The sequence below is a fragment of the Methylocella tundrae genome (assembly GCF_901905185.1).
GTDB classification, from domain to species: domain Bacteria; phylum Pseudomonadota; class Alphaproteobacteria; order Rhizobiales; family Beijerinckiaceae; genus Methylocapsa; species Methylocapsa tundrae.
On sequence record NZ_CABFMQ020000001.1, the window covers coordinates 435,001 to 490,229 of the forward strand.

Annotated in this window: 59 protein-coding genes and 2 pseudogenes (2 of these 61 only partly in view); 18 read left to right on the forward strand and 43 right to left on the reverse strand. The window is 60.9% G+C overall.

Going from position 1 to position 55,229, the window contains the following annotated elements; all coding sequences use genetic code 11:
* From MPC4_RS01820 to MPC4_RS01825, 3 genes and pseudogenes are all read right to left on the reverse strand, one after another.
* Window positions 1-603: the 5' portion of an alpha/beta hydrolase gene (locus MPC4_RS01820; RefSeq protein WP_244628780.1), read on the reverse strand. 225 nt of this gene lie to the left of the window's left edge; 603 of the gene's 828 nt are visible here — the first part of the coding sequence; it begins with the start codon at window positions 601-603; its stop codon lies beyond the left edge, outside the window.
* Between the two features lie 798 nt (window positions 604-1,401).
* Window positions 1,402-1,603 (reverse strand): annotated as a pseudogene (locus tag MPC4_RS21060) (transposase); the annotation flags it as partial.
* A pseudogene (locus MPC4_RS01825) lies at window positions 1,603-2,170 on the reverse strand (transposase); the annotation flags it as partial. The pseudogenes MPC4_RS01825 and MPC4_RS21060, both read right to left, overlap by 1 nt.
* Window positions 2,171-2,500: 330 nt before the next feature.
* Between MPC4_RS01825 and MPC4_RS01830 the strand changes: the two are divergent.
* Together MPC4_RS01830 and MPC4_RS01835 are read left to right on the forward strand one after the other, a co-directional pair.
* Window positions 2,501-4,147, forward strand: a complete 1,647-nt coding sequence (locus MPC4_RS01830; protein ID WP_244628781.1) for a carboxylesterase/lipase family protein — start codon at window positions 2,501-2,503, stop codon at window positions 4,145-4,147.
* Window positions 4,148-4,863: 716 nt separating this feature from the next.
* Window positions 4,864-5,661 (forward strand): FkbM family methyltransferase, encoded by a 798-nt coding sequence (locus MPC4_RS01835; protein ID WP_174511002.1) that lies wholly within the window; start codon window positions 4,864-4,866, stop codon window positions 5,659-5,661.
* A gap of 320 nt (window positions 5,662-5,981) precedes the next feature.
* On the opposite strand, the gene MPC4_RS01840 is transcribed toward MPC4_RS01835, so the two are convergent.
* On the reverse strand, window positions 5,982-6,203 hold the full coding sequence (locus MPC4_RS01840; RefSeq protein ID WP_174511003.1) for a hypothetical protein: 222 nt from the start codon (window positions 6,201-6,203) through the stop codon (window positions 5,982-5,984).
* Between the two features lie 729 nt (window positions 6,204-6,932).
* Here MPC4_RS01840 and MPC4_RS01845 point away from each other — a divergent pair.
* The gene (locus MPC4_RS01845; protein ID WP_174511004.1) at window positions 6,933-7,643 is read left to right on the forward strand and encodes a VIT1/CCC1 transporter family protein; all 711 of its coding nucleotides are present in this window, start codon (window positions 6,933-6,935) and stop codon (window positions 7,641-7,643) included.
* 342 nt (window positions 7,644-7,985) lie between these two features.
* On the opposite strand, the gene MPC4_RS01850 is transcribed toward MPC4_RS01845, so the two are convergent.
* Window positions 7,986-8,846, reverse strand: a complete 861-nt coding sequence (locus MPC4_RS01850; protein ID WP_174511005.1) for a hypothetical protein — start codon at window positions 8,844-8,846, stop codon at window positions 7,986-7,988.
* A 299-nt stretch (window positions 8,847-9,145) separates the two neighbouring features.
* Here MPC4_RS01850 and dnaK point away from each other — a divergent pair, with 299 nt between their 5' ends.
* The 5 genes from dnaK to dapB all read left to right on the forward strand — a co-directional run bounded on the left by dnaK (window position 9,146) and on the right by dapB (window position 15,202).
* A complete protein-coding gene (gene dnaK / locus MPC4_RS01855; protein ID WP_174511006.1) occupies window positions 9,146-11,047 on the forward strand; it encodes a molecular chaperone DnaK in 1,902 nt (633 codons plus the stop codon).
* A 336-nt stretch (window positions 11,048-11,383) separates the two neighbouring features.
* Complete coding sequence (dnaJ, locus tag MPC4_RS01860) at window positions 11,384-12,508, forward strand: molecular chaperone DnaJ (RefSeq protein WP_174511007.1); 1,125 nt, start codon at window positions 11,384-11,386, stop codon at window positions 12,506-12,508.
* 146 nt (window positions 12,509-12,654) lie between these two features.
* Window positions 12,655-13,506 (forward strand): class I SAM-dependent methyltransferase, encoded by an 852-nt coding sequence (locus MPC4_RS01865; protein WP_244628782.1) that lies wholly within the window; start codon window positions 12,655-12,657, stop codon window positions 13,504-13,506.
* Window positions 13,503-14,216, forward strand: a complete 714-nt coding sequence (gene pyrF, locus MPC4_RS01870; RefSeq protein ID WP_174511008.1) for an orotidine-5'-phosphate decarboxylase — start codon at window positions 13,503-13,505, stop codon at window positions 14,214-14,216. Before MPC4_RS01865 ends, pyrF begins: the two co-directional genes overlap by 4 nt.
* 173 nt (window positions 14,217-14,389) lie before the next feature.
* A complete protein-coding gene (dapB, locus tag MPC4_RS01875; protein ID WP_174511009.1) occupies window positions 14,390-15,202 on the forward strand; it encodes a 4-hydroxy-tetrahydrodipicolinate reductase in 813 nt (270 codons plus the stop codon).
* A gap of 153 nt (window positions 15,203-15,355) precedes the next feature.
* Here the strand turns inward: dapB and MPC4_RS01880 are convergent, their stop codons facing one another.
* Window positions 15,356-15,616 (reverse strand): hypothetical protein, encoded by a 261-nt coding sequence (locus MPC4_RS01880; protein WP_174511010.1) that lies wholly within the window; start codon window positions 15,614-15,616, stop codon window positions 15,356-15,358.
* Between the two features lie 318 nt (window positions 15,617-15,934).
* Here MPC4_RS01880 and MPC4_RS01885 point away from each other — a divergent pair, with 318 nt between their 5' ends.
* Both MPC4_RS01885 and MPC4_RS01890 read left to right on the forward strand, forming a co-directional pair.
* Complete coding sequence (locus MPC4_RS01885; protein WP_174511011.1) at window positions 15,935-17,137, forward strand: pyridoxal phosphate-dependent aminotransferase; 1,203 nt, start codon at window positions 15,935-15,937, stop codon at window positions 17,135-17,137.
* A 90-nt stretch (window positions 17,138-17,227) separates the two neighbouring features.
* Window positions 17,228-17,629, forward strand: a complete 402-nt coding sequence (locus MPC4_RS01890) for a DUF2237 family protein (RefSeq protein ID WP_174511012.1) — start codon at window positions 17,228-17,230, stop codon at window positions 17,627-17,629.
* Here MPC4_RS01890 and MPC4_RS01895 read toward each other — a convergent pair.
* Window positions 17,621-18,235 (reverse strand): hypothetical protein, encoded by a 615-nt coding sequence (locus MPC4_RS01895; protein ID WP_174511013.1) that lies wholly within the window; start codon window positions 18,233-18,235, stop codon window positions 17,621-17,623. The two genes, MPC4_RS01890 and MPC4_RS01895, sit on opposite strands and share 9 nt — an antisense overlap.
* A 345-nt stretch (window positions 18,236-18,580) precedes the next feature.
* Here MPC4_RS01895 and MPC4_RS01900 point away from each other — a divergent pair, with 345 nt between their 5' ends.
* Both MPC4_RS01900 and MPC4_RS01905 read left to right on the forward strand, forming a co-directional pair.
* Window positions 18,581-19,162: a YqaA family protein gene (locus MPC4_RS01900; RefSeq protein ID WP_174511014.1), complete on the forward strand. Its 582-nt coding sequence runs from the start codon at window positions 18,581-18,583 to the stop codon at window positions 19,160-19,162.
* A 33-nt stretch (window positions 19,163-19,195) separates the two neighbouring features.
* Window positions 19,196-19,696: a disulfide bond formation protein B gene (locus tag MPC4_RS01905; RefSeq protein WP_174511015.1), complete on the forward strand. Its 501-nt coding sequence runs from the start codon at window positions 19,196-19,198 to the stop codon at window positions 19,694-19,696.
* 55 nt (window positions 19,697-19,751) lie between these two features.
* Here MPC4_RS01905 and rlmN read toward each other — a convergent pair whose 3' ends face one another.
* Window positions 19,752-20,945 carry a dual-specificity RNA methyltransferase RlmN gene (gene rlmN / locus MPC4_RS01910; RefSeq protein ID WP_174511016.1) on the reverse strand — a complete coding sequence of 398 codons (1,194 nt, stop codon included), beginning with the start codon at window positions 20,943-20,945 and terminating at the stop codon, window positions 19,752-19,754.
* 119 nt (window positions 20,946-21,064) lie between these two features.
* On the opposite strand from rlmN, the gene MPC4_RS01915 reads away from it, so the two are divergent.
* On the forward strand, window positions 21,065-21,841 hold the full coding sequence (locus tag MPC4_RS01915) for an SIMPL domain-containing protein (RefSeq protein WP_244628783.1): 777 nt from the start codon (window positions 21,065-21,067) through the stop codon (window positions 21,839-21,841).
* Between the two features lie 78 nt (window positions 21,842-21,919).
* On the opposite strand, the gene MPC4_RS01920 is transcribed toward MPC4_RS01915, so the two are convergent.
* Window positions 21,920-22,795: a methyltransferase domain-containing protein gene (locus MPC4_RS01920; RefSeq protein ID WP_174511017.1), complete on the reverse strand. Its 876-nt coding sequence runs from the start codon at window positions 22,793-22,795 to the stop codon at window positions 21,920-21,922.
* 193 nt (window positions 22,796-22,988) lie between these two features.
* Here MPC4_RS01920 and MPC4_RS01925 point away from each other — a divergent pair, with 193 nt between their 5' ends.
* Window positions 22,989-23,693 carry a CoA transferase subunit A gene (locus MPC4_RS01925; protein WP_134489539.1) on the forward strand — a complete coding sequence of 235 codons (705 nt, stop codon included), beginning with the start codon at window positions 22,989-22,991 and terminating at the stop codon, window positions 23,691-23,693.
* Between the two features lie 87 nt (window positions 23,694-23,780).
* Window positions 23,781-24,443 carry a 3-oxoacid CoA-transferase subunit B gene (locus MPC4_RS01930; protein WP_134489537.1) on the forward strand — a complete coding sequence of 221 codons (663 nt, stop codon included), beginning with the start codon at window positions 23,781-23,783 and terminating at the stop codon, window positions 24,441-24,443.
* Between the two features lie 20 nt (window positions 24,444-24,463).
* Here MPC4_RS01930 and MPC4_RS01935 read toward each other — a convergent pair whose 3' ends face one another.
* The 5 genes from MPC4_RS01935 to MPC4_RS01955 all read right to left on the reverse strand — a co-directional run bounded on the left by MPC4_RS01935 (window position 24,464) and on the right by MPC4_RS01955 (window position 28,624).
* On the reverse strand, window positions 24,464-25,273 hold the full coding sequence (locus tag MPC4_RS01935; protein WP_244628784.1) for a ComF family protein: 810 nt from the start codon (window positions 25,271-25,273) through the stop codon (window positions 24,464-24,466).
* Window positions 25,270-26,112, reverse strand: a complete 843-nt coding sequence (locus tag MPC4_RS01940) for an aminotransferase class IV (RefSeq protein WP_174511019.1) — start codon at window positions 26,110-26,112, stop codon at window positions 25,270-25,272. The genes MPC4_RS01935 and MPC4_RS01940 overlap by 4 nt, the downstream gene beginning before the upstream one ends.
* Before the next feature lie 269 nt (window positions 26,113-26,381).
* A complete protein-coding gene (locus MPC4_RS01945) occupies window positions 26,382-27,125 on the reverse strand; it encodes an SDR family oxidoreductase (protein WP_174511020.1) in 744 nt (247 codons plus the stop codon).
* A 371-nt stretch (window positions 27,126-27,496) separates the two neighbouring features.
* Window positions 27,497-28,132, reverse strand: coding sequence for a TetR/AcrR family transcriptional regulator (locus MPC4_RS01950; protein ID WP_174511021.1), 636 nt, complete (start codon window positions 28,130-28,132; stop codon window positions 27,497-27,499).
* 201 nt (window positions 28,133-28,333) lie between these two features.
* Window positions 28,334-28,624 carry a RodZ family helix-turn-helix domain-containing protein gene (locus MPC4_RS01955; RefSeq protein ID WP_174511022.1) on the reverse strand — a complete coding sequence of 97 codons (291 nt, stop codon included), beginning with the start codon at window positions 28,622-28,624 and terminating at the stop codon, window positions 28,334-28,336.
* A 629-nt stretch (window positions 28,625-29,253) separates the two neighbouring features.
* On the opposite strand from MPC4_RS01955, the gene fabI reads away from it, so the two are divergent.
* Both fabI and MPC4_RS01965 read left to right on the forward strand, forming a co-directional pair.
* Window positions 29,254-30,081, forward strand: a complete 828-nt coding sequence (gene fabI, locus MPC4_RS01960) for an enoyl-ACP reductase FabI (protein WP_174511023.1) — start codon at window positions 29,254-29,256, stop codon at window positions 30,079-30,081.
* Window positions 30,082-30,196: 115 nt separating this feature from the next.
* Entirely contained in the window at window positions 30,197-31,405 is a 1,209-nt protein-coding gene (locus MPC4_RS01965) for an acetate/propionate family kinase (protein ID WP_174511024.1), read from the forward strand.
* Window positions 31,406-31,670: 265 nt separating this feature from the next.
* On the opposite strand, the gene MPC4_RS01970 is transcribed toward MPC4_RS01965, so the two are convergent.
* The 20 genes from MPC4_RS01970 to nifH all read right to left on the reverse strand — a co-directional run bounded on the left by MPC4_RS01970 (window position 31,671) and on the right by nifH (window position 49,710).
* Entirely contained in the window at window positions 31,671-31,964 is a 294-nt protein-coding gene (locus MPC4_RS01970) for a ferredoxin family protein (protein WP_174511025.1), read from the reverse strand.
* A gap of 68 nt (window positions 31,965-32,032) precedes the next feature.
* Window positions 32,033-33,340, reverse strand: a complete 1,308-nt coding sequence (locus tag MPC4_RS01975; RefSeq protein WP_134489521.1) for an FAD-dependent oxidoreductase — start codon at window positions 33,338-33,340, stop codon at window positions 32,033-32,035.
* A 19-nt stretch (window positions 33,341-33,359) separates the two neighbouring features.
* The gene (locus tag MPC4_RS01980) at window positions 33,360-34,463 is read right to left on the reverse strand and encodes an electron transfer flavoprotein subunit alpha/FixB family protein (RefSeq protein WP_174511026.1); all 1,104 of its coding nucleotides are present in this window, start codon (window positions 34,461-34,463) and stop codon (window positions 33,360-33,362) included.
* A gap of 10 nt (window positions 34,464-34,473) precedes the next feature.
* Complete coding sequence (locus MPC4_RS01985) at window positions 34,474-35,325, reverse strand: electron transfer flavoprotein subunit beta/FixA family protein (RefSeq protein WP_174511027.1); 852 nt, start codon at window positions 35,323-35,325, stop codon at window positions 34,474-34,476.
* Between the two features lie 21 nt (window positions 35,326-35,346).
* Window positions 35,347-35,706, reverse strand: a complete 360-nt coding sequence (gene nifW / locus MPC4_RS01990) for a nitrogenase stabilizing/protective protein NifW (RefSeq protein WP_174511028.1) — start codon at window positions 35,704-35,706, stop codon at window positions 35,347-35,349.
* Window positions 35,703-36,458 (reverse strand): serine O-acetyltransferase, encoded by a 756-nt coding sequence (gene cysE, locus MPC4_RS01995; protein WP_174511029.1) that lies wholly within the window; start codon window positions 36,456-36,458, stop codon window positions 35,703-35,705. Before cysE ends, nifW begins: the two co-directional genes overlap by 4 nt.
* Complete coding sequence (locus MPC4_RS02000) at window positions 36,455-37,639, reverse strand: homocitrate synthase/isopropylmalate synthase family protein (RefSeq protein ID WP_244628785.1); 1,185 nt, start codon at window positions 37,637-37,639, stop codon at window positions 36,455-36,457. Before MPC4_RS02000 ends, cysE begins: the two co-directional genes overlap by 4 nt.
* A gap of 3 nt (window positions 37,640-37,642) precedes the next feature.
* Window positions 37,643-38,845 (reverse strand): cysteine desulfurase NifS, encoded by a 1,203-nt coding sequence (gene nifS / locus MPC4_RS02005; protein WP_174511030.1) that lies wholly within the window; start codon window positions 38,843-38,845, stop codon window positions 37,643-37,645.
* A 10-nt stretch (window positions 38,846-38,855) separates the two neighbouring features.
* Window positions 38,856-39,878 carry a Fe-S cluster assembly protein NifU gene (nifU, locus tag MPC4_RS02010; protein WP_174511031.1) on the reverse strand — a complete coding sequence of 341 codons (1,023 nt, stop codon included), beginning with the start codon at window positions 39,876-39,878 and terminating at the stop codon, window positions 38,856-38,858.
* Between the two features lie 23 nt (window positions 39,879-39,901).
* On the reverse strand, window positions 39,902-40,222 hold the full coding sequence (locus tag MPC4_RS02015; protein ID WP_134489507.1) for a HesB/IscA family protein: 321 nt from the start codon (window positions 40,220-40,222) through the stop codon (window positions 39,902-39,904).
* A gap of 193 nt (window positions 40,223-40,415) precedes the next feature.
* Window positions 40,416-41,069, reverse strand: a complete 654-nt coding sequence (locus MPC4_RS02020) for a nitrogen fixation protein NifQ (RefSeq protein ID WP_244628786.1) — start codon at window positions 41,067-41,069, stop codon at window positions 40,416-40,418.
* A gap of 29 nt (window positions 41,070-41,098) precedes the next feature.
* The gene (fdxB, locus tag MPC4_RS02025) at window positions 41,099-41,416 is read right to left on the reverse strand and encodes a ferredoxin III, nif-specific (protein WP_174511032.1); all 318 of its coding nucleotides are present in this window, start codon (window positions 41,414-41,416) and stop codon (window positions 41,099-41,101) included.
* A complete protein-coding gene (locus MPC4_RS02030; protein WP_174511033.1) occupies window positions 41,416-41,616 on the reverse strand; it encodes a CCE_0567 family metalloprotein in 201 nt (66 codons plus the stop codon). Before MPC4_RS02030 ends, fdxB begins: the two co-directional genes overlap by 1 nt.
* Before the next feature lie 72 nt (window positions 41,617-41,688).
* Window positions 41,689-42,156 (reverse strand): NifX-associated nitrogen fixation protein, encoded by a 468-nt coding sequence (locus MPC4_RS02035; protein ID WP_174511034.1) that lies wholly within the window; start codon window positions 42,154-42,156, stop codon window positions 41,689-41,691.
* Window position 42,157: 1 nt separating this feature from the next.
* The gene (gene nifX, locus MPC4_RS02040; RefSeq protein ID WP_174511035.1) at window positions 42,158-42,559 is read right to left on the reverse strand and encodes a nitrogen fixation protein NifX; all 402 of its coding nucleotides are present in this window, start codon (window positions 42,557-42,559) and stop codon (window positions 42,158-42,160) included.
* Between the two features lie 44 nt (window positions 42,560-42,603).
* Window positions 42,604-43,974 (reverse strand): nitrogenase iron-molybdenum cofactor biosynthesis protein NifN, encoded by a 1,371-nt coding sequence (gene nifN / locus MPC4_RS02045; protein WP_174511036.1) that lies wholly within the window; start codon window positions 43,972-43,974, stop codon window positions 42,604-42,606.
* A gap of 11 nt (window positions 43,975-43,985) precedes the next feature.
* On the reverse strand, window positions 43,986-45,425 hold the full coding sequence (nifE, locus tag MPC4_RS02050; RefSeq protein WP_244628787.1) for a nitrogenase iron-molybdenum cofactor biosynthesis protein NifE: 1,440 nt from the start codon (window positions 45,423-45,425) through the stop codon (window positions 43,986-43,988).
* 228 nt (window positions 45,426-45,653) lie between these two features.
* A complete protein-coding gene (nifK, locus tag MPC4_RS02055) occupies window positions 45,654-47,213 on the reverse strand; it encodes a nitrogenase molybdenum-iron protein subunit beta (protein ID WP_134489494.1) in 1,560 nt (519 codons plus the stop codon).
* A gap of 69 nt (window positions 47,214-47,282) precedes the next feature.
* A complete protein-coding gene (nifD, locus tag MPC4_RS02060; protein ID WP_174511037.1) occupies window positions 47,283-48,749 on the reverse strand; it encodes a nitrogenase molybdenum-iron protein alpha chain in 1,467 nt (488 codons plus the stop codon).
* Window positions 48,750-48,825: 76 nt separating this feature from the next.
* Complete coding sequence (nifH, locus tag MPC4_RS02065) at window positions 48,826-49,710, reverse strand: nitrogenase iron protein (protein ID WP_134489490.1); 885 nt, start codon at window positions 49,708-49,710, stop codon at window positions 48,826-48,828.
* Between the two features lie 412 nt (window positions 49,711-50,122).
* Here nifH and MPC4_RS02070 point away from each other — a divergent pair, with 412 nt between their 5' ends.
* Window positions 50,123-50,557, forward strand: a complete 435-nt coding sequence (locus MPC4_RS02070) for a response regulator (protein ID WP_174511038.1) — start codon at window positions 50,123-50,125, stop codon at window positions 50,555-50,557.
* Window positions 50,558-50,815: 258 nt separating this feature from the next.
* Here MPC4_RS02070 and MPC4_RS02075 read toward each other — a convergent pair whose 3' ends face one another.
* The 9 genes from MPC4_RS02075 to MPC4_RS02115 form a co-directional block, all read right to left on the reverse strand.
* Window positions 50,816-51,712 (reverse strand): SIR2 family NAD-dependent protein deacylase, encoded by an 897-nt coding sequence (locus tag MPC4_RS02075; RefSeq protein WP_174511039.1) that lies wholly within the window; start codon window positions 51,710-51,712, stop codon window positions 50,816-50,818.
* Between the two features lie 40 nt (window positions 51,713-51,752).
* Window positions 51,753-51,971 carry a hypothetical protein gene (locus MPC4_RS02080; RefSeq protein ID WP_174511040.1) on the reverse strand — a complete coding sequence of 73 codons (219 nt, stop codon included), beginning with the start codon at window positions 51,969-51,971 and terminating at the stop codon, window positions 51,753-51,755.
* A 97-nt stretch (window positions 51,972-52,068) separates the two neighbouring features.
* Entirely contained in the window at window positions 52,069-52,365 is a 297-nt protein-coding gene (locus MPC4_RS02085; RefSeq protein WP_134489482.1) for a 2Fe-2S iron-sulfur cluster-binding protein, read from the reverse strand.
* 35 nt (window positions 52,366-52,400) lie between these two features.
* Window positions 52,401-53,549, reverse strand: coding sequence for a DegT/DnrJ/EryC1/StrS family aminotransferase (locus MPC4_RS02090; protein WP_174511041.1), 1,149 nt, complete (start codon window positions 53,547-53,549; stop codon window positions 52,401-52,403).
* A complete protein-coding gene (locus MPC4_RS02095; protein ID WP_134489478.1) occupies window positions 53,546-53,818 on the reverse strand; it encodes a DUF6129 family protein in 273 nt (90 codons plus the stop codon). The genes MPC4_RS02090 and MPC4_RS02095 overlap by 4 nt, the downstream gene beginning before the upstream one ends.
* 1 nt (window position 53,819) lies before the next feature.
* Window positions 53,820-54,029 carry a putative nitrogen fixation protein NifT gene (gene nifT, locus MPC4_RS02100; protein ID WP_134489476.1) on the reverse strand — a complete coding sequence of 70 codons (210 nt, stop codon included), beginning with the start codon at window positions 54,027-54,029 and terminating at the stop codon, window positions 53,820-53,822.
* A 113-nt stretch (window positions 54,030-54,142) separates the two neighbouring features.
* A complete protein-coding gene (locus MPC4_RS02105) occupies window positions 54,143-54,382 on the reverse strand; it encodes a nitrogen fixation protein NifZ (protein ID WP_134489474.1) in 240 nt (79 codons plus the stop codon).
* Between the two features lie 14 nt (window positions 54,383-54,396).
* Entirely contained in the window at window positions 54,397-54,684 is a 288-nt protein-coding gene (locus tag MPC4_RS02110) for a nitrogen fixation protein NifZ (RefSeq protein ID WP_174511042.1), read from the reverse strand.
* Window positions 54,681-55,229 carry the 3' portion of a 4Fe4S-binding leucine-rich repeat protein gene (locus tag MPC4_RS02115; protein WP_174511043.1) on the reverse strand. It continues 318 nt past the right edge of the window, so 549 of the gene's 867 nt are visible here — the last part of the coding sequence; the start codon falls outside the window, past its right edge; the stop codon is at window positions 54,681-54,683. Before MPC4_RS02115 ends, MPC4_RS02110 begins: the two co-directional genes overlap by 4 nt.

The following is a 55,229-nucleotide window of genomic DNA, read 5'->3' on the forward strand; positions in this document are numbered from 1 at the left end:
CGACGGGATATGGTCCGAATACTGGATTCGGATCGGAATCTTTGTGAGCTTCTGGAAGTCTGAGGGCGACAGGGGTTTGGGCGTTATCTGCGCGGCGCCGGTTCCTATCGGAGCGGGCAGAGCGTTGCTCGGGAATGCGTAATCGGTCGGCTCATAGGCGTAGATCGCCCTCACGTTAGGGGTTAGCGTCGCCGTTACCCAGCCGAGAATGCCGCTCGCCGAATGTGTAAGGAGAACGGCGGGACCAATCTCCGCGAACAGCGCCGCAACGCCGGCCGTTATAACGGTCCGATCCGAGGGACCTGTATTGACGGTCATCTGGCGAAAAAATTGGTTCAACGCCGGGGGCACATCGGTAGGCGACAGGCTTGGATTACCTGCGCCCTGCGGGAATTTGGTGTCTGGATAGAAATTGGGCCAGACGCCGAGCCGCCAAGCGACGAAAAGATCTTGATCGCCGGGAGTTGGAGTTAGGGTGATGCCCTGCGTGCTGGTGCCAGCGCGTCCCGTTCGGGGCTGGTCGATGATGTGCACAGTGAAGCCTCGACGCAGGAATATTGATTGGTATCCTTCCCGGCCGTCGGTGGTTGAACGCCGTGCCATAAGACGAGTGGAAGCCTCCTCGAGCGAAAGGGGACCTCAAACTGGGTGTATACATGATCGCCATATAGCGATTGCCCCGGGCCGCCATTGATGGTGGGGTCAAAAACGCCTGGAGAAGTGAGCACCGTTCCACCGGCAAAGAAGGTCCCCCGTCTCGCAATCGTCAGCGGGCTCCGGCCATCGGCGCTGTCATCACCACCTCCATAACGGTTGTCGTCGGCCATACCCGGCCGAATCCCGAGCATCGGAAGAGAAGCTAGGACCGCTCCAGCCCTGGCAAAGAAGCTTCGGCGACCGGCACTTGTGGTATCGGTCGTCTGCTTCGGCGACTCGTCAGTATCCATCTCGCCCTCCCGTTGTTGTGTTGCTTGACCGTCCGATCGCCTGCACGGTGTATTTTCTGTTTAAGCGATCGCGACACGCGGGAGCTTAGCGCCCTCTTCTTGCGCTATCTTCCATAGAATTCCGATGCATATAATGAATTAGAGATTTATAGCCGCTGCTTTCACGTGCTGCATCGCGGCAACTCGCCAGTCTTCACTTAAGCCCAAGCCTTTTGTTCACCATTCGCAATCGTATCCGTCCCGCACTAAAATCATAGGCGTGCGCCACGCTGGCCGGTCCGGGTCAGTTTTCCAGAAGATTTGTCCCTCCGATATCGACCGGCCGGAGCTGAAAAGCTGCCGAAGCCGCGTTGCCATCGACGACCTTAATGAAATCGATCTCGTCATGGTCGGCCTTCAAACTCCGAATCCAGCGCCGCACTTATCTGCACTAGCTAGTACCAAGTCTCGTTGATCATGACCGATATGCCCATTCTCTTGTTCCGATGGACATGATTTTGATGGGCATGTCTATGAGCTTGTTCGAGGCGAAGCAGCAGTGATCGAGGATGTCGTCGTAGGATTTGAAGATCCGGTTTGAGAGGCTGTTGTCGCGCATGAACTGCCAGATATTTTTCGACCGGGTTCAACTCGGGTGACTTTGACGGCAACAGGAGAGCCCGAAGAGCTTCTTGTGGTTGACCACATAGTTTTCTCGCCTCAGCAGCACATGAACGCGTCGATAGCCGAACCGCCGGCGCTCATGCGCGATGGCTGTCATGCGTTCGCGCAAGGCGGCGTCATCCGCCCGCGTCGTTTTGTATCTCATCGTCTGTGCAAGAGCCGATGGCTTTACATCCCTTCGCGGATCATTCCATCGCGCTTCGCGCGCGGACCCTTTGATCCGCTTCGCCCGCCGTTCGCTCATCCCGTGAACGCTCATGAGATGCGCGACAGCATTCCGCTCGGCAGCGGGCGTCATCACTTCTTTCCCAGCAAATCCTTCAGCGCCACATTGTCGAGCATAGCGTTGGCCAGCATGCGCTTGAGCTTGGCGTTCTCGTCCTCCAGCGCCGCAGACGCTTGGCCTCGGACACGTCCATCCCGCCGAATTTCGCTTTCCATCTGTAAGTGCGGGCGTCGCTGACTCCGTGCTTGCGGCGCAAATCCGCGACCGAGACCCCAGCCTCGTGCTCCTTCAATATCCCGATGATCTGTTCTTCCGAAAAGCGACTGCGCTTCATGCTCTGGTCCTCAGATTGGGCCAGAGCGAACTTCAAGCTGGATTAAGCCCAAGGGGCAAGGTCAGCCTTAGATTGTAGACGGTGACGCTCGCTGGAATCGGACTTCTACCAAAAGCATATCGTGACGGAAAATATCCAGATCCTGATATGGATCGGAACTTCATGGAAGATTGAGCGCTGCCCCGGCGCTATGCGTTTTCAAATGTCGTCAAATGAGTAGGCGGCAGTTAAGCAAAGTCATCGGGGGAAGCAATGTTGAAACGATCAAAACTGCGCTGTGCGCGCTCGCCCGCGCACACAGTAAAGCGGCGCGTCAGGGAAAGCGTCGGCATGGCGCTCGGCGTGTGCGCCTTTGCAGGAGTGCTGACGGCGCCGATGCAGGCCCGTGCGGCGAACCCGCTGCGCGTCGAGACCAAGGAAGGCCCGGTCCGGGGATTCCTGAAAAACGGCGTCGCGGAATTCCTCGGCGTTCCCTACGCCGAACCGCCGCTTGGCAATTTGCGCTGGAAGCCGCCGCATAAACATGCGCCCTGGACCAATGTTTTACAGGCGACAGCCTATGGGCCGACCTGCGCCCAGATTACGACTCTCGGCGTGTTCGCTGGCCCCGCCAACAACAACGAGGACTGTCTTTATCTCAACGTCTTCACGCCGAACGTCGATCCCGCGGCAAAGGAGAAGCTTCCGGTCATCTTCTGGATCCACGGCGGCGGCAATGTCGACGGCGAGAGTAATGATTACGACGGAGCCAAGCTGGCGGCGCAAGGCCACACGGTCGTCGTCACCATCAATTACCGGCTCAATCTCTTCGGCTTCATGGCGCATCCCGCGATCGACGCTGAAGGACATCTCTTCGGCAATTACGGCATCCTTGACCAGCAGGCCGCCCTCAGATGGGTAAAGCACAACATCGCACAATTCGGCGGCGACAAGAACAACGTCACCGTAGGCGGGCAGTCTGCGGGCGCCTCCGACACCGCGTCCAACATGGTTTCGCCCCTCGCGGCCGGGCTGTTCCATCGCGCGATTCTGGAAAGCGGCGTCAGCTATTTTAGCGGACTGACGCCTCTGCCCCTCGCCGAGTCAAAAGGCACCGCCTTCGCCGTCGCCGCCGGCTGCGGCTCCGGCTCGGATGCCGCCACCGCCAAATGTCTGAGAAGCCTGACCGCTCAGCAGATCACGACGCTGTCGGGAACCGAAAGCGGCAACGGGCCCTACATAACCTATTTGGTCCAAGACGGCCAAATCTTGCCGACTTCATTTACGTCCGCGTTCCAGACGGGGCAGTTCAACCATATGCCCGTCATGAACGGTACGGTCCAAGATGAAGGCAACTTCGGCCTCGGGATTACGGAATACTTCAAGAACCCGCGCGTGCCATTCACGGCGACGGACTTCACAAACCTCGTCACAAACACGTACAGCGGAAATGCCGGGCCGGCGGGCTCGCCGCCGGCGTATTCGGCCGGAACCGTTCAAGCGGTTCTGGCTCACTATCCCCTTTACGCCTATCCCACGCCGCAGTTGGCCATGGACGCAGTGACGACGGACGTATCAGCTTGCCGGAGCCTTCGCGCGAGCGATCTGCTCGCCAATCAGGTTCCGGTTTACGGCTACGAATTCCAGGAGCGAACGGCGCCGTACTACTTCCCGAAAATGCCGGGATTCCAACCGCTCGCCTATCATACGGCCGATATCCAGTTTCTGTTCCCTCTCTACCATGGCGGTCCCGACGGCATCACTCATCAATTGAACAACAAGCAGCAGGATCTCTCCGATCAGCTGGTGATCGCTTGGACGAACTTCGCCTGGACCGGCAATCCCAATGGGCTGGGAAATAGCCCCTGGCCGCGCTACAAGGGCAAGACGGGCTATTATCTGTCGCAAGATATCCCAACTCTGTCGACGTTCACTAAGGCGCAGTTCGTGGCGGCGCATAAGTGTGACTTCTGGCAGACTATCTTGATCTACAATTGAGATAGCGGACCAGTTCGCCAGTGTCTAAACGAAGCGGGGGCCGTGGTTGGTCCTCACTCTGTTGAGCTGGATGTCTTCGAACTGCGTTCCGCCGCATTGTGCGGATCGCATTCAATCAAAGGCTATCGGCGCAGATTTAGGGGATGGGAAGGGCGATATCGCGGGCGGAGCGCCTCGAAACGCCGACAAATATGCAACTATCAGAAGAAATGAGCTTTTTTTGACGGCTTCAACGGGGTTCGTGATTTGACGTTCCGCTCACGCCGTTCCTAAAATTGCCACATTTCAGAACGCAGCAATTTTGGGTTTCGTTAGGAGCCTACCGGCGCGACTGCAGCGTGCCGCGTCGGCTTCCGCGATTCGTTGAGTTCAAATCGGCCTGGGCAGCCTCGGCGGCGCCTCTTCCGGTTTTGCTTCAGCAGCTGCGAAGGTTCGAAGGCGTCGACCATTTCGCTAACTCCCTCCCGCGTATCGTTGAGCGGCGCCTTGCATCCAATCCAGCGAGCGAAGGCGGGAAAGGCCTTTTGGGGACCCCATCGCGTCCATGCCGGTCGAGGATCCCGACAGCCAGAACGACGAGTAGCCATTTAGGCCCTTTTTACTGCTTTCAAATGCGTTATCGTGCTCGCAGAGCCGTGGTCGCTTAAACAAGAGGTCATGACAACAACATTAACTGTTCGCACGATGCATGAAAATCATTGGCGCGGGAGTCCAACATGGCCGTCGCGAAAGCCTTAAATCCAGTAAACTGGCTGAAATTCTTCCAGGAGACTGTTGTTTTTGGGCCCTCGATGTGGCTCCGCGGAATTCTCCCACGGAACGCGGACGGCGTAGTTTCGATCAATAGCCGGGTTGGCCGGATCAGCCTGCGGCCGTCCGACAGCGACATCAATGTATTGCGCCAAGTATTCGTATACAAGGACTACGACTTCGATAAATTTACCCAGTGCAGCCGCATTTATGAAGCTTATCAGGCAATGATAGACGCGGGCAGAACCCCGGTTATCATCGACGCCGGCGCTAATATTGGAGCGGTGTCGCTCTGGTTCGCGAGGCGTTTCCCGAAAGCCAAAATCGTCGCCATTGAGCCTGATCCAGCAACGGTTGCAGTCTGCCGATTGAATTGCGCGCAATACGAAAACATACGAGTTGTTGAGGGGGCTATAGGCGGGGGTAATGGAATGGTTACGCTTGAACGGCCGAGTCATGAGTCATGGGCCGTTCAGACAAAACGGGAAAGCAGAGGCAATATTCAGTTGTTTACCGTTGATGCATTATTGGAGATGGCCGGAATAGCCGCCGATCTTCTCATCGTCAAAATCGACATAGAGGGGTTCGAATCTGATCTGTTTGCGTCAAACACATCGTGGATGCCTAGAGCCGCCGTTATTGTCATCGAGTTGCACGATTGGTTGCTGCCAGGCCGCTACACGAGCGTGACATTTCAGAAAGCAATTGGATTGCTGCATTCTGAAGTTCTCATTTCAGGGGAAAATTTGGTTTTTATTAAATGAATGCGGGCTACTGACCGAGCCGAAAGAGCCGAGGTCGGCGGTGGCGTTCGTCGGCATTGGACGAAGCTCGACATGTCGAAGCGCGATCTGTATGCCCGCGCCGGACGGCGGCCAGCAGAAAGGAGCCAGGTCTTTACCGCTTCTTGCTCGTTCGCGGGCGGGCCGGGAGGCTAGCCGTTGACGGCGCGATGGAATGGGTCATCACAAGCTGCATGACTGGGGCAGCGCTTTAGCGATGTCGATAATCGTCTACGCGTCGGATCATTTCATAGTGCAGAGGAGCCGTAAACGGCCTTCTCCGCCAAGGCGAAGAGGGTTTCCTAGGCAAAAAGACCAGCCGCGCGAGGCGCCGGCCTGATATGCGAATAGGCGGCGATTTTAAGAGCATGAATGCGCCGCCGCGCGCGCATGGCGTCAAGCCAGCCATCGGTCCAGGCGTCGTATGCTGCTGGACACGTCGTGGCGTTATAAGGATTGCCGCTGAGAGGGCTGCCCTCGATATAGGCCTTCATTCCATGCTGGTAGATCTGAGCTTGTGTCATAGCGTGCCCCCGGAAGCAAGAGTCTACCGAATCGCTAACATGCTCGACTATAGATGATGTTTTTGGCGCGAATATGTGATGGCGCACTTTTTCATGACGCGGCCCAAAGCTAAATCCGGCTCCAGAGCTGAAGCTGAACTTTGGATCGGTGTTTAAGGAAGCGTGGCTTTACCCGGAATACTTGTGCGCGGTCCTCTGCGCATCCGAACGCGGGGGAGTATCGAAAGATCTCGAGCGCCGGCGGCCCGCTGAATGGCAAAGTTATCGGGCGCAAGTCCGCTCGAGCGCTGCTTGCCTTGCGGGCGAGGACAAAGCAGACGTGAGCTGCGCTTTTCCGTGAACCTCGAAGGGTCGCGAAAGAAATGTTAAAAACTGTGTCTAAATATTAATAAGTATGATAATAGATAATTTGTCATTTGGCGAAGATGATTCGCCAGGGCTTCTCTCGCTTAGGTTCGCCGGTGTTCCTCCCGGTCGTAGACTGAAGGCCAGGCAATGCGCCTGGTCTTTTTTTGTCGCGCGATAAGGCTTGACCGGAGCCGAGGGGAAGGCATGATCGGAAACGACAAGCTCTCCCGGCGCAACAGGGGCGGTTGACTACGCCGCGCCAAGTTATGGTTGGCTTTGAGGCGGGCGCTCCGGCGTCTTGATGGCGTTCATGGGTGACGGCGTTGTCCAACGGTCCGCAGCGACGCGCCAAATAATCAGATCTCCCCCTGGAGAATAGACTTGGTCCACCCCACGATATTCGAACGAGTCAAGACATCGCTGGCGGCGAGCGCAGGCGACATCGTGTTCGGCATGGAAGACGGCACAGTCTCGATCTTCGGCCTCGTGCTCGGGGTGGCGGCGACCACCAATGATAATATGACGGTGTTGGTCGCCGGCGCGTCGGGCGCGTGCGCGGCGGCCGTGTCCATGATGGCCGGAACCTACCTCGAGATCGAAACCGAGGTCGACGAGGCGCGAACGTTCAGCGCGCGGCTCGCCTCGGAGATCGCGCAGCGTCCAGATGCGGTCGTCGCCCGGATCGGCGACCGCCTGCGCGCGGCCGGCCTGGCGGAGACGCAAACCGCGCTCGTCACGGACCTCATTCGCTCGAAGCCGGGCGTGTTGCAGGGCGTCGCATACGCGATGACGGCGCCCGCGACCCCGGAGACGATGCAAAGCCCTCTCGCACATGCGCTATGGATGCTGATCGCCGATTTCGTCTCGGCGGCGATTCCGATCGTGCCCTTTGCTCTGATGCCGGTGTCGGAGGCTCGCTGGGTATCGACCGCCATCACCATGCTGCTGCTGATCTGTCTCGGCGTCGGCCGCGCCCGCGTCGGACGCCGGCCCCTTGCGCGGACGGTGATGGAGACTGTTTCGATCGGCGTCGCGGCCGCGCTCGCCGGCGTCGGCATCGGCCTCGTCATTGCGCACGCGCTTGGCGGCTGAGCGCCCCGGATCCGCTGGCCCGTGTGAGGCGCGGCGGCGTCGCCCTGCCGCACCGGATTACAAAAAGCGATTTTTGAGCTTGCCGTCTTCATAGAAGCATTGGCCGCGCGCCGCCAGGCCGAAGGGCGTGTTGCTCGACATCCGGAAGGCCCATCAACTCCTCGAACGCGCCCCGCGCAACAGGACCGGCGATGGATCGCCGACCACGACGTCGATCTGCTCGACGATAGGTTCGAAGGCCTTGATCGAGGCCGCGGGAAGTTCGAACGAGCCGTCCGATCTGGGGTCAGGTCTCAGAGCCCTGGGTCTTGACCCGAGCGCGGCACTAGCTTTCGCGACGGTTCACGGCCTTGCCTCAGCCTTCGCATTTCTCGCGCCCTTGGCTTTCTTGGTCTGGCCGCGCTCTTTGCCGCCCGCCTCCAGCGCCGCCTGCAGCGCGAACCCGCGGCCCTGCGTCAGCCGCAAGGCGCAGAAGCCATGAACGTCTTCGCGGGCGTAGTTGCGGCAGGCGACTTCGCGTTCTGAGGAGAACCCCGCCTGCTCGCTGGCGATTTTTTTGACGGCGTCCTTGTCTTTGCCGAGGCTCGCCACAAGGGCGTGAAACTGGGCGCGCATCGACGCCTCCGCGCGGCCCCGTGCTGATTCGAACTGCTTGACCTGCTTGTCGTCGAAGGAGGAACCGGCCGGTCCCCAAAATCCGCTTGGGTCGACGCGGCAATCGGCGGCGACGAAATCGCAGGCTTTCCCTTCATGCGCAATCAGAACAGCGCCCTCGTAAACATCGAAGGAAAACGGACAGGCTTCGATGTCGACGCCATAACGCAGAAGCCCTTTCGGCTTGCCGAGCGGCCTCGCTTCGATCGGGTCGCCAGCGATGACGTCGATGCGGCAGGCTTCGCCCGGATGGGTGATTTGCTCGCCAGCCATCGACAGGGCCTTGATTTCCAGTCCTTTGCCAGCGGCGCGCTGGAAGGCGATCAGCCCCTGTGACCCGTCGCGCAGCAAATCACGGTCGATGATCGTTTCTTCGCCCGGCGGCTTCGCCACGACCGGCTTCGGCCTCGCCTGACCCGCGCCGCCGGGGTTCGGCGTCGCCGGTCCCTCAGGGGCGGCTTGCAGCGCGCCCGGCAGCATCATCTGGGCCGAGGCGCTTGACGCGGTTAATAAAGTGGCGAGCAACGCCGGCAAAAAAGAGAGTTTCAAGTGAAGCCTCGCCGGAATGATCGAAACGCCACCCTAACCGTTCGGCCGCGCGAAGGAAATCACTGAGAATAAAATGATTCTCCCCTCCGCGTGGCGCATTCGGCGGCCGGCGCGGATTCTGCTGGAACGTCGGCGGCTCGTCTTGCGTCGGTCGATCGTCCTCTTATATACCGGCCATCTTGCGCTCCTGCGTTGCAATGCCAATCTGAACACTATCGGGGACCGGGCGGAAATCCGTCCGCCCATTTGCTGGATCGCTTCGGGGTCCGGTGGTCTTGCGTATCGAAAGGAAGAAAATCATGGGTAAAGTAATAGGAATCGATCTTGGCACCACCAATTCTTGCGTGGCCGTCATGGAGGGGACGACTCCTAAGGTGATTGAGAACGCCGAGGGGGCCCGCACCACTCCCTCCATCGTCGCCTTCACGGATGACGGCGAGCGTCTCGTCGGCCAGCCGGCCAAGAGGCAGGGCGTCACCAATCCGGAACGCACGTTTTTCGCCATCAAGCGGCTGATCGGCCGCACCTTCGACGATCCGATGACCAAGAAGGACATCGGGCTCGTTCCTTACAAGATTATTCGCGCCTCGAACGGCGACGCCTGGGTCGAGGCTGACGGCAAACAATATTCTCCCTCGCAGATTTCCGCCTTCATCCTGCAAAAGATGAAGGAGACGGCCGAAGCCTATCTCGGCCAGCCGGTGTCGCAGGCCGTGATCACCGTCCCCGCCTATTTCAACGACGCGCAGCGTCAGGCGACGAAGGACGCCGGCAAGATCGCCGGCCTTGAGGTTTTGCGCATCATCAATGAGCCGACCGCGGCGGCGCTGGCTTATGGCCTCGACAAGAAGGGCTCGGGCGTCATCGCCGTTTACGATCTCGGCGGCGGCACCTTCGACGTTTCGATCCTCGAGATCGGCGATGGCGTCTTCGAGGTGAAATCGACCAATGGCGACACCTTCCTCGGCGGTGAGGATTTTGACGTGCGCCTCGTCGAATATCTCGCTGACGAGTTCAAGAAAGAGAACGGCATCGACCTCAAGAAGGACAAGCTCGCGCTGCAGCGGCTGAAGGAAGCCGCCGAGAAGGCGAAGATCGAACTATCCTCCGCGACTCAGACCGAAATCAATCTGCCCTATATCACCGCCGACGCGACCGGGCCGAAGCATCTCACCTTGAAGCTGACCCGCGCGAAATTTGAGGCGCTGGTCGATGATCTGATCCAGAAGACGGTCGAACCTTGCCGCAAGGCGCTGAAGGACGCGGGCTTGACGGCGGGCGAAATCAACGAAGTCGTTCTCGTCGGCGGCATGACCCGCATGCCGAAGGTGCAGGAAGTCGTGAAGAGCTTCTTCGGCAAAGAGCCTCACAAGGGCGTCAACCCCGATGAAGTCGTCGCCATCGGCGCCGCGGTTCAGGCCGGCGTGCTGCAGGGCGACGTCAAGGACGTGCTGCTGCTTGACGTGACGCCTCTGTCGCTTGGCATCGAGACTCTCGGCGGCGTGTTCACCCGATTGATCGACCGCAATACGACGATCCCGACGAAGAAGAGCCAGGTCTTCTCGACAGCCGAGGATAATCAGACGGCCGTGACCATTCGCGTGTTCCAGGGCGAGCGCGAGATGGCGGCCGACAACAAGATCCTCGGGCAGTTCGACCTCGTCGGCATCCCCGGCGCGCCGCGCGGCGTGCCGCAGATCGAAGTGACTTTCGATATCGACGCCAATGGCATCGTCAATGTGACGGCGAAGGACAAGGCGACGAACAAGGAGCAGCAGATCCGCATCCAGGCGTCGGGCGGCCTCAGCGAGGGCGACATCGACAAAATGGTGAAGGACGCCGAACTCCACGCCGCCGAGGACAAGAAGCGGCGTGAACTCGTCGACGTGCGCAACCAGGCAGAGGCGATGGTCCATTCGGCCGAGAAGTCGCTGACGGAGTACGCCGGCAAGGTGTCCGACGCCGACAAGAGCGCGGTTGAGGGCGCTGTCGCGGCGCTGAAGGGCGTGCTCGAAGGCGAAGACGTCGAGGCGATCAAGGCGCGCACCAACGATCTCGCGCAGGCTTCGATGAAGCTTGGCGAAGCTTTGTACAAGGCAGGCGCCGAGTCGGGGGCTCCCGAAGGCCATAGCGAGCCGAAGGACGATGTGATCGACGCGGACTTCAAGGAAGTCGGCCCCGACGAGAAGAAGTCAGCCTGACGCGATTGAAGCGCGGCGGAGATTTTGAATAAAATCTCCGCCGCTCCCTATGGCCGCGACCTTGGCTGCGTCATTGGCTATTGACATAAGCTGTGGCGTCCGTCCGGCAGGAACGCGCGGACCGGATGTTTCTTCCGGAAAAGCGCAATCGGGCGCTGTAAGATCGGACGCCAGCATGTATCTTGCTTAAGCCTGTCATCGATTTTGCGCGGATTTATGCCTGCGCCGATGAGTTGTTGGATGGCTTGGGGCGCTCTCATTGCCGGGGGGGCGGGCGCCTTTGAGCGAGACGCATGACGCGAGGCTCCCGCGCTATGGATTGGAATGCAAGGAACTATGGCGAAGCGCGACTTTTATGAAATTTTGGGCGTTTCCAGAACCTGCTCGGAAATCGAGCTGAAAAGCGCTTTCCGCAAGGCCGCGATGGAGCACCATCCCGATCGCAACCCGGGAAACACGGACGCCGAAGTCAAGTTCAAGGAATTGAACGAGGCCTATCAGACCCTTTCCGACGCGCAAAAGCGCGCAAGCTACGACCGCTACGGGCATGCCGCGTTCGAGCACGGCGGCTTTGGCGGCGGCGATGGTTTTGCGTCGTCAATGTCCGATATTTTCGACGATCTTTTTGGCGACGTCATGAATCGCCGTGGCGGCGGCCGCAACGGCCCGGTGCGCGGATCTGATCTTCGCTACAATATGGAAATTACGCTCGAGGAGGCGTTTCACGGAAAGGTCGCCTCGCTCACACTGCCGATGTCCGTCAACTGTGACGTCTGTTCCGGCACGGGCGCCAAGGCGGGCGCGAAGCCCCGCGTCTGCCCGACATGCGGCGGACAGGGACGCGTCAGGGCGCAGCAGGGATTTTTCGCGATTGAGCGCACATGCCCGCACTGCCACGGCCGCGGCGACATTATCGATGATCCGTGCGGGCCGTGCGGCGGCAGCGGGCGCGTCACGCGCGAACGCAGCCTTTCGGTCAATATTCCTTCTGGCGTCGAGGACGGCACCCGCATCCGCTTGAGCGGCGAGGGCGAGGCAGGTTCGAGAGGCGGCTCGGCAGGCGATCTTTATATTTTCGTTTCAACCAAACCCCATCCCTTTTTCCAGCGCGATGGAGCCGATCTCTTTTGCCGCGTTCCGATCTCCATGGTGCAGGCGACGATTGGCGGCGAAGTCGACGTGCGCACGCTGGATGGCGGCTCGGCCAAGGTCAAAATTCCAGAGGGAACGCAGACGGGCAAGCAGTTCAAGCTGAAGCACAAGGGCATGCCCGTTCTGCGCTCGCGTGACGTTGGCGACCTTTATATTCAGGTCAATGTCGAGACGCCGCAGAACTTAACCAAGCGTCAGCGCGAACTTCTGGCCGAGTTCGAAGCCGAATCATCGACAAAGACCCATCCGGAAGCCTCTGGATTCTTCGCCAAGATGAAGGATTTTTTCGAAAATCTAAGCAGCCAGTAGGCTGAAGCGCGCAGTTTGAGCCTTGCGCGAGAAAATGAGCGGCAACGCCTCTGTTTCCTTGACGGCGCCCTCTTTGTCGGTATCTTCGCGCGAGCTGGCGTGCGGCTTTCGGTGGCCGCGCTCTTATCAGAAGCGAGGAGAATCCATTGCTGAGCGACCCCTCGCGCGCGGACCGCCGCGGTCCAGCCAAACGTCCCATGCCGATCGAAAAGCGCCTCGCCGATGAAGCGCGCTTCATCCGGTCGTGGTTCGAAAATCCGCTGCGGGCTGGCGCGGTCTCTCCGTCGGGGCGCTCCCTGGCGCGCATGATGGCGCGCTATGTCGATCCGCACGGGACTGGCCCCATCATAGAACTCGGACCGGGAACGGGGGCGATCACGGAGGCGCTTTTGGCGCGCGGCGTCGCCCCGAGCCGCCTTTACCTCATCGAATTCGACCCGAACTTTTGCAAGCATCTACAGCGGCGCTTCCCCGGCGTCCACGTCGTCGAGGGCGACGCTTATCGGTTCAAGGAGCTTCTCGCGGGTCTCTTGAGCCAGCCGGCAAGCTCCGTCGTTTCGAGCCTGCCGCTCCTTGTGAAGCCGGAGCGGCAAAGGCTCAGTCTTTTGGCCGACGCCTTCGATTGCATGGCGCCGGGCGCCGCTTTCATCCAGTTCACTTATGGTCTCCTGTCGCCGATCCCGCGCGAGAAGTCGTTTGGGCCGACGTTCCACGCGGACCGTTCGCCGCCGGTATGGCTCAATCTCCCCCCCGCTCGCGTGTGGATCTATCGGGCAAGGGCGAGCCATGAGCAGGGCTTCAGGCTGACGCGCCCCAATCCGGCGCAAGAGTTCTTCGATCGGCTGAGGCAAGGCACGGAAAAGATCCAGATCGATCTGAAACGCGAGATAGACGGCGCGAGAGCGCGACTCGCGCCCAAGCAAAGAGCGGCGCAGAAAAACAAGCGCGCGGACTCGTCGGCGCGCAGGGCGGACCGCAGCAAATCACCGCGGCCATGACATCGGCGGAGCCAGCCGGCGCCGCCTTGAGCGAAAAGCTCATCGTCGCGCTGGATTTTCCGACGCCGGCGGAAGCGAGGGCGATGGTTGCCGCCCTCGGCCCGAGCGTCTGCTTTTATAAGGTCGGCATGGAGCTCGCCTACGGCGGCGGCCTCTCATTCGCAAAAGAGCTGATCGACAATGGGGCGCAGGTTTTTCTCGACCTCAAGCTGCATGATATTCCAACCACGGTGGCGAAGGCCTGTGCGAATGTAGCGCGTCTTGGCGCGCGATTCCTGACGATCCACGCCTATCCACAGACGATGGCGGCGGCAAAGCAGGGCGCCGCCGGATCGGCGCTGCGCCTTCTCGGCGTCACCGTGATGACCTCCTATAGCGACGCCGATCTGCATGAGGCTGGCTACGCCTTCGGTGTTGAGGATCTCGTCATGCGCCGCGCCCGCCAGGCGCGAGAGATCGGCATTGACGGATTGATTCTCTCGGCCGAGGAACTTCCGGCGGTTCGCCGCGAGGTTGGACCCGCCATGATTCTTGTGACGCCTGGCATCCGGCCCGCCGGCTCATCGGCGGGCGACCAGAAAAGGATCATGACTCCCTCCGCTGCGATCAAGGCCGGAGCCGATTACCTTGTGGTTGGCCGTCCGATCACGAGCGCGAAGGATCCGCGCGCGGCCGCGGAAGCAATTCTTGCCGAGATCGCCGCCGCCTGACCGCCGCGCTGCTTTTCCTGCGGGCGGAAGCTCCGTGCGGCGCCTTCACGCCACCGCGATCCGCCCAAGCGGAAAACGATAAAAGAGTGAGCCGGGAAGGTTTTTCCGATTTTCGCGGGACCGGAAAAATGCTCTAGAACCGAAATTATCAGGATCTTCGAGGGAGAGTTTTTATGGGCGACATGCGGCTCGTCGTTGCGGGCGCGGCTGGACGCATGGGCCGCGTCCTGATCCAGATCATCCATGAAACGCCGGGGGCAACGCTGGTCGGCGCTCTCGCCAGGCCGGACTCGATCGCAATCGGTCAGGACGCCGGACTTCTGGCGGGGTGTGGACAGATGGGCGTTGAAATCACCGCAGACGCTTTGCGCGCAATCGCCGGCGCGGACGGCATCCTCGATTTCACCTCGCCCGAATCGACGGTCGCGCTCGCGACATTGGCGGCGCAGGCGCGCATCGTCCATGTTGTCGGCACGACAGGACTTCGACCGGATCATCTTGCGCGGCTGGAGGCGGCGGCGCGCCATGCCGTTATTGTGCAATCCGGGAATATGAGCCTTGGAGTCAATCTCATGGCGGCGCTCGTGGAGAGGGCGGCGCAGACGCTGGGGCCGGAGTTCGACATTGAAATCCTCGAGATGCATCATCGCCTGAAAGTCGATGCGCCATCTGGCACGGCCCTGCTGCTGGGCGAAGCCGCAGCCAAGGGCAGGGACGTCGATCTCGCGAACAACTCGGTGCGTTCGCGCGATGGTTACACCGGAACTCGTCCCGAAGGCGCGATTGGCTTCGCTTCTCTGCGCGGTGGCGGGGTCGTCGGCGAGCATCGGGTCATTTTCGCGGGGCCGGGGGAAAGGCTGGAACTCTTCCACATTGCGGAAGATCGCAGCATCTTCGCGCGAGGCGCCGTCAAGGCGGCGCTCTGGGCGCAAGGCCGCAAGTCTGGCCTTTATTCGATGAGAGACGTGCTCAGCCTGCGCAATTAGCAATCCGCGCGAAGATATATCTGTCTAAATAAATATTCAGGACAAGGAGCGGACCCGCGAAGCGCCGATGTTTGACAGGGCGATATAAAATAGGCCGCGCTCTGAACTAAAGAGCGCGGCCCTGAGCGAGCTTCCCGGGGGGCATTGGGAAGTTCAAGTCGTCATCTGATGAGAACAGCCTTGTAAGTCCAGTAACGTTTCGGCGAGGCGCAATCCGCCGTCCCGAAGGGCCACGGGGCGGCCCTGCGGATCGGGCGCCTCGAGGCGAGCGACGAGGCCAAGCGCGATCGCCGCGCCCGCCATGACCAGAATGAGGATAATGGACACCCGCAGTTGCCGGCGCGCCGCCTGCAGATCATAACGGCGCACGAAGCCGGCGTCGGGCCGGGGGTCGAAATGATCAGCGATGGACATGCCACAAACTCCAGTGCCGCGCGCACGCTTTGACCGAGGATCTGAGTGTGCTGTTCAACCAGCTATCGTCCCCGTCCGGGCTTTCGCCTGTGCGCTGCGGCACGCCTCGAAAGAAGTGGGCTTTTTTAAGCGCGGACGGGTAAACAAAGCATTCGACGCCCAAACGCCAGGGGCGAAGAAAAAGTTTCAAGGTTAATGGCTTGCTGCCTCATGCTGCGGGCTTGTCTCAACCGGCTGCGCGTTGCCTCGATGCCGCTTTGATCCAAGGCGTCGCCCGGCTGGTCAAACTGATTTCGCTCAATTTCGGAGTCTTTCATAATGCCCTTCATCTCGGATGCGCTGCTGCGCGTAAAACCCTCCGCCACCATCGCGGTGACGCAGAAGGCCCGCGATCTGAAAAGCGCCGGGCGGGACATTATTTCACTGTCCGTCGGAGAGCCTGATTTCGATACGCCCGACAATATCAAGGCGGCCGCGATCGCGGCGATCCAGCGCGGCGACACCAAATACACGCCGGTTGCGGGCATTATTCCTTTGCGTGAGGCGATCGCGGCGAAATTCAAACGCGAGAACGGGCTCGATTACAAACCCTCCCAGACGATCGTCGGCACTGGCGGTAAACACATTCTGTTCAACGCCTTTCTTTCGACCGTCAATCCCGGCGACGAGGTGATCATTCCGGCGCCTTACTGGGTCAGCTACCCCGATATGGTGCTGATCGCCGGCGGCCGGCCGGTCGCCGTCGAGACGAAGATCGAGCATGGCTTCAAGCTTCAGCCTGAGGCGCTCGAAAAAGCGATCACGCCAAAGACGAAGTGGCTTTTGCTGAACTCTCCGTCCAATCCGTCCGGCGCCGCCTATACGCATGACGAACTGAAGGCCTTGACTGATATTCTGTTGCGTCATCCGCAGGTCTGGGTTCTGACCGACGACATTTACGAACATCTCGTCTACGGCGAGTTTGATTTCGTGACGCCGGCGCAAGTGGAGCCGCGGCTGATCGACCGCACGCTGACCATGAACGGCGTGTCTAAGTCCTACGCGATGACCGGCTGGCGCATCGGCTACGCCGCGGGGCCGCTTGAACTGATCAAGGCGATGGAGATGCTGCAGGGGCAGCAAACGTCGGGCGCCTGCTCGATCGCGCAATGGGCTTCAGTCGAGGCGCTGAACGGCCCTCAGGACTTCATCAAGGAGCGCCGCAAGATTTTCGAGGGCCGACGCGACCTCGTCGTCTCGATGCTGAACCAGGCGAAATATCTGCGCTGTCCTCAGCCTGAGGGGGCCTTTTATGTCTATCCCTCCTGCGCCGAGGCGATCGGCAAGCGCACGGCGGAGGGCAAGACGATCCTCTCGGACGAGGATTTCGTTTCGGCTTTGCTCGACAGCGAGGGGGTTGCTGTCGTGCAGGGCTCGGCCTTTGGCCTTGGTCCCAACTTCCGTATTTCCTACGCGACATCGGCCCCGGTGCTGGAAGACGCCTGCGCAAAAATCCAGCGATTTTGCTCGAGCCTTGTCTGACGCGTGACTGTGGCCGGCGATGGCCATTGTGTGGCGCGGCCAACTCTGCTTTCATAAAGTCCGGCCTGTTCCCCAACGCCTGGAGATCGCATGTTGAGGGACGATACGGGCGACGGCGGACGCCGCCCTTCGCGCAATGTTCTGGGGCAGCCCCTTGCGAGCTGCTCGCATGACCCGTTGACGGGATTTTATCGCAACGGCTGCTGCGATACGGCGGCCTCGGATGTCGGCAGCCATACCGTCTGCATTGTCGTCAGCGATGAATTCCTTAAATTCTCCAAGTCGCGCGGCAATGATTTATCGACGCCGCTGCCGGGCTACGGCTTTCCCGGCCTCAAGGCCGGCGATCGCTGGTGTCTTTGCGCGCCGCGCTGGCAGGAAGCCCTGGAGGCGGGCGCGACGCCCCGCGTCGTGCTGCAAGCCACTCATGAGGGCGCGCTCGCCCATTGCGCGCTCGAGGATCTGAAGCGCTATGCGATGGACCTATCGTGAAGAGGGGGCCAAAGGCCCGAAGGCTAGAATCTCTCTGGTGTAAGTCTCGTTGACCTCCGAAAACGGCAGCCCGTCCTCTCCATAGACCAAAGCCCGATGCTGAAAAAGCCGTTCAGGAATGCCAGGCCGCGCCCCCGGCCGGTCGGACGCCGTGGCGGGCTTTCCACAGTCGGGCCGCCAAAAGATCTCGACCGCGAAGGTTTTGCGAATGGGGTTCAGACCCGTGACGGCGCGTCCGAAAGGCGTGTCGCTGTCCTCCAGCACTCTGTTGATGTCCGCATTCAGCCGGCTCGGCACATACCAGTTCTCCGCTTCCGAGAGCACGCGCTCGCCGCAGGCGAGTTCTACGCGGCGATAGACGACGATCTCGTCGGCCCCAAGCTGGAGCCTCTGGCGCTGTTCGCGTGAGGCCGGCTTGTCCGCGCCGCAGATGCGTTTGGCGCGGATCGCGGAAAAATTGTCCGATGTCTCTGCGCACCATTGCTCCAGCGTCGCGGTCGCGCTGTGTGAGGCGAGAAGCCTCGCGTTCAGGGCTTCCAGCAAGGCGAAGGCCCTTTGGCGCGCAGCGAGATCATGTTCAAGAAAAGAGAGATTCAAACGGGTCACGCCTTCATGCTCGGCCGCGCCGAGCCGCGTCGCGCCAGCGCTTCAGCGCCATGAAGACGCGCAGACGGCGAGGGCTTGGAGAAGAGGCGAAATCATAGAGCTTCATCGCAGCCTTCGAAGTTGGCGAAATGGCGGAGGGCCCATTTTAGTCTGCAAAGGGCTTTAGCGGCGCCCGGCCACCATAAAGCGCGATCGGCCATCTGCCCATACGGCGCCTGCGGCGACGGCGCTTCTGGACATCTCGCGGCAAAAAGGGCTAAACCGTCGGCTCGGCGGGACGCTGCCGCTTTTCTCCGCCAGCCGATTTCGCGATTTTTCCGCGCGCGGCGCTTCCGCTAGCGAGCCATGTTCCAAAAACTCTATCGCTGGACGCTGACCCTTGCGGAGAGCCGTCACGCGCCTTTGGCGCTTGGCATTATCGCCTTTGCCGAGAGCTCCTTCTTTCCCGTGCCGCCTGACGTCATTTTGGTCCCGATGTCGATTGCGCGGCCGGCGAAGGCCTGGACCTACGCGCTGATCTGCACGTTAGGCTCGGTGCTGGGGGCGCTCCTCGGCTACGCGATTGGCGCGCTTTTGTTTGAGACGGTCGGCAAATGGCTGATCCATGTTTACGGTTATGGCGCGCGCGTCGACGAGATGCGTGAGCTTTACGCCAAATGGGGCTGGGCGGTCATTCTCATCAAAGGCTTCACGCCGATCCCGTTCAAGCTCGTGACCATCACGAGCGGGCTTTTGGCTTATAGCCTGCCGCTGTTCGTCCTCTTGTCGCTTATGACGCGCGGCGCGCGTTTCTTCGCCCTCGCCTTGCTGCTCAAATATTATGGCGAGCCGATCAAGGATCTGCTTGACAAGTATTTCGCATGGTTCCTGTTGATTCTTGTCATCGTCGTGATTCTGGGCTTCTGGATTGCGACGCATTTAGTTTGATCGCTTGTCGTTTGATCATCTGACGGATCGCTTATGAGGTTTCCTAGTCCTTTGCGCCTCGCCCTCGCCATCCTGCTTATTGCGGCGGGATCGATCGCCGGGGCGTGGATATTCCAGTTGCTTGGCTATCCGCCCTGTGAGCTCTGTCTCAAGGAGCGCATTCCCTATTATGCCGGCATTGCGCTCGCGGCTCTGGCGATTTTCCTCAGCGTCAGCGGCCGGGAGAGTTTGCTGCCCGCGGCTTTTTGGGGGCTGGCCTTGATTTTCGCGGCGGGAGCCGCTTTGGGCGCCTATCATTCCGGAGTCGAATGGGGCTTTTGGCCAGGACCCACGGACTGCACGGGGCGGCTCGACCACGCAGGTTCGGTCAACGCCTTTCTGAAACAGTTGGAAACTGTCAAGGTCGTGCGCTGCGACGCCGTTTCGCTTCGCGTCTTCGGACTGTCGCTCGCCGTCTGGAACGCCGTGATTTCGACCGGACTGACGGTGGTGGCGCTGATTGGCGCTTGGCGCTCTTCCGCCCCACGGAAATGAGGCCGCAGGCGCGACGGTTCGAGAGTAAAGCCAGGTCTCCGGCGCGGCGCTTTGCTCAAGGGTCGATGGACAGCAGCGCCCGCGCCCGCAATTTTTCCGTCTCGCTCTTCAGTTGCCCGCAGGCGGCGAGGATATCCCGGCCGCGCGGCGTGCGTACAGGGCTGGCATAACCGGCATTGAACACGATGTCTGAAAAAGCCTCGATCGTCGCTTCATCCGAACATTCGTAGGCCGTTCCTGGCCATGGATTGAACGGAATGAGGTTGATCTTGGCGGGAATGCCTTTCAGCAGCCTGACAAGCTCGCGCGCCTCAGCGGGGGAATCATTGATCCCCTTCAGCATCACATATTCGAAGGTAATGCGGCGCGCGTTCGACGCTCCGGGATAAGTCCGACAGGCCTGCAAAAGCTCGGCGATCGGATATTTCTTGTTGAGCGGCACAAGCGTGTCGCGCAGGTCGTCGCGAACGGCGTGGAGCGAGATCGCCAGCATGGCTCCGGTCTTGGCGCCAAGATCCGGCAGTCGCGGAACGACGCCGGCGGTCGAAACCGTGATGCGCCGCTTCGACAAGGACAGTCCGTCGCCGTCCGAAAAGACCGCCACGGCGTCGCTGACATTGTCGAAATTATAGAGCGGCTCGCCCATCCCCATGAAGACGATGTTCGAGACAAAGCGCGAGCCGCCGCTCGGCACGATCCCATCTTGCGGCGGCGCTCGGCCCGGGAAATCGCCCAGTCTCTCGCGCGCGATGATAAGTTGAGCGATAATTTCTTGCGCCGTTAAATTGCGCACGAATTGCTGCGTGCCGGTGTGACAGAAAGAGCACGTCAATGTGCAGCCGACCTGGCTCGAGACGCAGAGCGTTCCGCGGTCTGTATCAGGAATATAGACGCATTCGACTTCCGCCGCGCGATCCCTGGCGCTCGAAGGCGCCAGCCGGATCAGCCATTTGCGCGTGCCGTCGCTGGACAGTTGCTCAGAGACGATCTGCGGCCGCGTCAAAGTAAAACGCTCGGCGAGCTTTGCGCGAAAAACCTTGCTGATATTCAGCATGTCGTCGAAGGAAGACACGCCCTGGTGATAGATCCAATGCCAGAGCTGAGCTGAGCGCATGCGGATTTCGCGCTCGGGCGCGCCGATTTCAAGAAGCGCGGCGGCGAGTTCCTTTCGCGTCGCGCCGGCGAGCGAACGCGACGGCGCAGGCGCGACTGCTTCAGCCGTGGAGTCGATGAGGGTGGACGCTGTCATTGCGGCCTCATAGCATGGCGCGCGAAAATTCTCCACAATCGTCGCGTGGGCGCAAGCGCCGTCGCAAAAGCGACATCGCGACCGCGCATGAGAACCTTATTGCACGTCGAGGAAAACCGATGCTTTGCCGCTTTCGCCTGCCTCTCTCCCGCGTCCTGGCGCGCTTTCGCTTGCTCGCCGCGCTCGCGGCCGTTGTGACGGCGTCGGCGACGCCGGGTGCGGCGCAGGATTTTCCGAGATTGAAGGACACGCTCCCCTCGATCACAATGACCGGCGAAGCGAGCGTTGAGGTCGTGCCCAACATCGCGATCATTTCGCTGGGCGTCGAGACCGAGCGGCCGAACGCGGCGGACGCTGCGAGCGAAAACGCGAAGGCGACGCAGGCGGTCGTCAGCGACGTCAAGGCGCAAGGCGTCGAACCGCGCGACATCCGCACTCTCGGCGTCACGCTGCTTCCGGTCTATGACGAGACGACGGATTCCAACGGCCGTGTCGTGAAACGCACGCTGCGCGGCTATCAGGCGCGCAATGATCTCAGCATCACGATCAGGCAGATCGAAAAGGCTGGCGCGCTGGCCCAACAATGGATTCAGAAGGGCGCCAATAAATTCGGCGGCGTCGACTTCGACTATGATCAAAAGGACGCAAAATATGACGCCCTCCGGGGCGACGCCGTCCGCGACGCCTTGCGCAAGGCGACATCCTTTACGAATGGGCTGGGGATCAGGCTTGGGCGGGTGCTCGAAATCGCCACGCCCGGCGGACCGCCCCGGCCTTTCGCCGCTACGGCGATGCTGGCGCGGGCCGCCAAAAGCGAGGCTGTCGCCATCCCGCTCGAGCCGGGCGTGCAGACCCTTCGGGTCGAAGCAGAGGTCAGCTGGGAGCTGGCGCAGTAGATCACGGTTTGAAACAAAGCGATAACGGGCATAAATCCAACCCATTCAGAACCATAGTGCTCCGGAGCACTCCGGTGATCAACGCGGCGGCGGCTTTCCCCTGAGCGCATCTTCGAGCCGCATTTTCGCCGAGCCAGGGCGCAGCGGCTTCTGCTGGCTCTCATGCGGAGCCCAGCCGGAAACGAAAATCAGTTCAAAGGTCGCGCGTATCCGCCCGTCCGGGTCGCTGAACCGCTCAGCGTAGATTTTCGCCGCCCGCAGGAAAAGCTCGCGACGGGAAGGCGCTTTGATGCGGGCGACCAGCGCGTTGGAGGCGCCCATGGCGCGCAGATCAGCCATCAGAGCGAACATGTCGCGGTATCGGACGACCAAAGGCTCGCTATCAGCAACGGGTAAGGCCAATCCAGCGCGCTGAAGCAGGCCCCCCATGTCGCGAACGTCCGCGAAAGGGGAGACGCGCGGGCTGATCCCACCGCAAAGCTCGGTTTCGGCGAGCGCCAGGGCGCTGCGCAATTCGCGCAAGCTCTGACCGCCGAGAAGGCAACCAAGGAACAGTCCGTCCGGCTTCAGGACGCGGCGGATCTGGACGAGGGCGCCCGGCAGGTCATTGACCGTTTGGAGACTGAGCGCGGACACGGCAAGGTCGAAACGCTCGGCCGCGAAAGGCAGCGCCTCTTCGTCGCCGACGACGGAAAGCGACGCGCTCCTTTCCGTCTGCGCGAGCGGCGCCATGCGCAGGACGAACCGGCCTTCGCGGGCAAGACGCCCGGCAAGCTCCGGCGAAGCTGTGCCGACATCGAGAACCGTTGAAAAATTGCGGCGGATCAGGTTGAGCCGCTCAAAAAGATCCTCGATCGCCGCGCGCAGCAGGAAATCCTCGGCGCCGGCGTCTTTGGCGCGCAAAAGCCTGCGGCGGAGCAGGGGGCGATCGAAAATGAGGCTCGGCGACGTCACGTGAATCTTTCCAGGAGCGGATGGTCTGCGATCCTATCCGAAAACGCCCGCCACTCACCTAGCGTCGCGGAAGTTTCAATATTCTGCGATGCAAAAACGCGCTGGATCATTTTTCCGCCTCGGCTATATTAAGGCGGTAACTGCGTCGAAATGACGCCGCGGCGCAATGGAAGGTCGCAGACAAGGCGTGTGAATGAATAAGGTTTTCAAGGATGCTCATTCGGCTTTGGCGGATATCGTCAAGGATGGCATGACGCTGATGTGCGGCGGGTTTGGCCTTTGCGGCATCCCGCAGGATTTGATTCATGCGCTGCGTGATCTCGGCGTCAAGAACCTGACCGTGGTTTCGAACAACGCGGGCGTCGACGGCGCGGGTCTCGGGCTTTTGCTCGAGACGCGGCAGATCAAGAAAATGATCTCGTCCTACGTCGGCGAGAACAAGCTCTTCGAGCAGCAGTTTCTATCTGGCGAACTCGAACTCGAATTCAATCCCCAGGGCACGCTGGCCGAGCGCATTCGCGCAGGCGGCGCAGGCATTCCCGCCTTCTTCACCAAGACCGGCGTCGGCACCGTCATCGCCGACGGCAAGGAAACCCGCGAATTCGACGGATCGACCTATGTCATGGAGCGCGGCATCGTCGCCGACGTCTCGCTCGTACACGCCTGGAAAGGCGACACCGAGGGCAATCTCGTTTTTCGTAAAACCGCGCGCAATTTTAATCCGATGATGGCGACGGCCGGGCGCATGACGGTGGCAGAGGTCGAACACCTTGTGCCGGCTGGCGAAATCGATCCCGACATGATCCATACGCCGGGAATTTTCGTGCAGCGGGTCATTCATGCCCAAAATGTCGTCAAGCTGATCGAGAAGCGCACGACGCGCCCGCGCGCCGCCTGAGCGGCCGCCGCTTGAAGCTTCAAAGAGCAAACAAGGGCGTCGTTCAAAGCCGTCTCGAGCAATCGTGCTTCAAGGAGTAAAGAACCTATGGCCTGGACAAGGGACCAGATGGCGGCGGAAGCGGCCAAGGAATTGCGCGATGGATTTTACGTCAATCTCGGCATTGGCATTCCGACGCTCGTCGCGAATTTCATTCCGGCCGGGATGAATGTTCAACTACAGAGCGAGAACGGCATGTTGGGCATGGGGCCTTTCCCGCTTGAGGGCGAGGAAGACGCCGATCTCATCAATGCTGGAAAGCAGACGATCACCGAGCTGCCGACGACGAGTTTCTTCTCCTCCTCCGACAGTTTCGGGATGATCCGCGGCGGCCATATCGACCTCGCCATTCTCGGCGCGATGGAGGTCTCCGAAAAAGGCGACCTCGCCAACTGGATGATTCCCGGCAAGATGGTCAAAGGCATGGGCGGCGCGATGGACCTTGTCGCCGGCGTCAAGCGCGTCGTGGTGGTGATGGAGCACACCGCGAAAGGACAGTCGAAGCTTTTGCATCATTGCACTTTGCCGCTGACCGGCTCCGCGGTCGTCGATCGGGTCATTACAGACTTCGCGGTCTTTGACATCGACAAGACCGGCGGCACGGGCCTGACGCTGGTGCGGCTCGCCGATGGCGTGACGCTCGAGGAAATCAAGGCGAAGACCGAGGCGAAGTTCACTATCCCGTCCGATTTTGAGACCAAGGCCGCTTAGAAAGAAACGTCTCTTCTCCTCTACACCACCCTTGCGAAGACGAGCACGTCAACGCGCCGCGCCTTGGCGCGCAGCAGCGCGCGCGAGGCCGCATTGACCGTCGAGCCCGACGTCATCACGTCGTCGACGAGAACGATGGCGCGGCCCTCGATGCGGGCGGCCATCTCCTCCGGCACGCGAAACGCCCCTTGCACATTGAGCGCCCGTTGCGAACGCGTGAGGCGCACCTGCGATTGCGTCTCCTTGACGCGAACGAGACAGAGCGGATCTTCAGGCACGCCGCTCGAACTCGAGATCGATCGCGCCAGCGCCTCGGCCTGATTGAAACGCCGGGCGAACAGACGCCTGCGATGCAAGGGAACGGGCGCGATCAGATCGGCGTCGACCAGCAGCTCAGCGCCGGCCCGAGCCATCCAGGCGCCGAGAGGTTTTGCGAGCTCCATCCGGTCGCCATATTTCAGCCGGTGCACGAGATGGCGCACGGGACCGTCATCGAAATGCGCGACGGCGCGGGCGCGGCCGTAGACAGGCGGATTGGCGACCGCCTCGGGCGAGAGCAACCCTTCATTGCCGAGATCCACGGAAAAGGGAACGCCAAGCCTTTCGCAAAATGGGCGCTCGATGAAGCGGATTTTGGACCAGCACGCGGCGCACAGCGACCCGTGCGCCTGCGTCGCCTGACGGCAGTTGAGGCAGGCGGGCGGGAAAATAAGGTCAAGCGCCGCGCGTGAGGCATGGACCAAGACGGGCGCGGCATGCGCCAGAAAGCGCGCGCTGAACGCTCCGGCGGCGGTCGTGAAGGAATTGTCCCGTCGCTTCGCGCGCGTCAAATTGGCGGGCTCCCGCATTCGGCGGTGATCGCTTGCCACAAACGCTGCGTTAGGGCGTCGACGATCGTGGCGCCTTTGGCGCCGATGGCGACGGCGCCGATGCGCTCCGCCGGCGCGATCAGCCGCAGACTATTGGTCATAAAGACGGCGTCGGCGCCATAGAGCTCATCAAGGTCAAGCGAGCGTTCGCGGCCTTGGAGCTTCAGCGCGCCGCATTCGGCGAGGATGAAGCCACGGATAATTCCCGGCATCACGCCGTCGGCGAGGGGCGGCGTCGCCAGCTCGTCGCCGAAAAGCGCGAAGACATTCCCGACGGAGGCGCAGGCGACGCGCCCCGCGCCGTTCAGGAACAGCGTTTCATTGTATCCTTTGGAGGTCGCCTCACGCATGGCGAGAATGGCGTCAAGGTAGCAGAGCGCTTTGATGCGCGAGGCCGGCGATGTTTCGTTGCGGCGAATGGCGGCGACGTCCATCGAGAGCCTTGGCGAAAAGAAGCTTTGAGGCAGCGGCGAAAGGCTCGCCATGATCGTCGGCTTTTGCATGCCGGCCGGCGCGAGGCCGCGAAGTCCCGGCCCGCGCGTGACGGTGACGCGCAGTGCGTGACGCTCGGCTCGCGGGAGCAGCGCCGCGAAGGCCCCCCGGATCGTATCGGCATCGGCTTCGATCCCCAGCAGGGCGAGGGCGTCCAGCAAGCGTTGGATATGAGCCTCGCCGCGAAACAAGCGGCCGTTCATGACAAGCGCGGTGTCGAACGCTCCATCGCCGAGCAGAAGCCCGCGGTCGCTGAGATCGAAGAGCGCGCGGCTGTCAGGAAAAACAGCGCCGTCAAGCCACAGCATGGGCGCGCGCTCTGTGTGTTCTGACGAAAAGCTCAAGCAGGGCGGCGTAACCGCCGCTGCCCGGCGCCGGCCTTGAAGCCGCCGGAGAACGCGAGGAAGCGCGGCCCTGAAATCCGGTTTTTATGAGCAAATGACGATCCGTTTCGATCCGGCCAGCCGAAATGGTATTCGGCGCCGGATGCAATGGCAATGCGGGCGGCGAGCCGCCGGCGCCAACCGCATCGCACGAGTCGTGGAGCGCCTGATCGATCATGCTCAGCGCAGGGCGCTCAGACGCGCTCGGGAAGAACCATGGCCACATGCGCCTGAACGCCCTTCGGGTCTTTCGCGAAGGCGGCTGCGGTCTGACGCGTGAGTTCCCCCGGGAAAACCTCGTCGACGCCAGCTTCGACACCGTCGAGGGCTTCGGCGGCAACCTCCTGCGGCGTCAGCCGTGGTTCGGGAAGGTCGCGGCCCATGTCGGTTTCGACCTGAACCGGCATGACCGCGACGATGGCGGTGCCTTGGCTTGAGAGTTCAGCGCGAGCGCTTCGCGTGATCGCCAGCGCCGCCGCCTTTGAGGCCGAATATGTGCCGGCCTTCGGCATCGTCACTAGCGAGAGGAAAGAGAGAACATTGACGATAGCGCCGCCGCCGGATGCCGCAAGGCGTGGCGCGAAGGCGCGGATCAGCGCCAGCGGCCCGAAGTAATTCACCTCCATTTCCTGGCGCGCGGTGGAAAGGTCCGGCGCGGAAATGGCGCCATGAAAACCGGCGAAACCCGCATTGTTGATCAGAAGCGTCACGTCGGGGGCGTCGGCGGCGGCAGCCAGCGCCTCGGCCTCTTTCGTTACGTCGAGCGTCAAGGGAACGAGCCTTGAGTCTTTCAGCTTCAAGAATTCAGAGAGAGAGGCCGGGTCGCGGGCGGTGATATAGATTTTCGACGCGCCGCGCTTCAGGAGCTCATCCACGAAAGCGCGGCCGATGCCGCGGTTCGCGCCGGTCACCAGGGCGACGGATCCATTAATGTTCATAGCCGTTCCTCCGTTCCACATTTGCGTTCGGCGCGCCGAACGCTGATCTGCTGGTCCTTTTCGCCCCGGCCAGCGTCATTGCTGCGAAGTCGCTCAACCAACCGGCCGCAACATATTATAATGATCATATAATGTGAAGCAGAAAGATTGGCGCGCACGCGTCTGTCGATTTCAGACGGCGCCCTCGAACATGGGGCGGAGCAGGAGCAGGCAACGGCGCGCGGCATTGTCGCGACGATGCGAGCCTAAATTGGAAGCGATTGTGTTGAAGCGTGTGGGGCCGGCGCTTTTAGAAAGCAGGGCGCGAAAAGCCGACGGCGCGATCTTGGCTCTCGCAAGGAATCCGCTCCAGGCGAGAAAAGAGGCCGCTGCTAATGTTTCTTCGCGGTCCGCTTGGCGGGCTTGGCTTTGGTCTCCTCGCCCTGATCGAGCCCGGCAAGCTGCAAGGCGTTGCTCCGGCCGACAGCCAGAACCTCATCCGAAAGCGTCTTGTCTGTAACGATTCTGGAAAGCTGCAGCGAGCCTACCAGCTGCGCGAATACGCCATAAGCCTTCGCCAATTTGTGTTCTGGTGAAGCCTCTTCGGGCAGACCGGAGGCGATCCGCGCGACGAAACGCTGCGCTTCCTTGTTGAAGGCATTGCGTGTCGCTCTTGGCCTGCGCGTCGTCTCCGCTCCCAACGTCGCCACAGCGCATCCCGTCGCCGGTTTGTCGCGATGCGCGGGACTAAGATAGAAATCTATAAAGGCGCGCAAATTCAAAGGCGCCGTTGCTTCCGCCTCATTGTCGTAAGCAAAGGATGACCCGATGGCGGCGATCAACGCCTCCTTGACGAGGGCCTCTTTCGAAGGGAAGTGCGCGTAGAAGCCGCCGTGCGTCAGCCCGGCGTCGGCCATCAGGGAAGCAACGCCAACGCTGTCGATGCCCTCGGCCCGGAAGCGCTGGGCGGCGATCTCGACCACGCGCCGATGCGTATCCGCCTTATGTCCCTTCTCATATCTTGACATCACAGCCTCAAAATCAGCATCCGCACCCGCCGCGAATCATCCTATAAAATGATATTTATAATACCAATTCGCGGAAACCTCAACATGGCATTCGGCGCGCTTCGGGGGAGCCACCATTTCATCGGCCGGTTGCGCGCTCGAAGCGCCCGGGAGCGTCAGTAGAAGTTTCGCGAGCGAAAGAGGAGGGCGAGCGGCGACGCGCTACTCATCGTTCTCGCTGGTCAACTCCTCGACCGTTATCGAGCCGGAGCCTTCGGCTCCATTCTTCAATCGGACGCCGGGTTGGCCGTGATTGAGAAACTCGACGCCTTCTTTCTCGAGCGCCGCCTGAACCGCCTTCACGCACTGAACAGGGCCGCCGATCGCTTCATCCTTGGACGCTTCGAGGGACTGGATCGTATCCGCGCTGACATTGGCCAGCGTCGCCAGCGTCGCCTGATCCATGCCGATCAGGGCTCGAGCCGCGGCGAGTTGATAACCGGTGGTCAGCATGGGCGCTCCAGAGAATCATATAATGTTACCGCCATCATAACCGAATGGACCGAGCCTGCCAGAACCCGTGTGGGGCGTTTGCGCATTTCGATTGCGGGGGTTGCGCGGAAGGCCCCTTTGGCGGAAAGCAAATGAAAGACATGGAGCGTTGGCGATGGTCTGACGCCCAGAATACGCGCTATGAAGCAGCGCGGATGTTCCAGGCATACGCAGAATAAAGTGTTAGGAAGCGTATCAAATATACAATAATAAAAGATATAAAACAATATATATTGGCTAGCGCCCACAATCATCCCTAGAATTCTAGCGGTGTAGAAAGCAATGTTTGGATTATAAGCATAGTCGGGGCGCGGCGCGGAGGTGGAGATCGTCGCGGGTCAAGGCAACTATTGGCGCGCGCTGTCTAATGAAGGGCCTGTGCGCCACAACTATCCGGAAAGGTCTATTCCATTGCCTGATATATGCCCTGCCGATGCGCTTGTTTAACGGAGACTTTTTTGCCTTTGCACAGGCTTCGTTCGCTTTGCGGGACGAAACGCCTTATCGTCACATTTTCAGCACGGATTGGGCATAAGTTTGAACTGAAGCGCGGCGTTGTGGTTCGCCGCGAAACAGCAAGAGTTTACGCAATGTCCGAGCAGCCTGGCCGGCCTGACGCCTTGGCGACAGCCCAGGATCCTGAAAGCCTTGTCGGCGACACGCTGCGTGGACTTCGCGGACTTGTCGTCGGGATCGCCAATGAACACAGCATCGCTTACGGCTGCGCATCGAAGCTGAGCGGCTTCGGAGCCGAGCTTGCGATCACCTATCTCAATGAAAAAGCGGAACGCTATGTGCGCCCGCTGGCGCAGGAGCTCGGCGCAGAGCTGATCCTTCCGCTCGACGTCGAGCAGCCGGGCCAGATGGAGGCCGTGTTCGACAGAATCGCCGCCGAATGGGGCAGGCTGGACTTCGTCATCCATTCCATCGCCTTCGCTCCGCGCGACGATCTGCATGGGCGGGTCGTCGACTGTTCGCTCGCCGGCTTCCAGCAGGCGATGGCGGTGTCGTGCCATTCTTTCATCGCCATGGCGCGCCTCGCCGAGCCGCTGATGAAATCAGGCGGCTCGCTGCTGACGATGAGCTATTATGGCGCCGACAAGGTGGTGAATAATTACAATATAATGGGACCGGTGAAGGCGGCGCTCGAGGCGAGCGTGCGCTATCTCGCGGCGGAGCTCGCCGACGATAACATCCGGGTCTTCGCTGTCTCCCCCGGCCCGTTGAAAACGCGCGCGGCGAGCGGCATAGCCGCCTTCGATGAACTGGTCGACGCCGCCGTGCGCCGCACGCCAGCGCACCATCTGGTCGATATAGCCGAGGTTGGCCGCGTCGTCGCCTTTCTGGTCGGGACGGCCGCGTCAGGCATGACGGGCGACACGATTTATGTGGATGGCGGCCTCCACAACGTCGCGTGAGAATGAAAGCCTCCAGCTCTCGTCCTATCGTCAGACATGACGGACCGGCGCGCCTGAACGGAAAAGGACCTGACATGATGTTGAATGCGCCGATCGCGCGCCGGGACCGCGACCAATGACGCGCCATGTCGTCACCCTCAACGCCGGTTCCTCGTCGATCAAATTCGCCTTGTTCGAAGCGATGGGAAAAGCAGGCGCGGAAACGCTCTCGGCGCTGGCGATCGGCATTGTGGAGATGCTCGGCGACGAGCGGCGGCTGACAATTCACGACGGCGCCCACACAAAAATTCATGAAGAGACCTGGGCGGAAAGCGCCGCGACGCCGTTTCACGCCGATGCGCTACGGCGCATTCTGACCTGGCGGCGCGCCGGCTTCCCCCGGGCGCAGGTGATCGCCGCCGGACATCGCGTCGTTCATGGCGGCATGCATTACGTCGCGCCGGTGATCGTCACGGATGAAGTGTTGCGCGACCTGCAGGCGCTGGTCCCGCTTGCTCCTTTGCACGAGCCTCACAACATCGCCGGCATTCTTGCGGCGCGCGAGGCGTGGCCGCATGTGCGCCAGGTCGCCTGCTTCGACACGGCGTTTCATCACGCGCATCCCTTCGTCAATGATGTGTTCGCTTTGCCGCGCCATTTTTACGACGAAGGCGTCAGGCGCTATGGCTTCCACGGCCTGTCCTATGAGTATGTTACGGGGCGGCTACGGGAGATTGCGCCCTTCCATGCGGCTGGCCGCGTGGTGGCGGCGCATCTTGGCAATGGCGCCTCGATGTGCGCCATCCGCGATGGACAGTCGGTCGCCAGCTCGATGGGCTTCACCGCTCTCGATGGGCTGCCAATGGGCACGCGCTGCGGACAGCTCGATCCCGGCGTCGTGCTCTATCTGATGCAGGAAAAACAGATGAGCGCGGCGCAGGTCACGGATCTGCTCTACCGCGAATCCGGACTGAAAGGCCTCTCCGGGCTCTCGCAGGACATGCGCGAACTCGAGGCCTCGGACTTGCCGGAAGCGCAGCAGGCGATTGAATATTTCGTATTTCGCATCCGCCGTGAACTTGGCGGGCTCGCCGCGGTGCTGAAGGGCATCGACGCCATCGTATTCTGCGGCGGCATTGGCGAGAACTCCTGGCATGTGCGTGAGCGGGTGCTGGAGGGCATGGAGTGGATCGGCGTTGAGCTCGACCGCGTCGCCAACCGCGCCAATGCGCAGGTTATCTCCTCGGAACGTTCGCGCGCCCGCGTTTTTGTCATTCCGACCGATGAGGAGGCGATGATCGCCCGCCACACTCTGGCCGTTGTCGATCAGAGCGCCGAAGCCTGAGCTCTTGCACGGAAACTCCGTCGTCGCCCTTGGCGTGACCACGGCGCGCGAAGTGCTCGGCCGTCCGGTAACGCTCTCACGCCAGCGCGCCGAACTCATGCGCCTCGCTGGAGGGCGCGCCGCGGTGGCGACCATTCACCCTTCCGGGGTGCTTCGGATGCGTCATGAAGGCGCGCGCGCAAGCGTTCAAAGGGCTCGTCGACGATCTTAGAGAGGCGAGGCGCATCACCGGGAACCTCTCTCCGAAATGAATCGCGTAATTCAATCATCCGAATTTGAAAAGTACGCCGAAGCCGCCGCGCGGATAGCTCCAGGTGATCTCGCCGGTCGGCTCGAGAAGGATGCGGCAGGTGCCGCACTCGAGGCAGCCATCGGCGACGATTTCCACCTGCCCGACATCGTTTTGCGCATAGCAGCCAGCGGGACATACTTTCGTCATCGCCAGCAAATTCTTCGAGGGCGTTGTATGCGGTTCGATCGAAATATGGGGCTTGCCGGCATCGACAATGTAGCGATTTTGATAAAGCTTCTCTTCAACGCGCACGGTTTCATTGGACATGATTCTTCTCCGCTCACTGAATTTCAGAGCATGATGCCCGTAAGTGTATCTGCTCTCCCGTCAGTTCCTTAGCGCCAGGCGCGCGCTAATCTGAAGGCGTCGCCGAAAAGCCCCCTTAATGTCCGCTGTTTGACGAAGGCGCGGATGGATGCGTTCTCCTTTTCGACCTTTGGCGAGCCGTCAACGCGCAGGAAACTGTCCATCGCTTTCGACACAAGCTGCGGATAGGTCAGGAAGAAGTTCTTCGAGTTGGTATGCAGGAGCGCAGGCATATCCTTGTATTTCTTGAGGTCCTTCATGACGAAACTGTTGTCGAGCAGGCTCTTGTAGAGAGAGAGGTTTTGCTTCGTCATCGGATCGCGGCGGGACTTGACCTGGAAGATCGCCTCGCCAGCGAGACGGCCTGACGTCATGGCGAGGTTCGAGCCTTCGCGATGGATCGCGTTGTTCAATTGCGCCGCGTCGCCGACTACGACCCAGCCGTCGCCAAAGAGCTCGGGGATGGCTTTGTAGCCTCCTTCGGGAATAAGATGCGCGGCATATTCCTTCACCTCGGAGCCCTGGATCAGCGGCGCGACCGAAGGATGCCTCTTGAACGCTTCGAGCAGCCCATAAGGAGTCTCGCCTTTCTCCGCGAAATCGGAGACGAGGCAGCCAATTCCGATCGAAAGGCATTCCTTGTTGGTGTAGATGAATCCCATGCCGGTCATGCCATTGGAGATCGAGCCAACCGCCTCGATCACGACGCCTTCGTCGCCCTTGAGGTTGAAGCGCGCCTCGATCGTCTCCTGCGGCAGGAAGTGCATCTCCTTGACGGCAAGCGCGACATGATCTGGCTTCGGCGTTTGCCTGAGACCCGCGCGGGCGCCGAGCAGGCCGCTGACGCCTTCGGCGAGAACCACGACGTCGGCGAAGATGGTGTCGCCGTCACGGTCCGTGCGCACGCCGATGACCTTGCCATAGGCGTCGCTGACGAGTTGGGTGACGGTCGTCTCGCAGATGACGAGCGCGCCTTGCGCCTGCACCTGCTTCGAGAACCAGCGGTCGAACTGCGAGCGGATGATGGTGTAGCGGTTCGGCTTTTCTTCGTTGAAGTCGTCCGAGCGGTGATGCATGCCGGTGTGTGAACGCTCCGACATCATCCAGAAACGCTGCTCTATCAGATGCCTCTCAAGCGGCGCGTCCTCGCGAAACTCTGGCACGATCTTCTCGAGCATCTCGGAATAGAGGATCGCGCCCTGCACGTTCTTCGAGCCGGGATATTCACCCCGTTCGAGCTGCAGCACCTTCAGTCCGCGCGAGGCCATGGTGTGCGCGGCGGCGTTGCCGGCCATGCCGGCCCCGATGACGATTGCGTCGAATTTTTCCTCGATCATCTCAAACTCTCCTCAGGGCTCAGCCTGCTAGCCGGTCTCGGCCATGCGGCGACAGGCGCTTCCGGAAGGCTTCGGTGAGAGCCGGCAACAGCCGGATGGCGTCGGTGACGATGCCAAGATGAGCGAAGCCGAAGATGGGCGCGTCCTTGTCCGTGTTGATCGCGACGATGCAGTCAGCGCCCTCGACGCCGACGCGATGCTGGATCGCGCCTGAGATTCCGGCCGCGATGTAGAGTTTTGGGCGGATCGTCTTGCCGGTTTGCCCGATCTGCCGGTCCGATCCGATCCAGCCTTTCTGCACGAGCGGCCGCGAACCGCCGAATTCGGCGCCGAGGACGCTCGCGAGATTGCGCACGAGCTGAAAATTCTCGGCGCTTTGCAGGCCAAGGCCGCCGGCGACGACAATGTCGGCGTAAGCGAGATTGGACTTGGCGCTATCGCGGTCGGGGATGAATTTCAGGATCTTGGTGAGGATCTTGTCTTCGTCGAGATCAGGCTTGAACTCGATGATCCGTCCCTGGCGGCCTTCGAGGCGCTCCGGCATGGCCATCACGCGGGGCCGCACCGTCGCCATCTGGGGACGATAGTTCAGCGTGTAGATGGTGCACAGAAGTGAGCCGCCAAAGGTTGGGCGCGTCGCGGCCAGCGAGCCGTCGGCGTCAACCGCGAGCTCGGTGCAATCGGCGGTGAGGCCGGTCAGCAGCGTCGTCGCAACAGAGCCTGCGAGATCGCGCCCGAGCGTCGTCGCTCCAAGCAATAGAATCTCAGGCTTATGCGCGTTGACGAGTTGCGTCATTGCTTGCGAATAGGGCTCGTTACGATAGTCGGAGAGGATCTCATCCTCGACCAGGTAGGCGAGGTCGGCGCCATAGGCGAAGGTCTCCTGCGCCGCCTGTCTCGTCGCCCCTCCAGGCGCTCCGACAATGACCGAGGCGAGTTCCACGCCAAGCTTGTCGGCGAGCTTGCGGCCTTCGCCGAGAAGTTCGAAGGAAACCGGATGTACGGCGCCGCGCTCGATCTCGATGAACACCCAGACGTGTTTGTAGCCCCGGAAATGCTCCGGGAGCTCTTTCTTCATGGAGGCCCGGCTCGGGGCCGCCGGGGCTGCGGGCTTGTCGGACATGGCGATCTCCTCAGTATCCAGCGGCCGATTTTGCGAGATCCTGTTCGAGCGCCGGCTGCCTTTCGAACAAGGTCTTGATGAGGCTCTCGGCGTCCTGCGAGGCGGAGTCGCCGGGTTTGACGAGAATGGCGCGCTCCGAGCGCGGCGGCGGCGCGAAGACTTTTTTGACGACGGTCGGCGATCCCTTGAGCCCGCATTTCGTCGGGTCTTCGATTCCTGCGTCCTTGGCGCTCCAGGTTATGATTTCCGCGCGCGCCGCCCGCAGCGCATCCTTCATCGCGCCGCGCCGGACTTCGTTCGAGCCCTCAAGCATGGTGATGAGGCAGGGCAGCCTGGTTTTGAGAAGCTGCACGCCGCCTTCCGAGCGGCGTTCGACGACGACTTCGCGCCGATCCGGATCGCATTCGGAGATCCTGGCGACATAGGTGAGCTGGAGGAGGCTGAGGCGCTTTGCGATGCCGGGCCCGACCTGCGCCGTGTCACCGTCGATCGTCTGCTTGCCTGCGAATACGATGTCCGGGGCGCCGAACATGTCGCTGATCTTGCCGATCGTCTGCGCCAGCGCATAGCTCGTCGCCAGCGTGTCCGATCCGGCGAAGAGGCGGTCGGTCAGGAGCACGGCGCGGTCCGCGCCGATGGCGAGCGCCTTGCGCAGCGATTCCGATGCCATCGGAGGCCCCATGGTGAGCACGGTGACTTCCCCGCCATGCTTCTCCCGGAGCCGCAACGCCTCTTCGAGCGAAAATAGATCATATGGATTAATGATCGTCGGCACGCCCTGGCGCATGATGGTCTGTGTCACCGGATTGATCCGGATCTGAGCGCTGTCCGGCACCTGCTTGATGCAGACGAGGATATGCATGATCTAATTCCTCCAAATCGTTCAAAGAGACCCTGAACGCTCCATGTCCGGTGAGCCGACGACCAGCGTGCTCAAAGGCACGAAAGGCTTTTTCGGCTCTTCCTTGGGTTTGACGGCGTCCTTCAGCACCTTGAAGACGCGCTGCTCGATTGGCGATGACTCCACGAAATCGCGGTAGGCGTTTTCGAGAAAGGCGCGGCAGGCCAGCCAGACCTCGTCGTCGGTGCCGACGCCCGATTCACTGTGATAAAGATACTCTCCCATTCGACGCAGGATATGAAGGCGAGCGACGCGCAAGACCGCGGGATCGTAGCTGACGCCCAATGCGTCGAAGAAATCCTCGGCGGATGAGAGTTTACGTAGTTGGTCGAGAGCGTTCATAGCGCCTGATCCTCCTTAGATTGCATATGAGCCTTATCGGCCAAACCACCGCCGACGCGTTGTTGCAGATGTCCGAGACGCGCCTCCAGAAATCCGATGCGGTCGATCAAAATCGCCATGGCGTCGGCGACCGGATCGGGAATCAGATGATGCTCGAGATCAATGCGGCCGTCCGGCCTCAACCGTCTGTGTGACTTGCGAACCAGTCTGCCGGGGATGCCGACGATGGTCGCCTCGGGCGCGATATCCTCGATGATGACGGAATTGGCGCCGATCCGCGCATTGCGTCCGATCGTGATGTCGCCGAGGATTTTGGCTCCCGCGCCGACGAGCACGCCGTTTTCAACGGTCGGGTGCCGCTTGCCCGCGGACCAGGAGGAGCCGCCGAGCGTTACGCCATGATAGAGGGTGACGTCGTCGCCGACGATCGCCGTCTCGCCGATAACAACTCCCGCGCCATGATCAATGAAGAACCGTTCGCCGATGACGGCGCCTGGATGAATATCGACATTGGTCAGAAAGCGCGCCAAAAAAGAGAGGCTGCGCGCAAGGAATTTGTAGTTTCCGGTCCAAAGGCGATGTGCGAGCCGATGCCAGATGATGGCGTGAACGCCGGGATAAAGCAGAGCGACTTCGAATGTGTTGCGCGCGGCGGGATCGCGTTGATGCACGCAAGTGATATCCTGCCGGATCATGCGCCTCAGGTCTTTTGACGCGCGGCCTTCTGTCGTCGTCAAACTCACGGCGCTCATGCTGACGCTCCCGTCACAGTGATTCTCGTCGACGCCCGTCGCGATCCGCTGCGAACCTCTTCAACGAGCCCTGCAACATCCCCGCGCCCGAGCGGCCGATGCCTGAGGAGCGCATGGCGTTTTGCCAGCATCAACACCTCGGCCGCCTGTTCGCGATCGAGATCGAGGCTGAGCTCAGCGCAAAGCCCGGTGATCGCGGACAGACCCGAATGCTTGCCGATCACGACCTTGTTTTGCCGCCCGAGAGTCGCCGGGTCGATGCCTTGATAGGCGCGGGCGTCCTTCATGAGCGCCGCGACGTGAATGCCCGATTCATGCGTGAAAATGTCGGCGCCGACAATCGCTTTGGCGCGTCCGATCGGTCGGTTGGCGGCATGCGCGACGAGGCGCGCGAGGGCCCGCAAACGGAGCGGATTGATTGCGCTGCATCCAGCGACCGCGCGCCCAAGCGCCATCGCGACCTCTTCGAGCGCTGCATTGCCTGCGCGTTCGCCAAGGCCGAGTACTGTCACGCTGGCGTGGCTCGCTCCGGCGCGCAACGCCGCGAGTGTGTTGGCTGTGGCGAGGCCGAGGTCGTCGTGACCATGAAATTCAACAGCGACATCCGTCTCCTCGCGCACGCGGCGCACAGCGTCGAATGTCGTGAATGGATCGAGGACGCCCATCGTATCGGCAAAGCGCAATCGGCTCGCGCCTTCCGACGCCGCGGCGCGCGCAATGCGGCCGATGTCGCGCGGGTCCGCGCGCGAAGAATCCTCGCCGCCGAGGGCGACGGTGAGGCCGCGGCCGATGGCGTGGCCGACGACAGCGCGCACGCGCGACACGATGTCTTCCACATCCGCGCCAAGCTTGACTTTCATCTGCAGGCGCGACATCGGCGCGGAGATATTCACATGGCTGACGCCCGCCGAAATAGCGGCGTCGACGTCCCCTTTTGTCAGACGGCACCAGGCGACGACCCGGCAAGGCAAGCCATCCGCGGCGACGGCGGCGATGGCGTCGATTTCGTCTGCGCCCATCGCGGGCGTGCCGGCCTCAATCTCGTCGACGCCAGCCGCCGCCAGCTCTCGTGCGATCGCCAGCTTTTCGCGCGCGGAGAAGGCGACGCCAGGCGCCTGTTCGCCGTCGCGCAAGGTTGTGTCATTGATGGAGATGCGGGGATGATCGCCAGACATCGTCATGCCTCACGCATACTGTGGCTTGAATTCGGATGTTTCCTTGCCGCCCTCAGCCCCGAAAGGCGAAAGCGCGCGCAGCTTCTCGATGATCCCAGGCATCACCTCAATCACGCGCTCGACGTCCTCGGCGCTGTTGTCGCGCGACAAAGAGAACCGGATCGCGCCATGCGCGGCGGTGACGGGGATGCTCATCGCCAGCAGGACATGGCTCGGCTCAATCGAGCCTGACGTGCAGGCGGACCCTGAGGAAGCAGCGATCCCGGCGCGGTTCAGATGCAGAAGAATGGCTTCGGCTTCCACATATTCGAACGCGATATTGGATGTATTGGGCAGACGATCGTGCGGGTCGCCGTTGACGAAGCAATGGGGCACGCTCTGCACAATCGCCTTTTCGAGGCGGTCGCGCAGATCCTTCACGCGGCCCTGTTCATCCGCGAGGCGCAGGATCGCGAGTTCGGCCGCCTTGCCGAGGGCGATGACGCCCGGGATATTCTCGGTGCCGGCGCGACGGCCGCGCTCCTGGTGGCCGCCGCGAAGGAGCGGCTTGAAACGGGCGCCACGCTTGACATAGAGCGCCCCAACTCCCTTCGGCGCATGCAGCTTGTGGCCAGAAAGCGACAGCATATCGATGGCGCTATCCTTGAGGGAAACGGGGACCTTGCCGACCGCCTGCACCGCGTCGGTATGGAACAGCGCGCCAACGCCTTTGGCCAGTTCAGCGAGGCCTTCGACGGGAACGATCGTGCCGGTCTCATTGTTGGCCCACATGATCGATACGAGCGCAACCTTGTCTGATAGAGCAGCGCGATAAGCGTCGAGATCAAGACGTCCGAGACGATCGACGCCGATATAATGAACCTTGGCGCGCCCTGTCTTTTCGAGATGCTGACAAAGCTGAAGCACCGATGGATGTTCCACCTGGCTCGTCACGATTTCGTCGCGGCCGGGCAGCGCCTCGATGGCTGAAAGAATCGCGGTCGTGTTGCTTTCGGTTCCGCCGGACGTATAGACGATTTCGTGGTCGTGGGCGGCGCCGAGCAGCTCCTGTAGCTGCTTGCGCGCGGTCTTGAGCGCGCCGCCGACGCTGGCGCCGAACGCATGGGCCGACGACGCATTGCCGAATTGTTCGGTAAAGAACGGCAACATCGTTTCGACCACGGCGGGATCGACGCGGGTGGTTGCATTGTTGTCGAGATAGACCGCTTTCATGGTTCTCTCCTCAATGTCCGGCCTTGCCGAAAGCGCCTTTGCCGACAGGAATGACGCGCAAGGGGACGCCGAGCTTGGCCACCAGCCGCTCCTGGATTCCGGTGATCGTCGCGCTCGAAAGCTTGCAGAGGACGCACGCGCCGGACATCTTCACGAGGATGTTCGAGCCATCGACGTCGACGAGTTCGCAGTCGCCGCCGTCCTTGCGCAGGAAGGGCCGCAGTTCCTCAATCGTCTCTTCGATCAGCTTGATTCTTTGCAGGTTTGTCATTCCGGAGCTGACCAGCGGCAGTGGCGAGGGGGCCAGCGGCGAACTCTGCATGACCGCGGTTATTTCGCTTTTCGCAGGCTGGGACGCCGCCTGCTGAGCCTTTGCCGCGACCTTGGCTCTTGCGTTGATCTCGAAGGCGATGGACGCCCTCGTTCGATAGGCGTCACGCTCAGCGATCAGCCCCTCGGCGACGAGCTCTTCGTTGACATTGGCGAGAATCTCTTCGATCTGATCAAAACATGTGAGGCAATTGCTTCCAGCCTTTGTGTAGGCCGTCACTTGCTCGATGCTCGTCAGCTTGTTCGTCTTGATCGCGCGCTTGATGACGCCTTCCTCGATGCCGAGGCATTTGCAGACGAGGGCCCCATTGTCGAGACTTTCGGCCCAGGGCTCGCCGCGATAATTGGCGATGGCGGCTTGCAGCGCCTCGTATCCCAGCACTGAGCAATGCATTTTTTCAGGCGGCAGGCCGCCGAGAAAGTTGGCGATATCCTGATTGGACAGCGTCGCCGATTCATCGAGAGTCTTGCCGATGACGAGTTCAGTCAGCGCCGACGAAGATGCGATCGCGGAGCCGCAGCCAAACGTCTGGAATCGCGCGTCGATGATCACCTGCGTCACCGGATCGACTTTCAGCATCAGCTTCAGCGCGTCGCCGCAGGACAGTGCGCCGACTTCGCCGACAGCGTTGGCGCCGTCAAGAACGCCGGCGTTCTTCGGATTGAAGAAGTGGTCCTTGACTTTCTCGCTGTAGTCCCACATGGCCATTCCCCGCGCGTCGGCGCTCAGCTAAAGGATTTGCCGCAGGAGCAGCTGGCCGTGGCCTTCGGATTGTCGAACGTAAAGCCGGATCCTTCGAGACCCATCACGAAGTCGACCGTCGTTCCTTCGAGGTGCAGAAGGCTCGCTTCGTCGACGTAGACCTTGACGCCGTCACGCTCGACGACAATGTCGCTCGGGTTCACATCGGCGACCAGCCCCATCATATATTTCATGCCGGCGCACCCGCCTGCCTCAACCATGATGCGAAGCCCCTCTACCGGCTGACCCGCTCCCTCGATCGCCGACCGCACCGCATTCACTGCACCGTCCGTAAGCTGGATCATGGTGGAATTCCCTTGCGTTTGCAGATGTTTCAGGCGGCGTTTCGCAATACGCGTGCCATGCGCTAACGTATTGGAAAGACTACGATTAGCGCATCGGCGGGGAAGTGTCTGAATTCAATCAATTGTCGGGATTGCGACAAAGCGCATGGCCTGGAGAAAGCCGGGCATCGAAGTCCGGAAGCCGAATGGCGGGTCAGACCGCGCGCGATAGATCGCGGCGGATTCGGGCGAGGGAGCTTTCGCCCGATTCATCGCCAAAGCAATTATCGAAATCGCTACATTCCTGACAGCTTGGCGCGGTGCATAGCGTGAAGCCTTCCATCTCGCAAAGCGAGCGATAGAGAAACTTCTTCCATTTCATATTGGAGGCGTTTCTCGCCGCGAGGACGGGATAGCGCTCGCTCATCAGTCGATTGAGATCGCCCCGATCGAAAAGTCCGAGATCCTGCCAGAGATGATTGTCCAGCATCGAACGGCGCGTAACAATCGCCGTGAGCCAGACGCTTTCGGGCGCGGCGTCCGCCTGATGCGAGGTCAGCAGGCCTTGCAGCTGCTCTTCTTCATCATCGAAGGGCGCTGTTTCCGGCTCCGCGCGAAGATCAATGTGAGCAGAGGCGGCGGGGAGCCAGTTGCGCGTCAATGCTTCGATCTGGGCGCGATTCAGTCCGATGGCCGCGCTGACTGAGGTCTCATGCTGGTAGGCGTCGAAAACCCCAATGGAAAGAATGCACGCGAAGACGTGAGCCGTAAACGGCGCCGCGGTGGAGCATGGCGTCGGTGCGCTGAGGAGAGAGCGATAGAGGCTGGCGGGCTCGGGCGCGGGCTGCGCCGCGGATGAGGGCGACAAGCTTTGCTCCGGCGTCGCGGCCATCCCGCTCACGCCGGAAGAGCATCCGCCGGCACGTGAGTCTGGCAGTTCTTGGGGCAGACTCGCGAACAGGCGTTGCAGCCGATGCATGAACCGGCATGTTCCACAGCCATGATCTTTCGATTGAGGTCTCCATCGAAGTCATCGTCATCGTCCTGCGTTACGGCGCCGAGGATCTTGCCGTCTTCGTCGACGCCGTAGAGCGTCATCACGCCCTGCGGACAAACCTTGAAGCACCGGCCGCAGCCGATGCATGTGACGGGATCGATGGCGGTGAGATAGGAAGGCGTCCAGCTCGAGCCGTCGCGGGTCTTATGCTCCGCCATCACGCTTCCTCCAGGGCCTTGAGCTTTGCGCGGGCCGCCTCGAGCGCCGCATAGGCGTCATGGGCCTGCTGAGCGACGGTCATGATGCTGGTCCAGTTGATTGGCAGGTCCTCGGATAGATCGTGCAACGCCATCTTCATTTTCGTCGCTCTGGGCGACAGTTTCTTGATCTCGGCCTTCACTTCTTCGATGGAGCTCACGGCTTCCTCCTTCGATTGCTCACATGTTCTCCAAGGCGGCGAACGCCTTGGAGAACACGCGTCAAACGGGCTCTAGTAATTCACGACTTCGGGATACTTCTGGATCATCTCGATTCCGGCCTGCACATGTTTCGCGCCTTCCTCGGCGAGTTTCTCCAGCGTCGGGAAGCCGAAGCGATGTACGTCGCGCAACTGCTTGTTGACGACGACGAGCCGGCCGGCCATGAGAACCAGACGACCGAAGCCTTCGTGGCTCATTTTCATCATCGGCGACACCATCGCGCCGGTGCCCCGCTCGATCGCGAGGCCGACCGCGTTGTAGAAGAGCTCGAGCCGCCACAGAGTCTCGGGATCCGGGTCGCCGATGATCGGGATCTGGCGGCGCGCTTCCTTGTCGATGATGTAGGGCGCCAGCAGATCAAGATCACTCTTTCTGTCCCAGGCGCCGTGCGTGTCCTGCGCTCGCCATTGCTTGATAAGCTCCTTGACGAACGGCGTGTCGATCGCCGTGTCGCTCGCGAGGGTCATTGCCTCAACCATCTTACACCTCTTCCTCGAATTCGAACTTGCGTTCCTGACCCTTCATCATGACCTTGCGCAGCCATGGCGGAGGCGCGCCCTTGAGCACGACCTGCAGCTTGTCGAGCAGGCCGGGGATTTCCTCGGGCTGATTGACCTTCATCGGGTGGATATTCTGGGCGACGACGCGCGCCGCGCCTGATCCGCCGATCGCAGCGACATAAAGAATCGTGCAATCCTTGATCGCGTCGAGCTTCGGTCCCAGCTTGTCCTCGTTGCCGTCTTCCTGCAAATCGCCCTGGAACTCGAAGGTTTCGACGAATGCGTGGCCATCGGGCGTGACATCGTAGACCATGATGTTCTTGGCCCAGCCGAAATGGGCGTCGACCCGCTTTAGATCCTGGGTTGCGAATGCGACTTTCATAACGCCTCCATTTTGTCTGAGCCCTTGCCTGTGACGATGCTTGCCTAATGCGCCGGAATAGGGAGGCCGGCTTCGGAGGGGGCGGGCTCCGTCCGCCAACTGTCTGCTGTCGGTTCATGGGCCGCCGCGATGAACATGTTTCCGACCTCGAAGATGAGATCGCGCGAGCCGCGATAGCCGACCGAGATTTCGTGCGCCGCGCCGAGGCGGTCGAACATCGGCACGCCTGCGCGAAAGAATGGGATGTTGAGACGTTCGGCGGCTTGGCGCCCGTGCGAATGGGTGACGAGGAGATCACATCCCACGGCCGCCGATTCGAGGTCTTCGAGGTCTCCGATCAGCACGGTTTCGACCGGAAGACGCTCGAGCACGGGCGATTCGGTGGTCGTCACGGCGGCGGCGATCTTGCAGCCGAGATCCGTCATCCAGCCGGCGATGTTCCAAAGGAGATCCGGTTCGGCGCCGATCGCAATCCGCTTGCCGCCGAAAAAGAAATGTCCGTCGAGCATGGCGTCGACAAGCTGGCCCCGCTGGCGGCGGTATTTGAGAGGAACCGGACGGCCGCTGATGCGGGACAACAGGCTCATGAGCTCGTCGTTGGGGCCAAGCCCCGTCAGCCTGTCGAAGAGATGGAATGGCGTGCCGGTCCGGCGCTCGAGCACTTCGGCGGGACCGCGCATCTGCTCGCCGAGCGCGATCGTCAGAGTGGCGCGTCCCATCGTCCTGATATCTTCGACGGATGAGCCGCCAAGCGTCGTCGGGGTAAAGTCGTCCGGGATATGCCCATCAAGCGAGCCGGAGAGATCCGGTACGAAATAGGGCAGCAGGCCGAAATCCTCGACGATATCGCGGAATTCGTCGAGATCCCCCGGCGTCAGGTGACAACCCGGCAGGACATTGACGCGGCGCGGATCACGCACGACGCCGTCCCGATCTTCCGGCACGAGACCTTCGATCAACTTAAGAACCGTCTTCGGCCAGCCGTCCTGAAAAGCGTCCTTGAAATCCGGCGTTGAAACATAGACAAGTTCGACATCGGCAAACTCCGGATGCTTGTTGCGAATGAGACGGATGTAGCCGTCGACGTCATCGCCTTTCGTTTCGGTGACGCCGGTCGAGCAAATGCCGATCATCGCCGGCTTGCCTTTTTTCACGATGTTGACGATCGCCTGTTCGACGTTTTCAAGGCCGCCGAGGATCGTCGCTACCTCGCTCATTGCCGTGGTTTGCAACGGAATGGCCTCACGGAAGTGGCGGACGAGAAGCACGAGGCCGAAGGACGTGCAGCCTTGCGATCCATGCAGCATCGGCATGCAGTCCTTGATCCCCATGAAAGCCATCGCGCCGCCCATCGGCTGGCTCATCTTCAGCGGATTGACCGTGCAGGACTTGGATGATTTTCGGACCGTAGCCATGGCCGTCGCCCTCACTCGGCCGCGACGGCCATGCCGTCGACGTCGCCAAAGGGATCGACGGGAGCACTGGCGTCATCCCAGGGAGCGGGGCGGCGCGCCTGCTCCCACACGGGATTGTAGAGCGCCTTATCGATCTCCTTGACGAGCTCGGCCATGCCGACATAGCCCATATAGGCGTGGTGACGCTCCTGATTGATGTCGAGCCACGGCATCTTCGCTTTCAGTGAAATGAACTGCGAGCGTCCGCCCGATAACATGATGTCGGCGCGCGCGTCTTTCAGCATTTTGTACATTTCGCGCGGGGTCATGTCGTCGATCATATGAGCATCCTGACCCATCAGCTCCTTGATCTTTTCCTTGTCCTCTTTTGTCGATTTTTTGACGCTGGTGCCGACCAGTTCACAACCCGCTTCCTGCAGCGCCGCGACCACCGACCAGGATTTGACTCCACCAGTGATGAGGAGAACGCGTTTGCCCTTGAGCCGGGCCTTATAGGGCTCGATCGACGCCCACGCTCTAGCCTCCTCGCGCGCGATCACCGCCTCGGTTCGGACCATCAATTCCTCGGGAGCCCCCTTCTCGATCAGGAGGCGGGCAATTTCGCGCAGGGAATCGCTGGTGTCCTCGATGCCGTAGAAAGAGCCCTCGAAGAAGGGGATATCGTAGCGCTCCTCCATTTTCCGTGCGACGTTGATCATCGCCTTGGAGCAGACCATCATCGCCGCCTTGGCGCGATGTGACCACGCGACTTCCTTATATTTCGCATCGCCCGAGATGCAGGAAAGGATACGGACGCCAAGCTCGTCGAACAGAGGCTTCACCTGCCACAATTCGCCGGAGAGATTGTATTCGCCGATAATGTTGATGTCATAGGGCGTCGTATATTCGGGCTCAATCGTTCCAATGACGTGATCGAGGATCGCTTCGCCCGCAAGCTTGTTGCCGAGGTTCTTTGGACCAACAAAGCCAGGAGAGATCACCGGAATGACAGGCTTGTTGAATTTCGCGGCGGCGGCCTTGCAGACTGCGCCGATGTCGTCGCCGATCATCGCGGGCACGCAAGTCTGATAGACGAAGACGGCCGGCGGGTCATATCTCTCGATGATCTCCTTGATCGACTTAAAGAGATGCTTCTCGCCGCCAAAGATGACGTCGGTTTCGTTAATGTCTGTCGTAAAGCCGGTGCGATAGAGCTGAGAGCCGGACGATTTGGCGCCGCGATTGTCCCAGGAATTTCCCTCGCAGGCGATCGGACCGTGCACAAGATGCGCGACGTCGGTGATCGGCTGTAGCGCGATTTTCGCGCCGTCGAAGGCGCAGCCCCCGGCGGCGGCGCCTGGCTGCAATTGCTTGGTGCAGCCCTTCTTGCGCTCTTTCTCGGACTTTGCCTGATTCTTCGCGCAGGCAGGCTCGTTGAAGACTTCCTGAACGGTATTCGCCAACGACGTCATAGAGACCTCCTTCGAAACCCGGAGCCGCGCCCGCCCGGAGGAACATTCTTCACGGGTGAGCCGTTCGATCAGACAAGTTGCGCATTCTTTTCTATCGCGCTTCAGGCGTCGCGGCTCCATCGCGACCGGGGACAAGGCCCGGCGCGATGGAGCCGAGAGATCAGCGCTCGGCGCGTGTCGAATGTTGCGGAAATGCGCAACAGGACAATCTCGCCGCGCATCCTTTTGTTAGCGAATGATGTCGAAGCTGTAGTCCGACTTCGCCACCACATTTGTGTTGCGGTCGATCTCGTCGAAGATTTTGTCGAGGATCCAGACCAGCACATTCATGCCGCCCTGATAGCCCCACACCGGATAACGGTGATAGTGATGCCGGTCGAAGATCGGGAAGCCGATACGGATCAGCGGCGTTCCGGTGTCGCGATCGAGATATTTGCCGTAGGTGTTGCCGATGAGGAAATCGACCGGCTCGGTGAACAGGAGCGAGCGCATGTGCCACAGATCCTTGTTCGGATAGACGTGGCAGTCCTTGCCGAAGGGCGAGCTGTCGAGCAGCGCCTGGACTCTTTCCGCCCATGCCTTGCCGCCGTTGGTGGACAGAATATGGGTCGGCTCGGCGCCGAGCTCGAGCAGGAACGCGGCAAGGCCGAGGCAGAGATCGGGATCGCCGTAGATCGCGAATTTCTTGCCGTGAATGTGCGCGCTCGAATCCGCGATTGCGTCGACGAGACGGCCGCGCTCACGGGTGAGCTCCGCGGAGACCGGCTTGCCGGTGATGCGCGACACGGCCATCAGAAAAGCGTCCGTTCCGCGCACGCCGATCGGATGATTGAAGGCGACAGTCTCCTGGCCCTTCGAGGCGATGAAGGGCAGCGTCTTTTCAGTGCAGAATTCCTGCATCGAAATCGTCGCCTTGGCGTGCAGGGCATTGGCGGCTTCCTCGAGGGTCGTGCCGCCGTCATACATGCGGAACTCGCCATCCGTCGGCGTGTCCCACACGTCGCTGTTGTCTCCGAGGATCGTGTACTCGACGTCCATTGATTTGAAGATGCGCTTGATTTCACGCAAATTGCCGACCGTGTAGCCGTCGAAACCGCCGAGGAAGTTAATCTTCTCGTTCGGCACGCGCTGCAGGGCCGGCGCGGTTTTCGCCTTGCCGTCCCAGAAATGTTCGAAAACGCCCTTCATCACATTATCGTAGCCGGTGATGTGGCTGCCGACGAACGCCGGAGTGTGGGCGAAAGGAACGTCATATTCCTGCGGGACCGAACCCTTTTCTTTCGCTGTCTTGATAAAGGCGTTAAGATCGTCGCCGATGACTTCCGCCATGCAGGTCGTCGACACCGCGATCATCTTCGGCTTGTACATGTTGTAGGTGTTGGCGAGGCCGTCGATCATGTTGTTGAGGCCGCCGAAAACGGCGGCGTCTTCCGTCATGGACGAGGAGACGCAGGACGTCGGTTCCTTGAAATGGCGGGAGAAATGGCTGCGGTAGTAGGCGACGCAGCCCTGCGATCCATGAACGAAAGGAATCGTTCCTTCAAAGCCGACAGCGGCGAAGACGGCGCCGAGGGGCTGGCAGGCCTTGGCCGGATTGACGGTCAGCGCTTCGCGGGCGAAATTCTTCTCGCGATATTCGTCGGTCTTGGTCCATTCGCGAACGCGCTCGAGCTCGCTGTCCGGGACGGGGTTCTCGAAGTTCTTTTTCTTGTTCTCGAACATTTCCTTATATTCCGGCTGCCGGAACAGGTTGAAGTGGTCGAGAACGTTGTCAGGATTCTGTGGCATGGTTGATCCTTTTCCAGTTCCGCAGTCGGAGCCGCGCTCTCACTGAAGAGAGCGCGGGATGAGTTCAGTTCAGGCGGCCCAAGGGGTCTTGGCGAGCTTCCAGACGGGCGAGTTGATCGCCATGTCCATGTCGCGCGCGAAGATCGCAAAGCCGTCGTAGCCGTGATAGGGGCCGGAATAGTCCCAGGAGTGCATCTGGCGGAAAGGAACGCCCATCTTCTGGAACACGTATTTTTCCTTGATGCCCGAGCCGACAAGATCGGGCTGGACCTTTTCGACGAATTTTTCGAATTCGTAACCGGTCACGTCGTCATAGATCAGCGTGCCGTCCTTCACGTAGTGGGTCGTGCGCTGATAGTCGTCGTTGTGGCCGAATTCATAGCCCGTTCCGACGATCTCCATTCCGAGATCTTCGTAAGCGCCGATGACATGGCGCGGGCGCAGGCCGCCAACGAACAGCATCACAGTCTTGCCTTCGAGGCGCGGCCGGTATTTCGCAATGACGGCGTCCGTCAGAGCGCGGTACTTGGCGATGACGCGTTCTGCGCCTTCCTTGATCTTGTCATCGAAATGGCTCGCGATCTTGCGCAACGATTCCTCGATCTTGGTCGGTCCGAAGAAGTTGTACTCGACCCACGGAACCCCGTACTTTTCTTCCATGTGGCGCGAGATGTAGTTCATCGAACGGTAGCAATGCAGCACATTCAGCTTTGCTTTAGGGGTCGCCTCGAGCTCGGCGATCGTGCCGTCGCCAGACCATTGCGCGATAACGCGAAGGCCCATCTCTTCGAGCAGGATGCGCGAGGACCAGGCGTCGCCGCCGATGTTGTAGTCGCCGATGATTGCGACGTCGTAGTCCGTCGATTCGAAGCGGGCGGGCTTGCCTTCCTGCTTATCGAACACCCAGTCGCGAACCGCGTCGTTCGCGATGTGGTGGCCGAGAGACTGGGAAACGCCGCGGAAGCCTTCGCAACGGACGGGAACGATCGTCTTGCCGGCGTATTCCTTCGACTTCGCCTTGGACACAGCCTCGATATCGTCGCCGATCAGGCCGATCGGGCATTCAGACTGAACGGTGATGCCCTTATTCAGCGGGAACAGCACCTGGATCTCATCCATGATCGCGGCGAGCTTTTTGTCACCGCCGAACACGATGTCCTTTTCCTGGAAATCGGAGGTGAACTGCATCGTGCCAAAGGTGTCGACGCCGGTCGTGCCGATATAATAATTGCGGCGGGCGGCCCAGGAATATTGTCCGCAGCCGACAGGGCCGTGACTGATGTGGATCATGTCCTTGATCGGGCCCCAGACAACGCCCTTCGAGCCGGCATAAGCGCAGCCGCGAATCGTCATGACGCCGGGGATCGACTTGATGTTTGATTTAACGCCGCAGTCGGGCTTGCCTTCCTCGAACGTGCCAAGGTGCTTGGCGCGCCGTTTCGCGGTCTTCTCCGGGTAAACTTCAAGGACCTCCTTGATGAGGGCCTTGTTCCGGGCCTTGATGTCTTCGATTGATTCAGCTGGCGCCAGGCTCATGGTCGCACCTTTCGAAATCCGTTGATCGGTAGGGAGGCGCCGGTTCCGCGCGCTGCGGTCGGCGCCCCGCTGGTGATTAGGCGGAGGCGAGTTCGGCGGCGCTCTTGCCGACCTGCGATTCGTCGACCGACTTCATGATGCCATGCGCCATCAACAGGTCTTCGAGTTCGTCCATCGTGATCGGGGTCGGGATCACGCCGTTGCCCTTGTTCGCGTGGATCTTCTGCGCGAGGGTGCGATAGTGCTCCGCTTGCGCGGAGTCCGGCGCATACTCGATGACCGTCATGCGGCGCAGCTCGGCGTGCTGGACGATGTTGTCGCGCGGCACGAAGTAGATGAGCTGGGTGCCAAGCTTCTTCGCCAGCGAGTCGGCGAGCTCATATTCCTTGTCGGTCTGACGCTCGTTGCAGACGAGCCCGCCGAGGCGAACGCCGCCCGAATTGGCGTATTTCAAGATGCCCTTGGAGATATTGTTGGCGGCGTACATGGCCATCATTTCGCCGGACATGACGATGTAGATTTCCTGCGCCTTGTTCTCGCGGATGGGCATGGCGAAACCGCCGCACACCACGTCGCCGAGCACGTCATAGGAAACATAATCAACGCCGTCGTAAGCCCCGTTTTCCTCGAGGAAGTTGATCGAGGTGATGACGCCGCGGCCGGCGCAGCCGACGCCTGGCTCCGGACCGCCCGACTCGACGCAGCGAATGTCGCGGAAGCCGACCTTCATCACGTCTTCGAGTTCGAGATCCTCAACGCTGCCGGCTTCGGCGGCAAGGCTCAGGATGGTGTCCTGCGCCTTGGCGTGAAGGATGAGGCGGGTGGAATCTGCTTTCGGGTCGCAGCCGACGATGAGAATCTTCTGGTCCATGGCGGCAAGGGCCGCGAGGGTGTTCTGTGAGGTCGTCGACTTACCGATGCCTCCCTTGCCATAAAATGCGATCTGTCGAAGGTCTGACATTGATTGCTCCTTGATCCCTTTAATTCTATCGGCGCCGGAAAACGTGGCCGACAACGTGTTTGATGATGACGTCGCGCGTTGCAGGGCGCCGAAGTGCGTTTCCCCGAGTTGTGCCTTCGCGGCATTCGCCCGCCTGACGCAGACCCTATTTCGCAAGCGTCGTGCCAAGCCGTTGTGTAGGTGTTAAAGCGTTGTTATGACGGTAGAAATAGCGATGAAGCAAGGTCTTCTGGGGCTTGTCTCAAAGCCGACATTCGTGTCGTTTGTTCGTATGAAAGAAAACATCCCGCAAGGCTCGCGCGCGGGCAAAGGCGCACGGAACGACGCTTCCTCGTCATGCGATCTTCAACGTCGGTCCTGCGGTATGCAACTTGCAACCGTCGGGCGTGTGCGGATTGAGGAGAGAGCGCAAATGCAGATCGGCGTTGAGACATCGCGAGCTATCGAAAACAAGCGGATCTTCGTTGTCGACGACGACGAAATCATCCGCGCCGCCCTGCAATTCATGTTGCATGATGAAAATGAGACGCATGAGGTGCCTGGTTTGCAGCCGGCCTTCGCCAAGGCCGCTGAAAGCAAACCAGACCTGATTTTGCTCGCCGTTTCGATCGTGCAAGGCGAAGGCGTCAGCGTGCTGTCGCAAATTCGCGAGCGCATACCTGGAGCGAAGATTCTGGTAGTCGCGGATTCGGCCAAGGATGAGATTGCGCGGCAGTGCCTCGCCTCCGGCGCGCACGGGGTTCTGGCCAAGCCGCTGACGATCGAGTCCGTTCGGGAGAAGGTCGACGTTCTGCTCGGGCGACGCGTCGGCTTTGCCATACCGCTCACGGTTCTCAAAACACCCTGAGGAAGGCAAGCGGGAGCCTCAGCCGAATGCCCGGGAGTCTTCTCATCGGCGTGGGTGTGTGGCGGATCGCTGGCCGGCACATCCTGCCAGAGTAGTCAAAGCAAGAGCCTGACCAAATCATTGATTGATCAGGCTCTGAGGCCGGTTCATGCGCGCCTTGCGCTGCGCTGCAGGTCAAGTCTTCTTGGGCAGATGGAGCTCTTTCTCCTGATCCTCGATATCTGCTTCGAAAGCCGGAGGCCTTTCGCTCCGTTCTTGTCAGATCGTCGCCAGTTCGGGATTGCTTGCAGCGTTCGCTGTCAATTTCGCGACAAAGCCGTCGAGGGGCATATCTATGCGGGTGATGTTCTGCTCGCGCAAAAACCTTTCTTCGTTGCGGGTCAGGGCGCCTGGCAATACAGCCCAGTGACGATCAGACGAGCGCTTCATAATCTGCCGCGCAAAACTCCGCTCCAATTGGCTCGAAAAACGGCAGCCGAGGAAAAGAAAATTCTTGCCGCGCCGGATCGACTGAACGGCTTCGGGTATCGGCGTCTGAATGTCGATTTCGGTAAGGATTTCGACATAATCCGAGTCCGAAATGATGAAATTGGCCGCTGGCGAGACGGAACCGATCGGCTGATAGAGAAGCGTCGTCCAGCTTAGTGTCTCTTCCGGCGCCTCCGCCGGCGCCTTGGCGCCTGAGGCGTCAAGAACGCGTCGGACGCCAGGGATGCGGCTGCCGTCCGGGCGGAAATAATGCACCCATTCGCCAAAATGTTCGGCCTGGCTGACGCCCTGCGCCATTCCCCAGGCGCTCCGGCCCGCGAGAGCCTTTTGCGGCAGATCATCGTACCACGCGCTGACGAGGAGAGGCAATTTGGGGCGCGCCGCCAGCCATTGATGCAGGATGGTTGGAGACGCGGGTTGCTCGAACGTCTTGGTCATGACGGACGTCACCGTCTTGCGGTGTTTGAAGTTCTCGATGAATTGCGCCGTGGCCGTCAGGTTGTTGCGAATTTTGTGTGGGACGGTCGCGGCCGCAGTCAGCTTCCCGACTAGCGTTTCCGGTGAGTAAGGCAACGGGCCGTCCTCGCCCGCTAGCGCCAGCACGCCGGGACCGAGATAGGGAACCACATCGCCGCGGTCGATGGCCGCGTGAATTTCACCGAGCATTCATCTTCTCCCTGTGCTGGACCGCTGCGCGGCCCCGAACTCATTGCAGCGCGGCCGCTTTCAGCGCGGTGACGACTTCTGTGCCGAGACGGAAAAATCCGCGGCCGCCCGAAAGCGCCTGGAAGGAGCTTCCAGCCTTATCGCTCAGCCGGTTGAACCATTGCTGCGCATCAAGCCCCGAGGGCCTCTCTCCGATTTCTGTCACTGAGCCGTCCGGTGCGAAGCGGACATGAATGATGAGCGTGTCGGCGGCGGTCATGTCGAGATCCTTTCGATGTCGTTACTGGAGCGTGAGGCCTTCAAACTGCAATCACGCCCGGAAATGACGTGGTCAATTTAGCGGGCGTCTAATCTGTTCAGACGAAGCTCAACATCTCGACCGTGACGTTCTCGGTCCCGAAATGGGCCTGGCAGGCGAGGCGCGATTTCGAACCGACGCCGACGATTGTGTCGAGCTTTTCGTTTTCGAGCTTGCCCATCTTGGAAATGCCCTTGCGGCCTTCGAGCACGAAGATATGGCAAGCCCCGCATTTCGCCTCGCCGCCGCATTTCGAGACGATCTTTTCCCCGGCGGCGAGCAACGCGTCGAGAAGCGTGGTTCCTTCGGCGGCCTCGATTGTCTTTCCTGACGGCTTGATGGTTAAAAGCGGCATGTCGTGCTCCTGTTGTTTGATGACAAGCGTTCTGGTCAATAAATGGCGGCGCCCGCGCCGACGTTGATGGACGCGTCCTTCATCGTTCCAACGATGAAGGCGACTTGCGCCTCCGTCAGATGAGCGTGGAAGGGAAGCGCCACGGCGCGGTCCGCAACCTTTTCGGTGACGAAGAAATCGCCGCGCCTATACCCAGCATTGAAGTAGAGGCGTTGCAGATGAAGAGGCTGCGAATAGGCCGCCGCTTCGATCTGTTCGCGATGGAGATCATCGACGATCGAGTCGCGGCTCGAACGGGAGAAGCGCGTCCCGAGATGGACAACATAAAGGAACCAGTGAACCTCTTCTACGTCCGGCGCGATATAGGGGTCCTTGATGCCCTCGAATGAGCGCAAATAATCATAATACCAGGCTTCGACGCATTTGCGGCGTGCGAGGAGAACGTCGATGCGACGCAGCTGCGCAAGCCCAAGGGCGGCGGATAGATCGCTGAGATTGGCCTGGAGCGGCGCGACGGCGCCGATGACCACGGAGGATCGTTCGTCGATCCGCCGTGAGCGAAGGCGCCGGATGGCGATGGCCCGATCGTCGTCGTCGGTCACAATCATGCCGCCTTCGCCGCAGACGAGGGCTCCCGGCTGAGAAAAATCAAAGATGGAACAGTCGCCGAATGTGCCGACCGGGGATCCTTTGTAGATTGAACCGATCGCTTCGGTGGAGTCCTCGATCAAGGCGACTCCGGCGCTTTTCGCCAGTTCGCGCAGGGGTTGCCAGGGCGCAGGGTGGCCGTTGGCGTTGGCGCCGATGATGGCGCGTGTGCGCTCGGTAAGGACGGCCGCCGCTTTGTCCGGCGAGATCGTTCCCGCCCAGTAATCGATGTCGGCGAACACGGGGCGCGCGCCGCTCAACATGATGGCGTGGGCGGTTTCGCGGAAGGAATGAGCCGATGCGACAACTTCGTCGCCTTTGCCGATGCCGAACGCTTGCAGCGTGAGCAGAAGGCCGATTTCACCGCTTGCTACTGCGATTGCATGCTTACGGCCAAGATATTGTGCGAAAGCCGCCTCGAATTCTTCGACAACGGGGCCCGCCGACAGGCTGGATGAGATGAGAACCTGACGCACCGCGTCGAGTTCGAATTCCGACATGTCAGGATCGCAAAGAGGCAGCGATGTCGCTTTCATTTCTGCGCCTCGTTTGCCGCGAGCACGAGCCCGGTCGCTGTTGCGGGATCTGACGTTATTTTCCAGCAGTGGTCGCGGCCATCGAGCAGATAAAGATCGCAGCGCTCGAAGCGGCGGAAGGGCGTTTCATCGGCGACGTCCGAGGCGTCGCAACGACTGAGCGACAAGCCCGGGAATCGCCGCCTGAGTTCAGCGATCGTCGCGCCGTTGGCTTCGGCGGAAGCCAGCAGTTCGTCGATCGCGGCGAGGCTTTGCGCATCGAAACTCATGTCATTCACTCAATCGCCGCGCTTCGACCGTAATCGGAAGCGTAGTTTCCGGCCCCATCTCAGGCAGAGCCAATTGCCAGCCGTTGGCGAGCGTGATCCGGCCGCCCCACATCTGCGGCCTTTCCATATCGACGATCGGCTCCTCAAGGTCCTTCTTGGGCACATAGGCCGAGAGAATTCCTTCTGAGCTTCTGCGGATCATGATTTTCACGGGGCGCCTTATCTGTTTGATTGCGTGGGCGTAGGTGTAGGTGGATAGACGTTCGCGGGCGGAGCATGACCTTAAAAAAACGCGAACCCTTTGCGTCGGATCACGCGGGGCGGTCAGACTGGCGCGATCTCATCCGCGAGGCAGCCAACGACCCGGCGTTCGCCAAACTCAACGAGATAGATCGGCGTTTCCGTTTCGACATGAGAGCCGACCTGGACGATTTCGCCCGGATCCCCCGCCCGCACCAAGAGAGCATCGGTGGGTTGATCGGGAAATGAGCCGTCGTTGAAAAGATCGGCGGTCGCACGAACGCGCTGCCCCCATTCAAATTTGGCCGGTCCAGAACCGTTCATGAGGAACTCCCGCTTTAGATTTCTTTGACAATTTCGACCGGATCGATCTCTTTGCGTTTCATGCCAACGCGATAGCCGGTAGAAACGAATTCGACGCCGTAGATGTAGAATTGCTGGAGGAACGTGCCTATGCTGACGACGTACCCTTCGTCGCCCTTGTTGCAAAGGATTTCGCCGATTTCCTTCCCCATGAAGGTGCCGTCGTTGCGCACTGTTCTGCGCGCCCGCACCCTCTGGCCATAGTTATACAATGGCGGATTGTTGAGTTCGACGACGTCGCTGTCCCGGCTGATGTTGGTCATCTGCTGTCCTCCACGATTGGACGGTCCCTCAAATCCGACGACACGAGGTTTGGCGATGCTGATGCGGGCGACGCCGGGTCCTGCGCCATCGTCGGCGCATCACGGCTCTTGTCGGCGGGCCGTGAGGAAATCCTGTCGCGCGCGGCGTCTCGAACGACAGGGTCTTCGTCGCCGGCGAGCGCGCGCACGATCTCGATATCCGCGCGCAGCACGATCTCGTAGCGAACGCGCCAATCCGGATCGGCGGCGAGTCTCGCCAACCCTGCGGGATCGAGACGCCGCGCGACCTCCAGCCTGACCGCCGCATCTGAATCCGCCACCATTCGGGGAAGGTGCTCCATGCCGATGCGAACGGCGACGACGCGCCTGACCTCCACGTCCTCGTCGCCGACCAGCAGAACGAGGAGATCGGCCGGGATGCGCCGCGCCACGGTCTGACGCACGTAATAGTCCGAATCCTCCAGCATCGGGATGAGATCGGCGCCCTCGAGCCTCTGCGCGACACGGATGCGAACCTCACGATGCGGATCAGCGCGCAGTCGCAG

Coding starts and splice junctions, on each gene's coding strand:
- MPC4_RS02085 (WP_134489482.1), bottom strand. CDS start 52,365: ATGCCGCTTTTAACCATCAAGCCGTCAGGAAAGACAATCGAGGCCGCC.
- fabI (WP_174511023.1), top strand. CDS start 29,254: ATGTCCGAGCAGCCTGGCCGGCCTGACGCCTTGGCGACAGCCCAGGAT.
- dnaK (WP_174511006.1), top strand. CDS start 9,146: ATGGGTAAAGTAATAGGAATCGATCTTGGCACCACCAATTCTTGCGTG.
- MPC4_RS01985 (WP_174511027.1), bottom strand. CDS start 35,325: ATGCATATCCTCGTCTGCATCAAGCAGGTGCCGGACAGCGCTCAGATC.
- MPC4_RS01900 (WP_174511014.1), top strand. CDS start 18,581: ATGTTCCAAAAACTCTATCGCTGGACGCTGACCCTTGCGGAGAGCCGT.
- MPC4_RS02075 (WP_174511039.1), bottom strand. CDS start 51,712: ATGCTCGGTGAAATTCACGCGGCCATCGACCGCGGCGATGTGGTTCCC.
- MPC4_RS01905 (WP_174511015.1), top strand. CDS start 19,196: ATGAGGTTTCCTAGTCCTTTGCGCCTCGCCCTCGCCATCCTGCTTATT.
- MPC4_RS02035 (WP_174511034.1), bottom strand. CDS start 42,156: ATGGTTGAGGCAATGACCCTCGCGAGCGACACGGCGATCGACACGCCG.
- dnaJ (WP_174511007.1), top strand. CDS start 11,384: ATGGCGAAGCGCGACTTTTATGAAATTTTGGGCGTTTCCAGAACCTGC.
- MPC4_RS01830 (WP_244628781.1), top strand. CDS start 2,501: ATGGCGCTCGGCGTGTGCGCCTTTGCAGGAGTGCTGACGGCGCCGATG.
- MPC4_RS01930 (WP_134489537.1), top strand. CDS start 23,781: ATGGCCTGGACAAGGGACCAGATGGCGGCGGAAGCGGCCAAGGAATTG.
- MPC4_RS02110 (WP_174511042.1), bottom strand. CDS start 54,684: ATGACCAACATCAGCCGGGACAGCGACGTCGTCGAACTCAACAATCCG.
- fdxB (WP_174511032.1), bottom strand. CDS start 41,416: ATGGCGGAGCATAAGACCCGCGACGGCTCGAGCTGGACGCCTTCCTAT.
- MPC4_RS02000 (WP_244628785.1), bottom strand. CDS start 37,639: ATGACGATGTCTGGCGATCATCCCCGCATCTCCATCAATGACACAACC.
- MPC4_RS01835 (WP_174511002.1), top strand. CDS start 4,864: ATGGCCGTCGCGAAAGCCTTAAATCCAGTAAACTGGCTGAAATTCTTC.
- nifE (WP_244628787.1), bottom strand. CDS start 45,425: ATGACGTCGTTGGCGAATACCGTTCAGGAAGTCTTCAACGAGCCTGCC.
- MPC4_RS01915 (WP_244628783.1), top strand. CDS start 21,065: ATGCTTTGCCGCTTTCGCCTGCCTCTCTCCCGCGTCCTGGCGCGCTTT.
- MPC4_RS01880 (WP_174511010.1), bottom strand. CDS start 15,616: ATGTCCATCGCTGATCATTTCGACCCCCGGCCCGACGCCGGCTTCGTG.
- nifU (WP_174511031.1), bottom strand. CDS start 39,878: ATGTGGGACTACAGCGAGAAAGTCAAGGACCACTTCTTCAATCCGAAG.
- MPC4_RS01980 (WP_174511026.1), bottom strand. CDS start 34,463: ATGTCCGACAAGCCCGCAGCCCCGGCGGCCCCGAGCCGGGCCTCCATG.
- MPC4_RS01945 (WP_174511020.1), bottom strand. CDS start 27,125: ATGAACATTAATGGATCCGTCGCCCTGGTGACCGGCGCGAACCGCGGC.
- cysE (WP_174511029.1), bottom strand. CDS start 36,458: ATGAGCGCCGTGAGTTTGACGACGACAGAAGGCCGCGCGTCAAAAGAC.
- nifX (WP_174511035.1), bottom strand. CDS start 42,559: ATGAAAGTCGCATTCGCAACCCAGGATCTAAAGCGGGTCGACGCCCAT.
- nifH (WP_134489490.1), bottom strand. CDS start 49,710: ATGTCAGACCTTCGACAGATCGCATTTTATGGCAAGGGAGGCATCGGT.
- MPC4_RS02080 (WP_174511040.1), bottom strand. CDS start 51,971: ATGACCGCCGCCGACACGCTCATCATTCATGTCCGCTTCGCACCGGAC.
- MPC4_RS02015 (WP_134489507.1), bottom strand. CDS start 40,222: ATGATCCAGCTTACGGACGGTGCAGTGAATGCGGTGCGGTCGGCGATC.
- rlmN (WP_174511016.1), bottom strand. CDS start 20,945: ATGACAGCGTCCACCCTCATCGACTCCACGGCTGAAGCAGTCGCGCCT.
- pyrF (WP_174511008.1), top strand. CDS start 13,503: ATGACATCGGCGGAGCCAGCCGGCGCCGCCTTGAGCGAAAAGCTCATC.
- MPC4_RS01975 (WP_134489521.1), bottom strand. CDS start 33,340: ATGATCGAGGAAAAATTCGACGCAATCGTCATCGGGGCCGGCATGGCC.
- MPC4_RS01940 (WP_174511019.1), bottom strand. CDS start 26,112: ATGCTGTGGCTTGACGGCGCTGTTTTTCCTGACAGCCGCGCGCTCTTC.
- nifN (WP_174511036.1), bottom strand. CDS start 43,974: ATGGCTACGGTCCGAAAATCATCCAAGTCCTGCACGGTCAATCCGCTG.
- nifD (WP_174511037.1), bottom strand. CDS start 48,749: ATGAGCCTGGCGCCAGCTGAATCAATCGAAGACATCAAGGCCCGGAAC.
- MPC4_RS01890 (WP_174511012.1), top strand. CDS start 17,228: ATGTTGAGGGACGATACGGGCGACGGCGGACGCCGCCCTTCGCGCAAT.
- MPC4_RS01840 (WP_174511003.1), bottom strand. CDS start 6,203: ATGACACAAGCTCAGATCTACCAGCATGGAATGAAGGCCTATATCGAG.
- MPC4_RS01885 (WP_174511011.1), top strand. CDS start 15,935: ATGCCCTTCATCTCGGATGCGCTGCTGCGCGTAAAACCCTCCGCCACC.
- nifW (WP_174511028.1), bottom strand. CDS start 35,706: ATGAACGCTCTCGACCAACTACGTAAACTCTCATCCGCCGAGGATTTC.
- MPC4_RS02070 (WP_174511038.1), top strand. CDS start 50,123: ATGCAGATCGGCGTTGAGACATCGCGAGCTATCGAAAACAAGCGGATC.
- MPC4_RS02105 (WP_134489474.1), bottom strand. CDS start 54,382: ATGAACGGTTCTGGACCGGCCAAATTTGAATGGGGGCAGCGCGTTCGT.
- MPC4_RS02095 (WP_134489478.1), bottom strand. CDS start 53,818: ATGAGTTTCGATGCGCAAAGCCTCGCCGCGATCGACGAACTGCTGGCT.
- nifK (WP_134489494.1), bottom strand. CDS start 47,213: ATGCCACAGAATCCTGACAACGTTCTCGACCACTTCAACCTGTTCCGG.
- MPC4_RS01965 (WP_174511024.1), top strand. CDS start 30,197: ATGACGCGCCATGTCGTCACCCTCAACGCCGGTTCCTCGTCGATCAAA.
- MPC4_RS01955 (WP_174511022.1), bottom strand. CDS start 28,624: ATGCTGACCACCGGTTATCAACTCGCCGCGGCTCGAGCCCTGATCGGC.
- MPC4_RS01970 (WP_174511025.1), bottom strand. CDS start 31,964: ATGTCCAATGAAACCGTGCGCGTTGAAGAGAAGCTTTATCAAAATCGC.
- dapB (WP_174511009.1), top strand. CDS start 14,390: ATGGGCGACATGCGGCTCGTCGTTGCGGGCGCGGCTGGACGCATGGGC.
- nifS (WP_174511030.1), bottom strand. CDS start 38,845: ATGAAAGCGGTCTATCTCGACAACAATGCAACCACCCGCGTCGATCCC.
- MPC4_RS02090 (WP_174511041.1), bottom strand. CDS start 53,549: ATGAAAGCGACATCGCTGCCTCTTTGCGATCCTGACATGTCGGAATTC.
- MPC4_RS01950 (WP_174511021.1), bottom strand. CDS start 28,132: ATGTCAAGATATGAGAAGGGACATAAGGCGGATACGCATCGGCGCGTG.
- MPC4_RS01925 (WP_134489539.1), top strand. CDS start 22,989: ATGAATAAGGTTTTCAAGGATGCTCATTCGGCTTTGGCGGATATCGTC.